General features: G+C 42.4%; 53 protein-coding genes and 1 pseudogene (1 of these 54 only partly in view). 28 read left to right on the top strand and 26 right to left on the bottom strand.

The window, feature by feature from the left end; genetic code table 11:
* Together HWQ38_RS34590 and HWQ38_RS34595 are read right to left on the bottom strand one after the other, a co-directional pair.
* Window positions 1-1,035 carry the 5' portion of an ABC transporter ATP-binding protein gene (locus HWQ38_RS34590; protein ID WP_292803130.1) on the bottom strand. It extends 717 nt beyond the left edge of the window, so only the first 1,035 of its 1,752 coding nucleotides appear in the window; its start codon is at window positions 1,033-1,035; its stop codon lies beyond the left edge, outside the window.
* A gap of 294 nt (window positions 1,036-1,329) precedes the next feature.
* Entirely contained in the window at window positions 1,330-1,983 is a 654-nt protein-coding gene (locus HWQ38_RS34595) for a hypothetical protein (RefSeq protein ID WP_292803133.1), read from the bottom strand.
* A gap of 425 nt (window positions 1,984-2,408) precedes the next feature.
* Here HWQ38_RS34595 and galE point away from each other — a divergent pair, with 425 nt between their 5' ends.
* Window positions 2,409-3,413, top strand: a complete 1,005-nt coding sequence (gene galE / locus HWQ38_RS34600; RefSeq protein ID WP_292803136.1) for a UDP-glucose 4-epimerase GalE — start codon at window positions 2,409-2,411, stop codon at window positions 3,411-3,413.
* A 328-nt stretch (window positions 3,414-3,741) separates the two neighbouring features.
* On the top strand, window positions 3,742-3,927 hold the full coding sequence (locus HWQ38_RS34605; RefSeq protein WP_292803140.1) for a hypothetical protein: 186 nt from the start codon (window positions 3,742-3,744) through the stop codon (window positions 3,925-3,927).
* Between the two features lie 285 nt (window positions 3,928-4,212).
* Here HWQ38_RS34605 and HWQ38_RS34610 read toward each other — a convergent pair whose 3' ends face one another.
* The gene (locus HWQ38_RS34610) at window positions 4,213-4,797 is read right to left on the bottom strand and encodes a hypothetical protein (protein WP_292803143.1); all 585 of its coding nucleotides are present in this window, start codon (window positions 4,795-4,797) and stop codon (window positions 4,213-4,215) included.
* 67 nt (window positions 4,798-4,864) lie between these two features.
* Complete coding sequence (locus HWQ38_RS34615) at window positions 4,865-6,112, bottom strand: sulfite exporter TauE/SafE family protein (RefSeq protein ID WP_292803145.1); 1,248 nt, start codon at window positions 6,110-6,112, stop codon at window positions 4,865-4,867.
* 263 nt (window positions 6,113-6,375) lie between these two features.
* Here HWQ38_RS34615 and HWQ38_RS34620 point away from each other — a divergent pair, with 263 nt between their 5' ends.
* Window positions 6,376-7,578 carry a TIR domain-containing protein gene (locus tag HWQ38_RS34620; protein WP_292803147.1) on the top strand — a complete coding sequence of 401 codons (1,203 nt, stop codon included), beginning with the start codon at window positions 6,376-6,378 and terminating at the stop codon, window positions 7,576-7,578.
* 62 nt (window positions 7,579-7,640) lie between these two features.
* On the opposite strand, the gene HWQ38_RS34625 is transcribed toward HWQ38_RS34620, so the two are convergent.
* Complete coding sequence (locus HWQ38_RS34625) at window positions 7,641-8,996, bottom strand: GAF domain-containing sensor histidine kinase (protein WP_292803149.1); 1,356 nt, start codon at window positions 8,994-8,996, stop codon at window positions 7,641-7,643.
* A gap of 284 nt (window positions 8,997-9,280) precedes the next feature.
* Here HWQ38_RS34625 and HWQ38_RS34630 point away from each other — a divergent pair, with 284 nt between their 5' ends.
* Window positions 9,281-9,598 (top strand): DUF3155 domain-containing protein, encoded by a 318-nt coding sequence (locus HWQ38_RS34630; protein WP_292803289.1) that lies wholly within the window; start codon window positions 9,281-9,283, stop codon window positions 9,596-9,598.
* A gap of 453 nt (window positions 9,599-10,051) precedes the next feature.
* Here HWQ38_RS34630 and HWQ38_RS34635 read toward each other — a convergent pair whose 3' ends face one another.
* From HWQ38_RS34635 to HWQ38_RS34645, 3 genes are all read right to left on the bottom strand, one after another.
* Entirely contained in the window at window positions 10,052-10,582 is a 531-nt protein-coding gene (locus HWQ38_RS34635) for a cofactor assembly of complex C subunit B (RefSeq protein WP_292803151.1), read from the bottom strand.
* Between the two features lie 102 nt (window positions 10,583-10,684).
* On the bottom strand, window positions 10,685-10,909 hold the full coding sequence (locus HWQ38_RS34640) for a hypothetical protein (RefSeq protein ID WP_292803154.1): 225 nt from the start codon (window positions 10,907-10,909) through the stop codon (window positions 10,685-10,687).
* 113 nt (window positions 10,910-11,022) lie between these two features.
* On the bottom strand, window positions 11,023-11,367 hold the full coding sequence (locus HWQ38_RS34645) for a PadR family transcriptional regulator (protein WP_292803157.1): 345 nt from the start codon (window positions 11,365-11,367) through the stop codon (window positions 11,023-11,025).
* Between the two features lie 938 nt (window positions 11,368-12,305).
* Between HWQ38_RS34645 and HWQ38_RS34650 the strand changes: the two genes are divergently transcribed.
* Window positions 12,306-12,884 carry a DUF3611 family protein gene (locus HWQ38_RS34650; protein WP_292803160.1) on the top strand — a complete coding sequence of 193 codons (579 nt, stop codon included), beginning with the start codon at window positions 12,306-12,308 and terminating at the stop codon, window positions 12,882-12,884.
* Window positions 12,885-13,001: 117 nt separating this feature from the next.
* Here HWQ38_RS34650 and HWQ38_RS34655 read toward each other — a convergent pair whose 3' ends face one another.
* Window positions 13,002-13,172, bottom strand: coding sequence for a hypothetical protein (locus tag HWQ38_RS34655; RefSeq protein WP_292803163.1), 171 nt, complete (start codon window positions 13,170-13,172; stop codon window positions 13,002-13,004).
* Window positions 13,173-13,498: 326 nt separating this feature from the next.
* Here HWQ38_RS34655 and serS point away from each other — a divergent pair, with 326 nt between their 5' ends.
* From serS to rpsN, 5 genes are all read left to right on the top strand, one after another.
* Entirely contained in the window at window positions 13,499-14,779 is a 1,281-nt protein-coding gene (serS, locus tag HWQ38_RS34660) for a serine--tRNA ligase (RefSeq protein WP_292803167.1), read from the top strand.
* 142 nt (window positions 14,780-14,921) lie between these two features.
* Window positions 14,922-15,044 (top strand): hypothetical protein, encoded by a 123-nt coding sequence (locus HWQ38_RS34665; RefSeq protein WP_292803170.1) that lies wholly within the window; start codon window positions 14,922-14,924, stop codon window positions 15,042-15,044.
* Between the two features lie 20 nt (window positions 15,045-15,064).
* Entirely contained in the window at window positions 15,065-16,165 is a 1,101-nt protein-coding gene (gene rseP, locus HWQ38_RS34670) for an RIP metalloprotease RseP (RefSeq protein ID WP_292803172.1), read from the top strand.
* A gap of 46 nt (window positions 16,166-16,211) precedes the next feature.
* Entirely contained in the window at window positions 16,212-16,883 is a 672-nt protein-coding gene (nth, locus tag HWQ38_RS34675) for an endonuclease III (RefSeq protein ID WP_292803174.1), read from the top strand.
* A 76-nt stretch (window positions 16,884-16,959) separates the two neighbouring features.
* On the top strand, window positions 16,960-17,262 hold the full coding sequence (rpsN, locus tag HWQ38_RS34680; RefSeq protein ID WP_292803176.1) for a 30S ribosomal protein S14: 303 nt from the start codon (window positions 16,960-16,962) through the stop codon (window positions 17,260-17,262).
* Between the two features lie 76 nt (window positions 17,263-17,338).
* On the opposite strand, the gene HWQ38_RS34685 is transcribed toward rpsN, so the two are convergent.
* A complete protein-coding gene (locus HWQ38_RS34685) occupies window positions 17,339-17,668 on the bottom strand; it encodes a hypothetical protein (RefSeq protein WP_292803178.1) in 330 nt (109 codons plus the stop codon).
* A gap of 103 nt (window positions 17,669-17,771) precedes the next feature.
* On the opposite strand from HWQ38_RS34685, the gene aat reads away from it, so the two are divergent.
* Window positions 17,772-18,347 (top strand): leucyl/phenylalanyl-tRNA--protein transferase, encoded by a 576-nt coding sequence (gene aat / locus HWQ38_RS34690; RefSeq protein WP_292803181.1) that lies wholly within the window; start codon window positions 17,772-17,774, stop codon window positions 18,345-18,347.
* 238 nt (window positions 18,348-18,585) lie between these two features.
* Here aat and HWQ38_RS34695 read toward each other — a convergent pair whose 3' ends face one another.
* The 3 genes from HWQ38_RS34695 to HWQ38_RS34705 form a co-directional block, all read right to left on the bottom strand.
* Window positions 18,586-18,720 (bottom strand): hypothetical protein, encoded by a 135-nt coding sequence (locus HWQ38_RS34695; protein ID WP_292803184.1) that lies wholly within the window; start codon window positions 18,718-18,720, stop codon window positions 18,586-18,588.
* Between the two features lie 74 nt (window positions 18,721-18,794).
* Entirely contained in the window at window positions 18,795-19,025 is a 231-nt protein-coding gene (locus HWQ38_RS34700) for a type II toxin-antitoxin system MqsA family antitoxin (protein WP_292803187.1), read from the bottom strand.
* A 17-nt stretch (window positions 19,026-19,042) separates the two neighbouring features.
* Window positions 19,043-19,237: a DUF4258 domain-containing protein gene (locus HWQ38_RS34705; RefSeq protein WP_366933378.1), complete on the bottom strand. Its 195-nt coding sequence runs from the start codon at window positions 19,235-19,237 to the stop codon at window positions 19,043-19,045.
* A 107-nt stretch (window positions 19,238-19,344) separates the two neighbouring features.
* Here HWQ38_RS34705 and HWQ38_RS34710 point away from each other — a divergent pair, with 107 nt between their 5' ends.
* Entirely contained in the window at window positions 19,345-19,569 is a 225-nt protein-coding gene (locus tag HWQ38_RS34710; RefSeq protein WP_292803193.1) for a hypothetical protein, read from the top strand.
* 93 nt (window positions 19,570-19,662) lie between these two features.
* Here the strand turns inward: HWQ38_RS34710 and HWQ38_RS34715 are convergent, their stop codons facing one another.
* From HWQ38_RS34715 to HWQ38_RS34730, 4 genes are all read right to left on the bottom strand, one after another.
* Complete coding sequence (locus tag HWQ38_RS34715) at window positions 19,663-19,800, bottom strand: hypothetical protein (RefSeq protein WP_292803196.1); 138 nt, start codon at window positions 19,798-19,800, stop codon at window positions 19,663-19,665.
* A 13-nt stretch (window positions 19,801-19,813) separates the two neighbouring features.
* Complete coding sequence (locus HWQ38_RS34720) at window positions 19,814-20,260, bottom strand: DUF29 domain-containing protein (RefSeq protein ID WP_292803199.1); 447 nt, start codon at window positions 20,258-20,260, stop codon at window positions 19,814-19,816.
* A gap of 57 nt (window positions 20,261-20,317) precedes the next feature.
* Window positions 20,318-22,948 (bottom strand): bifunctional aconitate hydratase 2/2-methylisocitrate dehydratase, encoded by a 2,631-nt coding sequence (acnB, locus tag HWQ38_RS34725; RefSeq protein WP_292803292.1) that lies wholly within the window; start codon window positions 22,946-22,948, stop codon window positions 20,318-20,320.
* Between the two features lie 349 nt (window positions 22,949-23,297).
* Window positions 23,298-24,188, bottom strand: a complete 891-nt coding sequence (locus HWQ38_RS34730; RefSeq protein WP_292803202.1) for a DUF4351 domain-containing protein — start codon at window positions 24,186-24,188, stop codon at window positions 23,298-23,300.
* A gap of 616 nt (window positions 24,189-24,804) precedes the next feature.
* On the opposite strand from HWQ38_RS34730, the gene HWQ38_RS34735 reads away from it, so the two are divergent.
* From HWQ38_RS34735 to HWQ38_RS34760, 6 genes are all read left to right on the top strand, one after another.
* Window positions 24,805-24,984 carry a hypothetical protein gene (locus tag HWQ38_RS34735; RefSeq protein ID WP_292803205.1) on the top strand — a complete coding sequence of 60 codons (180 nt, stop codon included), beginning with the start codon at window positions 24,805-24,807 and terminating at the stop codon, window positions 24,982-24,984.
* A 459-nt stretch (window positions 24,985-25,443) separates the two neighbouring features.
* Window positions 25,444-25,761, top strand: a complete 318-nt coding sequence (locus tag HWQ38_RS34740) for a 2Fe-2S iron-sulfur cluster-binding protein (RefSeq protein ID WP_292803208.1) — start codon at window positions 25,444-25,446, stop codon at window positions 25,759-25,761.
* 252 nt (window positions 25,762-26,013) lie between these two features.
* Window positions 26,014-26,193: a hypothetical protein gene (locus tag HWQ38_RS34745; RefSeq protein WP_292803211.1), complete on the top strand. Its 180-nt coding sequence runs from the start codon at window positions 26,014-26,016 to the stop codon at window positions 26,191-26,193.
* Between the two features lie 184 nt (window positions 26,194-26,377).
* On the top strand, window positions 26,378-27,982 hold the full coding sequence (locus HWQ38_RS34750) for a hypothetical protein (RefSeq protein ID WP_292803214.1): 1,605 nt from the start codon (window positions 26,378-26,380) through the stop codon (window positions 27,980-27,982).
* Window positions 27,983-28,055: 73 nt separating this feature from the next.
* Complete coding sequence (locus HWQ38_RS34755) at window positions 28,056-29,138, top strand: DUF3326 domain-containing protein (protein WP_292803217.1); 1,083 nt, start codon at window positions 28,056-28,058, stop codon at window positions 29,136-29,138.
* 312 nt (window positions 29,139-29,450) lie between these two features.
* A complete protein-coding gene (locus HWQ38_RS34760; RefSeq protein WP_292803220.1) occupies window positions 29,451-30,047 on the top strand; it encodes a CPBP family intramembrane glutamic endopeptidase in 597 nt (198 codons plus the stop codon).
* A 321-nt stretch (window positions 30,048-30,368) separates the two neighbouring features.
* On the opposite strand, the gene HWQ38_RS34765 is transcribed toward HWQ38_RS34760, so the two are convergent.
* Together HWQ38_RS34765 and purN are read right to left on the bottom strand one after the other, a co-directional pair.
* Window positions 30,369-30,755: a hypothetical protein gene (locus HWQ38_RS34765; protein ID WP_292803223.1), complete on the bottom strand. Its 387-nt coding sequence runs from the start codon at window positions 30,753-30,755 to the stop codon at window positions 30,369-30,371.
* A gap of 436 nt (window positions 30,756-31,191) precedes the next feature.
* Window positions 31,192-31,836 carry a phosphoribosylglycinamide formyltransferase gene (gene purN, locus HWQ38_RS34770; RefSeq protein ID WP_292803225.1) on the bottom strand — a complete coding sequence of 215 codons (645 nt, stop codon included), beginning with the start codon at window positions 31,834-31,836 and terminating at the stop codon, window positions 31,192-31,194.
* 620 nt (window positions 31,837-32,456) lie between these two features.
* Between purN and HWQ38_RS34775 the strand changes: the two are divergent.
* The 3 genes and pseudogenes from HWQ38_RS34775 to HWQ38_RS34785 form a co-directional block, all read left to right on the top strand.
* Window positions 32,457-33,281, top strand: a pseudogene (locus tag HWQ38_RS34775) (formylglycine-generating enzyme family protein); the annotation flags it as partial.
* Window positions 33,282-33,406: 125 nt separating this feature from the next.
* Window positions 33,407-33,643, top strand: a complete 237-nt coding sequence (locus HWQ38_RS34780; protein ID WP_366933376.1) for a hypothetical protein — start codon at window positions 33,407-33,409, stop codon at window positions 33,641-33,643.
* 4 nt (window positions 33,644-33,647) lie between these two features.
* Complete coding sequence (locus tag HWQ38_RS34785) at window positions 33,648-34,133, top strand: DUF3368 domain-containing protein (protein ID WP_292803227.1); 486 nt, start codon at window positions 33,648-33,650, stop codon at window positions 34,131-34,133.
* 87 nt (window positions 34,134-34,220) lie between these two features.
* On the opposite strand, the gene HWQ38_RS34790 is transcribed toward HWQ38_RS34785, so the two are convergent.
* Together HWQ38_RS34790 and HWQ38_RS34795 are read right to left on the bottom strand one after the other, a co-directional pair.
* Window positions 34,221-34,496 (bottom strand): BrnA antitoxin family protein, encoded by a 276-nt coding sequence (locus HWQ38_RS34790; protein ID WP_292803229.1) that lies wholly within the window; start codon window positions 34,494-34,496, stop codon window positions 34,221-34,223.
* Complete coding sequence (locus HWQ38_RS34795) at window positions 34,459-34,773, bottom strand: BrnT family toxin (protein WP_292803231.1); 315 nt, start codon at window positions 34,771-34,773, stop codon at window positions 34,459-34,461. Before HWQ38_RS34795 ends, HWQ38_RS34790 begins: the two co-directional genes overlap by 38 nt.
* 97 nt (window positions 34,774-34,870) lie before the next feature.
* On the opposite strand from HWQ38_RS34795, the gene HWQ38_RS34800 reads away from it, so the two are divergent.
* From HWQ38_RS34800 to HWQ38_RS34810, 3 genes are all read left to right on the top strand, one after another.
* A complete protein-coding gene (locus HWQ38_RS34800; protein ID WP_292803234.1) occupies window positions 34,871-35,095 on the top strand; it encodes a CopG family transcriptional regulator in 225 nt (74 codons plus the stop codon).
* Window positions 35,082-35,420 (top strand): type II toxin-antitoxin system PemK/MazF family toxin, encoded by a 339-nt coding sequence (locus tag HWQ38_RS34805; RefSeq protein WP_292803237.1) that lies wholly within the window; start codon window positions 35,082-35,084, stop codon window positions 35,418-35,420. The genes HWQ38_RS34800 and HWQ38_RS34805 overlap by 14 nt, the downstream gene beginning before the upstream one ends.
* A gap of 159 nt (window positions 35,421-35,579) precedes the next feature.
* Complete coding sequence (locus tag HWQ38_RS34810) at window positions 35,580-36,461, top strand: carbohydrate ABC transporter permease (protein WP_292803239.1); 882 nt, start codon at window positions 35,580-35,582, stop codon at window positions 36,459-36,461.
* 14 nt (window positions 36,462-36,475) lie between these two features.
* On the opposite strand, the gene HWQ38_RS34815 is transcribed toward HWQ38_RS34810, so the two are convergent.
* Window positions 36,476-37,042 carry a thermonuclease family protein gene (locus HWQ38_RS34815; RefSeq protein WP_292803242.1) on the bottom strand — a complete coding sequence of 189 codons (567 nt, stop codon included), beginning with the start codon at window positions 37,040-37,042 and terminating at the stop codon, window positions 36,476-36,478.
* A gap of 186 nt (window positions 37,043-37,228) precedes the next feature.
* Between HWQ38_RS34815 and HWQ38_RS34820 the strand changes: the two genes are divergently transcribed.
* Window positions 37,229-37,972 (top strand): ferritin-like domain-containing protein, encoded by a 744-nt coding sequence (locus HWQ38_RS34820; RefSeq protein ID WP_292803245.1) that lies wholly within the window; start codon window positions 37,229-37,231, stop codon window positions 37,970-37,972.
* 287 nt (window positions 37,973-38,259) lie between these two features.
* On the opposite strand, the gene HWQ38_RS34825 is transcribed toward HWQ38_RS34820, so the two are convergent.
* Entirely contained in the window at window positions 38,260-39,396 is a 1,137-nt protein-coding gene (locus HWQ38_RS34825) for a GNAT family N-acetyltransferase (RefSeq protein ID WP_292803249.1), read from the bottom strand.
* Window positions 39,397-39,678: 282 nt separating this feature from the next.
* On the opposite strand from HWQ38_RS34825, the gene HWQ38_RS34830 reads away from it, so the two are divergent.
* Window positions 39,679-41,772: a TonB-dependent receptor gene (locus HWQ38_RS34830; RefSeq protein ID WP_292803254.1), complete on the top strand. Its 2,094-nt coding sequence runs from the start codon at window positions 39,679-39,681 to the stop codon at window positions 41,770-41,772.
* A gap of 184 nt (window positions 41,773-41,956) precedes the next feature.
* Window positions 41,957-42,253 (top strand): hypothetical protein, encoded by a 297-nt coding sequence (locus tag HWQ38_RS34835; protein ID WP_292803257.1) that lies wholly within the window; start codon window positions 41,957-41,959, stop codon window positions 42,251-42,253.
* Between the two features lie 144 nt (window positions 42,254-42,397).
* On the opposite strand, the gene HWQ38_RS34840 is transcribed toward HWQ38_RS34835, so the two are convergent.
* From HWQ38_RS34840 to HWQ38_RS34850, 3 genes are all read right to left on the bottom strand, one after another.
* The gene (locus HWQ38_RS34840) at window positions 42,398-42,946 is read right to left on the bottom strand and encodes a GIY-YIG nuclease family protein (protein ID WP_292803260.1); all 549 of its coding nucleotides are present in this window, start codon (window positions 42,944-42,946) and stop codon (window positions 42,398-42,400) included.
* Window positions 42,947-43,018: 72 nt separating this feature from the next.
* Window positions 43,019-43,348 carry a hypothetical protein gene (locus tag HWQ38_RS34845; protein WP_292803262.1) on the bottom strand — a complete coding sequence of 110 codons (330 nt, stop codon included), beginning with the start codon at window positions 43,346-43,348 and terminating at the stop codon, window positions 43,019-43,021.
* 602 nt (window positions 43,349-43,950) lie between these two features.
* Entirely contained in the window at window positions 43,951-44,151 is a 201-nt protein-coding gene (locus HWQ38_RS34850; protein ID WP_292803265.1) for a hypothetical protein, read from the bottom strand.
* A gap of 311 nt (window positions 44,152-44,462) precedes the next feature.
* Here HWQ38_RS34850 and HWQ38_RS34855 point away from each other — a divergent pair, with 311 nt between their 5' ends.
* Window positions 44,463-45,014: a GNAT family N-acetyltransferase gene (locus HWQ38_RS34855; protein ID WP_292803268.1), complete on the top strand. Its 552-nt coding sequence runs from the start codon at window positions 44,463-44,465 to the stop codon at window positions 45,012-45,014.
* The last annotated feature ends 197 nt before the right edge of the window (window positions 45,015-45,211 follow it).

The raw sequence follows: 45,211 nt of genomic DNA on the forward strand, positions 1-45,211 counted from the left end.
GAGATTTTTAGCTGTCAGTTCTCCTTTGAGTTCAGCCACTGGTAGATGTATAGCATCGGCTGTGTCTTGAATTTTCGGTGTGACAGAGAGAATAGATTCAAGCCGATCAATACTAACTTCACCCCGTTGGTAGGCTGTAATTGTGAATCCTAAAATGGCTGTGGGGAAAACTAGACGCTCTACATAAATTAACAATACTAAAAAGTCGGCAACCTTAAGAGTACCAGAAGATATCCGCGCCGTCCCTAACCAAATGATTATCAGTGAACTGATATTAGCTAGCCCAACAATTAGCGGAAACAGTGTATTTCGGCTTTTTGCCAATTCTAAGTTAGCCACTAATAGCTGCTGATTTTTCTTGGCAAAAGCTCGACGCTCGTTTGCTTCTTGGGCATAGATTTTAATCAAGGCAATGCCACTGATATCCTCTTGGATGAGTTCGCTGATGTCCGAGAGTTGCTCTTGGACTTTTACTTGTTGTTTGCGTAAGCGATCGCTAAATAAACTCACCAACAAGAGCATAAAAGGGTACACTGCTAGGGCGGCTAGTGTGAGATCCACGCTAATCGCCAGCATTACAGGCAGTGTCAGGGCGTAAGCAAACAGCGTATTTGCCAAACTTAAAACCGCAAAACCCAACAACCGCTTGATATTGTCCACATCGCTGGTAGCCCGACTAATCAAATCGCCAGCAGTATTACTGGCAAAATAAGCCGGTTCGAGTTGGAGTAAGTGTTCAAAAATCCGTTGTTTCAGGTCAAATTCTACCTGACGTCCCACCCCAAATAGCCAAATGCGGGATGCCATCCGCATTAGCCACATCGCGGAACTAAGCAAGACAATCCTGACTACGTAAGGTAGTATTTGGCTCCAGGTGAAGGTTGTCGAGAGTTTATCAACACCATCACGAATTAACAAAGGGATATAAACACCCAGTGCATTGACAGACAACAAAGCGAGAATCCCTAAGGAAGCCTCCCGCCAATGGGGTTGTAGGTAAGCAATGAGTTTAGCGATTCGTCGAGATTTTGCCATTAAAGCAATTTTGCAACTTTATCATCCTAGATTAACTGGTAGTCCTAGAAGGGAGCTATGTAGAGGGAATATCGAAAGATGGGGAATGGGGAATGGGGAATGGTAAAAACCGTACTTCGCCCCGCTACGCTAACGCCCTCTAATGGGCAAAATAATCCTTATATTGAAAAGGTGTTCCTGGGGAAACCCCCATGACCAGACTTTTCGCTGTGTTATGGGGAAAGTAAAAAGCTATAAAGGTGTGGTGGGTGCTTAATTCAACCCTTTACCCTTTACGCTTCTTGTTTGTTTTTATTACCGTTGAACACGCAAGAACCTGTAAATTTCCAAGAGATAAGTTTCCCAAGTTCTTGTTGTGAATTGCAACGTTTCCGCATTCGGTACAAAGTCTTCAAGTCGTAAACCGCGTGTGCGAATATCTTGAAGATTTCCTTGTAATAGGTAGGGAGGCACTCTCAAATTATAAGAAAGAATGCGATCGCCCGTCACATCGGAGATGTTCGCTGTGGTGCTTGGTTGCCCTAATGCCACCAGTGTCCCCGATGTTGGTGCAGCAGTTGCGACATAAGTTTCACCTGTCATTGCTAGAGGTGCCCGATAAAGGAAATAGGCGACTGCTGGTGTACTTGCCAACAGCAAAATCGTCAGTGCCCAACCGATTAAGTATCCTCCTGGTTTCTCTATCCCACCTCCTTTGATTCTCTGAGCTGCAAAAATCATCATTAAAATAGAGGCTCCCAGAGGCTTCAGGGGAAAAGACAGCATCCTCGACAACGACGCCACAGCCGGTTCATTGGGGTTAACAAATGATAGGGCGATGATCACCAGGATAACGACTAAGATTAATCGTCCGACAAAAGTTCCAGAGGGATAAAATCGCTGGAACAGAGAATATACGATAGTGCCAATCAGCAGCCACAGCAGTACCCGGCTTAACAATAGAAACATAGATTAACTCTCAAATTTTCTGGTGCAGTGAGCCAGTGTGGTGGTGAGGCAGTCCACCTGATATAAGGGTTTCCACGCCACCTGCTTCAACCTTGGGAACCCTCGCAAGGCAGTGGCTCCCCAGGAAAAACAGCCGTACATGGTTTCCCTGCATAAAACAACTAGCGACTTCTTAGCGTTAGCGACGCTAGGAGCGTCACCCGTAAGGGTCAACCTAGAGGTTTCGGAAAATGGATTTATTTTATTGTCAAATTGTAATCGTACTGTTTGACTTAAAATACTTCAAACCTCACACCCAAAGACTACCGTCGTAGTGATTCTAGTGCAATTTTTTGACACTGCGTCTATTATTTATAATTTTCCACAAGAGTAACGTGGCACCGGTAAACTAAATTAATTGAGTAATCCACTCAAAAGGAAAAACTATGTCGCCTGGAAAACCTACCATTTTGGTAACGGGAGGAGCTGGATATATTGGTTCTCATACGGTGCTTGCTTTGAAGCAGGCGGGTTATAACGTTGTCATCCTTGATAATCTAGTTTATGGGCATCGTGACCTAGTAGAAAAGGTTTTACAGGTAGAACTGATAGTAGGGGATACAGGCGATCGCGCCTTGCTCGATCACGTCTTTAAAACGCACGATATTGCAGCTGTGATGCACTTTTCTGCCTATGCCTACGTGGGAGAATCGGTGACTGACCCTGCCAAATATTACCGCAATAACGTCGTTGGCACTTTGACGCTGTTAGAAGCAATGCTGACGGCATCTGTGAAGAAATTTGTCTTTTCTTCCACCTGTGCCACCTACGGTATACCAGAATTTGTACCCATTCCAGAAACTCATCCCCAAAATCCGATTAATCCCTATGGCGCTACAAAGCTGATGGTAGAGCAGATTCTCGCTGATTTTGATGTTGCTTACGGTTTGCAATCAGTGCGTTTCCGTTATTTTAATGCTGCTGGTGCTAATCCCAGTGGCTTACTGGGCGAAGATCACAACCCAGAAACCCATTTGATTCCCTTAGTGCTGATGACAGCTTTAGGCAAACGAGAATCTATCTCAATTTTCGGCACAGATTACCCTACACCCGATGGTACTTGTGTTCGTGATTATATTCATGTTAACGACTTAGCAGATGCCCATATTTTGGGATTGGAATATTTATTAAAAGGTGGGGATAGCGAAGTTTTTAATTTAGGTAATGGCAGTGGCTTTTCTGTCAGAGAAGTAATTGCAGCCGCCGAACAGGTAACAGGAGTTTCGATACCAGTAGAAGAACGCGATCGCCGTCCTGGCGATCCTCCAATTCTCATTGGCACCAGTGAGCAAGCCAGAACAATCTTAGGCTGGCAACCTCAGTACCCATCTATCAAAGATATTGTTGCTCATGCGTGGCAGTGGCATCAAAAGCGACATAATTTGACTTGATGACATTGGCTGCATATTCGGAAATTAAAGCTCTTAACAATTAGTCTGCTTAGGTTTGGTAATTTGCTACTTCTTTGTACTTAACATCGGAATAAGCAACGAAAAATCAAGCCTTTTCAGCCTTAACTGATAGGTTTATTGAGAGTGGGGTCTAGATCGAACCAACAACAGAGCAATTGAAAGCGTTCTACAGTAGATGTGTGAGAGCAAGTAATATGTTTCAGCCTATCAACGTGGTGCGACTGGACGAAAGAACGAAGCGTATATATGTTTTGATTGGGGACACAATACAAATAGAGATATATCCAAATGGTGAGCTTGGATTTCCATGACTAAACTTGATTATCAAGCCATGTCAGATGATGAATTAAGAGATTGGGTCAGATATCATCCACAGGACAGCAAGGCATTTCATATTTTAATGGACAGGTTAGACCAGCGACCAAAAGTCATCACTCGGACTAATGAGGAATTTGAAACCGAGTTACAACGGCGTATTAACCAAGCTAGTTGAGAGTGAATTGAAATTAGCGAAAACCACCAGTGTAAAAGCTGATGGTTTAGTCATGAGTAAAACCCGTAATCAGATTAAACACTCAAGGATTGCGATAATTTCCGGAGCTTTTTTGTAGTGGTGGTCATGGTAGATAGAGTTTAACCTGATTCCTAAATTATTAATTCTAGCTTCAGCCAAGCGATCGCCTTGGCATTTTAGAGCCAGAGAACTTCGGGGAGACAAGGGAGAAAAATTGCTCCATTATCTCCCCCCTACTCCCATTCGACTACGCTCACGGCAAGCCTACTCCCCACTCCTCCTCATACTTTGCAGTACGACAACTAAGATGCCGATAAATCCGAGGATTGGCAGGGCGATCGCCCAAAGTGGTAATTTTTGAGATTCACCCTCTCCTAAATCACCATTGACATCTTGCCGATTTCGTGAATTATCTGTAGAGCCACCTGCCACAGTCACTTCAAATTTCAACTTAAAGGGTTTGAATCTTGCCCCAGAAACTGGTTTACCATTGAGTTGCAACTCATAAATCCCTGGCTTGGGAAAGACAATTTCTGCACCTGGGACGCCTTTATAGCGTTCAGCTGCCACAGGTTCTAATGCTGGTTCTAGGAGTGGTGGCTCTCCGGCTCCATAGGGTTTGGCATAAACAGCCAACCGACAATTACACTGTGACAGAGGAATCACCTTTCCACCTCTGCGGGTAAGTGCAAACCAGGCTTGGCTCGGTTCTCCAGCACTAGGATTATCATTTGGTTCAACGTGGAGGGTGGCACCGACATCTGCGGCTACCTCCACCTGATGAGCAGCAACAGGGTAAAGATTAGTTATTGATATAACTAAGGAACTCAGGAATAATAAATACTTCATTCTTCCTTTGTTTAGGTAATATCTCTGTTCTTGACTTGTTGAGATGGAGTCAAAAAACAAAGATGATTTACCGCGATTTGGTTGGGGGAACATAAAACTTTTCTACGGCTAACTTTGACCAAAAAAAGCGCGATCGCACTAGCAAGACACAGAGGGTAACAATTACCATTAGTACTGCCGCTAATTTATTTCCCCAAGTTGATTGCAAGGAACCCAGGTAATGGGAACCAATCAACACAGTATGAATGGCACTCAAGAGCAAAGCTGGCACACCCAATAGATGAATCTGTCGCCAACGCTTGCCCAAAGATTTCTGCAATGATTCCCAACTCGTAAAAGCGGCGGGGGACATTAATAACAATGCTACAGCACCCGCAGCCATACCCCACTGAAATTCTGGCGGCATAAAATCAAAGGCGGCAAAATTCCATTGCAATGAGTGTTCAATCATATGGGCGGTGTGAACTACAGAAAGCACAAAAGCTCCCACTCCCAAGCCTCGGCGGTAACGCAGTGGTGAAGCCCACAAGCCACTAATCGGACGCGCAATTAACGCCAAGATTAAGCAGATTAAGGCGGCGTGTCCGGTGTAATCTACCATTGTGTCACCAGTCCGCAACAAGGTGATCATGCCAATAATCAGTGTCACCCAACCGCCTAATCGAAATAACTGACTGCGCCTGTCTTTACTTACCAATGATGTGGAAACGCCTACACCTAACATCGTGGGCAGGGTTCCCAAGCCAAAAGCCAGCATAGTTGCCCCACCCATCCATAAATTGCCAGTTTGAGCGGCTTTAATTTGGGCAGCATACAGGAAACCACAGGGCATTAAACCCCAAGTCATCCCCAAAAGCATTGGTGTCCACCATTTGGCTTTTAAGGAAAGCTTAATCATTCCGGTGCTGAGGCGATCGTGTAAACTACCTTGCAATAGGGGATGCAAAACGGGAATGCGCGGCAGCAAATCGGGTTTTACTTGTCCTAAGCCAAACCAAATCAGCATTACACCAGTCAGAATTGCCATCCAACGCCGGAAGTCGCTGCCAACACCCGCTAGCTGTCCACCTTGCAGCAATACCGAACCTAGCGCCCCAATGCCGGCACCGACTAGAGCATAGCTCAACATCCGCCCCAGATTTAGCAGGATATGAAATTTTAATTGCTGTTGCCAAGTGTCGGACTTTTCTGAGGGTGATGTCTGTTTTGGCTGATGAGACAGAGAAAACGCCACGGTTAGGGGGCCACACATCCCAAAGCAATGTCCAAAACTCCCCAGAAAACCCAGGATTGCGATCAGCAACAAATCTACCATAAAAAAAGTCCTGAATTCTGAGTCATGAGTCCTGAGTGTCAGAATAAAGATTTTGAAGAATTAAGAAGAAATTCTTTTCTCTTCTTCTTTGCTCAGTACTCAGCACTCCTCTAGTGTGGGAGTGTAAGTTAAATTGCGATCGCTGTCAAAAGACGAACTGTCAAACTTGATGTTTACTCTAGGGAATTAGTTCTTTTGTACTTGTATAAGATATAAAGGTATTAATCATAAGCAAATACCTGCCTTTAATTAATAATCGTGGAATGGCTACAGTTTTTTTCTCTTATTCACATCGGGATGAAACCCTGCGCGATGAGCTGGAAGTTCATCTTACTATGCTAAAAAGGCAAGGTTTCATTGAGACATGGCATGATCGGCGAATAACTGCTGGTGAAGAATTCGATAAGTCAATAAGCAAAAACTTGGAAGAAGCAGACATCATCCTTTTATTAGTCAGTTCAGATTTTCTAGCTTCCAATTATTGTTATGGCATTGAGATGCAACGTGCGATGGAAAAGCATGAGCAAAGAGAATCCCACATTATACCAGTCATCCTGCGTTCATGCGATTGGCGCAGTGCGCCATTTGGCAAGCTCTTGGTCACGCCAACTGATGGCAAGCCTATCACAAAATTCCCCAATCAAGACGATGCTTTTCTTGAAGTAGTCAACGCTCCTAGCGGTAACACCGAAAGCACTCTCCAATATTTCAACGATGCCTCTAATATCGCTAGCTATGCCCGTAGCCCGATCGCCGCAGCAACCCAAAAGCAGATTGTGGTCAACTATCCGAATGTGAAGTTCCTAAATCCAACCGCAACTGCTAGACGGGCGCAGGTAGCAGCTTTTATCTATCAAGCGTTGGTTAGTTCTAACCAAGTCTCAGCAATTAACTCGCCCTATGTCGTGGCGGCTGTCGGGTCTACTACCCCAACAGATGGATCAGTCACAATTCCCCAAGGGACTGCTATTGCTGTGAAGTATGACAAAGCAGAAAAAATTCTGGTTACAAAGGATGAAACAGCGCCTTTGACATTGACAGTATCCCAAAACGTGGTTACGCAAGACGGAACTATAGTGATTCCTGCTGGTAGTCAGATTATTGGTCAACTCAAACCTGCGACAGGCGGTTCTCAATTCGCTGCCCAGAAACTAGTTTTGGCCAGTGGTCAAGAGTATCAGCTCAACGCTACTTCAGAAGTGATTACCAAAACTGAAACCGTCAAGAAAGGTATTAGTACTAGTGCAATTATCAAGGATACTGTATTGGGTGCAGGTGCAGCGACTGCGATATCTGCTGTCACTGGCGATCGCGCCATTGCCACAGAAGAAATCTTGGGTGGCGCTGGTATTGGTGCGTTGGTTGGTCTGCTTTTAGGTAAGAATAGTGTTGACTTAATCGCCATTGACCCAAATACCGATTTACAAATGACAATCAATCAGAATTTGTTGGTTTCACTTAGATAGTTATTGGGCATTGGGCATTGGGCATTGGGCATTGGGAATTAGTATTTACAAATGACAAATGACTAATTTTGAACTTCCGGCAACCAAATAATAAACGTAGTCCCTGGCGCATCGGGTGAAGTTAGCTGAGAGTTGATTGCAGGGCTGAAAACCTCGATTTCACCCTGCATTTGCTCTATTAATTGTTTAGCGATCGCTAACCCCAAACCTGTACCAGGGATTTCTGTTTGCGCTTGTACCCCCCGATAATGCCGTTCTCCAAGATGCTCTAAATCTTGAGGTGGAATGCCTGGCCCGTTGTCACTGATGACAATTCCCTGAAAATTCGCTTTTTCTTGCCCCGCCTGAATCAAAATTTTGCCCCCAGTGGGAGTGTATTTCAAAGCATTATCGATGATGTTAGTTAATACCTCTCGTAATGCTTTGATATTGGCACGTACTAGAGGTGAATTATGTTGAATTTCAGTTATTAGTTTTAGCTTTCGCTCTTGGGCGATCGCTTTGGCTGATATTAATAATGGTTCTAATATATCTGCTAGTGAGCAGTCAACTGCTTTATCTCCTGTTCCCGGCAATAATAACAGTGGTTTAGCGGATTTTTGAATAGTTGCTTCTACAAAAACTTCATCTTCCGCTAGATGTAGTGGTGCTAAATCTGCCTCTGTCAAGTCGATTACTTGATCAAATTGTTGCAGCAGTTCTTGGAGGCGATCGCTTTCCCGCACAATACTATTTGCCACATTCCGGTTGGCGTCTGCTGGTTGCAGTCGTTTCAATAGCAGTTTGCCAAAAGTCCGCAATGCCGTTAATGGGTTGCGAAACTGATGCAACAAGTTATCCAGCAAATCGCGCTGTTTTTCTTGGAGAATTTGTTGCTCACGCAATTGCTGCTCAAACCATGCCCGTCGCTGATCTAAAATACAAGCGATCGCTAACGTTTGGGCTATCTGTTGAATCTGACTTTCCTCGTGTTCATTCCATACGCGGTCTTCCCTACCTGTCACCAGTAACCCCATCATCACACCCTCATACACCAGAGGTAAAACAATTTGGTTGCCACTAAATAAGTATTCCTCTTTTAGATGGGGCCCAGACGCATCTGGTATCTCCGACTCCCGTGACGAAGTTTGAGATTCTGACCCTGGTGTTAATAACCTTCTCTGACGATAGGGTAATACAAACACATTTCCAACTTGAAGTTGCTTGTGTACCGTCGCTTCCGCAGTCTCCTCCCCTGGCGGTAATAATGCTGTTTCCGGGTAAATCACCACAGGAATCAGTTTGGCCTCACCTGAAGGAGTCTCTACCAATTCTTGTGTTAGGTACACAATACTTAAAGTTGCTCCCAGCCCTTGGGTTAGTAGCGCTATTTGCTCTCGACACAGAGCAAGAAAATCGGAACTGGCAGACATTAACATTTTTTAGCTCTTGCTCAAGATTACAGATTTTGAGGCATGATTAAGAGAGGATACTTAGTTTTTACCTCACTCATTTCATAAAGCTTAACTAAAATCTTCTTCGTGATGGTTTCTACCAGGGGATTATATCCTTAGGTGATTTTATTTTCTCTATCTTCAAAGATATTAATTTTCTTATATTAAAAGGTTAAAAACTATTGATATTTTGAACTAGAACCTATATAATGACGACAAATTTTGTAGCTATTACTACAATCTCTAGCTTGAAAGAGGAGGACAAGATATTGGCAAGGAGACGCAAAAGGAAAAGTCGTCGTCGTCAGGAAGGACGGCGGATTCTGGAACATGTGCCTCAATATAGCATCGAAAGTGGCGAAGAAAAACCTGTGACAGCAGCGAGAAGATTCATTCAAGCTGAAGGTATCTTGCCACCTGCGTTGCTACTGGTAAAACGAAATGAACACACCACAGATCGTTATTTCTGGGCAGAAAAGGGACTGTTTGGTGCTCAATACGTAGAGGAAAACCATTTCTTGTTTCCTAGTTTGAGGGTGTTAGAACCTTCACCAGGTCAAGAACCTCTTACTTTAGCTACTCGGTGAACCAGAGATAGTCATCTTTGGCATTGAATGTGGCTTCTGACTATCATTAACTGGCAAAATTGCTAAGTTTATGCAAAATTTAATTTTTTTTTAGTTTCTAGCTGATTTGCCAGTCAAGCTAGTCCAGGTAGTTAGAAAGTAAACTTGTCTCAAACCACGCTAAATAGCATGGGTTGATGCTATTTTGATGATGCAAAAAGGAGTGAGTATAGAGCCAAGCGTGTTTAAAAGCGCTAGTGAAGTAGCGCTCTTATGCCGTGGATTGTTAAGCAAGCTCTGTCAACAAATTTAAGTTAATGAATTTAAATTTTTCCCCACAACTTATGTCGTGGGGAAAATTGACAAAGCAGCAGCGTTGATTTCTTCCTTCCTACTAACTTTGCATTGCCTAAAGAGTAGGTCAGGTCAGAAGTCTGCATATCATAGTCAAGAGATGGTTACAAAAATTAACAATTATTCACCAGCCTTTAGCTCTAGAGTCCTCTGTAACTCACTGAGTTCATCTCGATGGCCAACTACAGTGATCTTACTTGAGGAGGTTTGGTTGCTCTGAGTTGTTTCTACTTTCAGCGACACCTTCTCAAGTCTTCCAGATTTTTGCCAATAAAATAGACCGCTTAAAGGCGACAGCAATACCATAGCCAGAACAAGGGTACTAAGGCTAGGAAAAAGCAAGGACACGACTAATGATAAACAAACAATACCAGTAGCTGCTAGTAGAGTTAGAAATATAGCTAAGAACCAGCTGGGGCGAACATTACCTTCAAAAGTCACTTGGTTTTGTTCTCGGTCTACCTCTGCCACTCGGTAAGACCGCGATCGAAAATACTCTTTTAATTGAGACATTAAAGCAGCTTCGTCTCGCTCAGATAGCAGTTGTGCTGTTTCTGTGCGGTCTTTAGTCGAGGCACGAATAAAGAAAAACAGTCCAACCGATAACAACAAGGTTAGCAGGAACGTAGATGGCACAATAGCAGTATCCATAACTAATTGTTAGTGTTTGATTGGAGGAGACTTATTCATTATCAATTATTCGTTGTACCAATTTGAACAATGATTGTGACAAATGCAGTACCAGTGCGATGATCAGGGACTCTTGCACAATCCAAAATCCTTCGACTGACTTGTACTGACTTTGCCTGCCCTGAGCTTGCCGTTCGCGTAGCGTCTCCAAGAGTTGGGTACTGAGCGACGCGTTGCCCTGAGCTTTGCCGTACCACTTCGTGGAAGCAAGCTACGCGTAGCGTCTCCAAGAGTTGGATCGAAGTAGCGTTGTCGTTGGCGCAGCCTAAGAAGAGAAGTAGCGCTCACGCCGTACTCCTTCTCTAGGAGACCCTTCGGCAAGCTCAGGGCATCGCGCTCCGCGAACAAAGAAGCAAGCTACGCGTAGCGTTCCGTAGGAAAGTCTAAAATCTAAAATGGTATTACTTTCTCCCATTAATGTAGTTTTGCCAAAGAAAAGCTAAATCCTGCGCTTGAACTTGCCATTCGGGAGAAACTTGGTACATTCGCCTGGGGCGTCCCCGTCCTTCGAGTTTCTTCCAATATCCACTGATTGCCCTTTCGTCTTCCAGAAATTTGATTGCACTATAAAGTACGGTATCTGAAAGTCTATAGGTAGGATATTCAGTTTCTAATTGCTCAATCAACTCGGTTCCGTAGGATTCATTTTGTAACAAAACAGACAATATGTAACAAACTGCAACTTCCTGACAAAGGTAAGTTGGCGGAGGATTCTCAAAGAATTGATATATATCCTCAAGTTTCATGGTTAGTGAATGGCTAAAAAAATGCCTTAGGGTAAGCTATACAATCTTTGTAGTCAGTATACAGTGCTACTGCTAAGTCAGTAATATAGATAAAGCTACTTAGACTAAATTTCCCAAGTGTAAACACCAAATAATTACCCACGCCTGTGAAGTTGTGGGACGAGTTTGCAAGTTGTAGGGGCACAAAATAGTCTACCTCTACTCAAGCTCGATACGGTGTGGTGAGAAGCGAACAGACAGTGGCGAAGTCACTACCTTGGTGTTAAGTGATGTCGTTCTGGTTAGAACTGCTTAAGCAATAAAATGCCATCGAAGAAATTTTACAGGTAAAATCGAATTTTGTCTGTAAAACTTAATAAACACTTTGTTTTACAGTAATTTTCCGAATGCAGATTCTAAAAGTTTAAGCTAAGGGATATGTCTGGGTTAAAGCTGCTACGCCTGTGGACACACCTAATACCATTTCACACAAACCCTGATACATATAGATTTCTCGTAGGGGCACAGCAATGCTCATACGTGTCAACTTAAGCTAGAAATCGCTTGTTGACTTCCACGCCCGCCCAGAAATAAATTTCTTTGGCTTTTAGCCCAAGTCTATTGAAGTAGACTAAAGACTTTTCGGATTATTTAGTCATCTAAAGATTGACTTGAGCTAAAAGCCAAGGAACTGAAGTTCCTTGCGGGACATAGCTTTTACGTTAAGTTGACACGTATGAGCTTTTTCTGTGCCCCTAGCAACGTATTTGTATCATTATTAAAGTGAAACGGTATAAGCAGTAATCATTTCTGATTTCCTCGACTTGAGAATCTCTTGTCCGATTTGGCAAGTGTGATAGTAAATTTATCAAAGAAGACGCTGGGACGAGGGGAAACAACTCTCCGTGTCTCCGTGTCCTCGCGTCCTTAATCAAGCGCCCAGCACATTGGTTCACAGTATGTCAAAAACTCCCGATGCCCCATCATCTTCCTCAACTCTTAGGGCGATCGCCCTAACTTTTCGCCTTACAGGTTGGATTAGCTTCTGGATTCAGCTAGTACTAGGCGTTGTTTCTAGCATAATTGTGCTGCTGTTCGCCGTCTTTAATCAAAGAACTGGCAGTCCTAGTAATAATCCTGGGACTGGTTTTGGCGTATTTTTAGCAATTTGTGGACTGGTTATTTTGGGTGGGGGGATTTATTTAGCTTACCGTTACACTAGAATTGGCAAGCAACTGGAATCCTCGAATCCCAGCAACCGCCCTCGGAAAAGCGAGAGTGTGCAAGTATTACGCTTAGGGCTGTGGGTGAATTTAGGAGGAACGCTGGTGACTCTTTTGGGGGCGCAAGCGATCGTTGGGACACTGGTAGCAAGATCTATATCTCCCCAAGCTATAACTACCCAATTGTTTGACCCAACCCGGATTATTAGCGGTCTAGATATGCTTGTGGTACAAGCAAACACCAACACTGTTTCAGCCCACTTTGCCGGGCTTGTGGCGTCACTTTGGCTACTCAATCGCATTAACCGAGCTTAGTATAAGCGTAGAGTCGGAGAGAGTAAATAATTAAATTTATATTGCGTAAGGGACTGACAAATAAAAAAATACTCACAGGACTTACTGTGGGGTGGGCATCTTGCCATTGGTGTCAAGTTAAAGCTTCAGCCCAGATGTCAAGGGATCTTGAGGCGTTGCGTCGATGCCGTTGACCAATGGCTTTGACCAAGCCCATAGAACGCTGATGCTCAACCAACCAAGGAATGAGTTGTAGTTGTGGGGTTTGCAAAAATCTGGATTTCCTTGTTTTTTGCGTGGCTGACTCATGGCTATTCTCAACACCCTTGTGTTGAGTTTAATCATTAAGTTTGACCCACTTGACAAGTTTCTATTTTTCTTAACTTGACACCAATGGCATCTTGCCCGCCTTTGTCTATGGGCGGGCAAGATGCCCACCCCACAAGTAGTAGTAATTTATTTGTTGGAAATCCCTAACGTAGTTTGATTTATTCTTGCCCACTTACTTACCAGTTCATGATTGGTTAAAACTGATTTTTGCTAATAAACTTTGCTTTTCCAGTCATGGCAAGCCAAAATCAGTATATGCTGATGTGTTGGCAGGTAGATAATAGGCTAAAAACTGAGAAAAATCTGTGCTGGATATCAAGCAAATACGGGAAAATCCGCAATTAGTTCAACAACGCTTGGACAGTCGTAGTGGTAAATATGACATCGAACCGATATTACAGTTAGATCGGCAACAACGAGAACTTGAGGGGAGGCGTAGTCAACTCCAAGCTCGTAGCAACGAAATCGGTAAAATTGTTGGGCAAAAGATTAAATCTGGGATAAATCCTCAAGACTCGGAAATTCAAGCTTTGCGGGATGAAGGTAATTCTGTCAAAGCGACGTTGAGCCAACTGGAACCCCAGGAAAAAGACCTGAAAGCTGAAATTGCCCAACTTGTGTTGGCACTTCCCAATTTACCAAGCGACTCTACACCCCTTGGTAAGAATGAGGAAGATAATGTAGAAGTGCGGCGTTGGGGTGATGAGTATATTCCCCAAAATCAGAATATTCTCCCTCACTGGGAAATTGGCGAAAAGTTAGGTATTTTGAATGTTGAGCGAGCTGTAAAAGTTGCCCAAAGTCGCTTTGTGACATTGATAGGTGCTGGTGCAGCACTGGAGAGGGCATTAATTCAATTTATGCTGGCTCTCCATACTCAAGCTGGGTATGTGGAAGTTAGTCCGCCGTTGTTAGTTAATACTGAGTCTTTGACGGCGACCGGTCAGTTACCCAAGTTTGCTGAAGAAAGCTTTAAATGCGCTGATGATGACTTGTGGCTGATTCCTACGGCGGAAGTCCCAGTTACAAATCTCTACCGAGGTGAAATTCTCGCTGCTGAAGATTTGCCTATCTATCACTGTGCTTTTACTCCCTGTTTTCGCCGCGAAGCTGGTAGTTATGGGCGCGATATGCGGGGATTAATTCGCCTGCATCAGTTTAACAAGGTGGAAATGGTGAAGTTTGTCGAACCCAGTACGTCTTTTGATGAACTGGAAAAATTGGTGGGGAATGCAGAGGCAATTTTACAGGCGTTGCAGTTGCCTTACCGAGTCGTAAATTTAAGTACTGGAGATTTGGGATTTGCTTCTAGTAAAACTTATGATTTAGAGGTTTGGTTGCCCTCTTCTGGCAAATACCGCGAAATTTCTAGCTGTTCCAATACTATAGATTTCCAGGCGCGACGGGCTGATATTCGCTTCAAAGAGGCGGGAAAGAAAGGTACCCAGTTTGTGCATACTCTGAATGGTTCGGGTTTGGCGGTGGGGCGGACGATGGCAGCAATTTTGGAGAATTATCAACAACCTGATGGGACGGTGAGGATACCAGAAGCGCTCCAACCTTATTTGGGACGTGAAGTTTTGTAATTTGTCATTAGGGATTTCCAAGAAAACGAACCACAGAGGCGCAGAGGGCTTAATAATAGTGCATTAGATGTAGGTTGGGTTGCGCTCCGCTCCACCCAACCTACAATTTTTTTGCTTCGGCTTCGCTCAGTACAAGTGCCCAATGACCAATACTTCTCTACGAGAGGCTGCGCCAACGGCTTCTCTACCAGACGCTGTTCGCGTTCGCTCAGTACAAGTGCCCAATGCCCAATGCCCAATTAGAATGGAGATAACTATAGCTTAATATCTTCACTAATTTACTCTATGTCAGTTTTAGCAGCGATCGCAGTCTTGGCTGTTTTGATTTTGGTACACGAGTTGGGACATTTTGTTGCAGCCCGTTCTCAAGGCATTCTAGTTAACCGTTTTTCTTTGGGTTTTGGCCCAGTTCTTTTTAAGTACCAAGGTTCACAAACCGAATATGCTGTCCGCGCTTTTCCCTTGGGCGGCTTCGTGGGCTTTCCCGATGATGACCCCGATAGCGATATTCCACCCAATGACCCAAATCTGCTGCGTAACCGTCCAATTTTAGACCGGGCGATCGTCATTAGTGCCGGAGTGATCGCAAATTTAATATTTGCTTACTTGGTGTTGGCTCTGCAATTGGGTATTGTCGGCATTCCCAAGGAATTAAACTATCAAGCTGGTGTCGTTGTACAGCCTGTTAATCAAGAATCTGTCGCCTACCAAGCCGGAATTCGGGAAGGAGATATTATTCTGGCTGTGAACGGTCAGGAACTCCCGGCTTCTGATAAGTCAACTCCTTTGCTGACAAAAGAGATTCAAACTCATCCTAATCAGCAAATTGAAGTGAAAATTCAGCGTGAAAACCAACAAAAAACCCTGAAATTAACACCAAAGCTGGGAGCCGATGGTAAAGGTGTAGTTGGTGTGGCACTCAGTCCAAATGCGACAGCAGTTTATCGCCGTCCTAATAGTCCTTTTGAAATTTTCGGCATTGCTGCTAATAGGTTTCAACAATTATTTGTTGGGACACTCGCTGGTTTTGGGCAGTTGATTACTAACTTTCAACAAACTGCTGGACAAGTTTCTGGGCCAGTTAATATTGTCAAAATCGGGGCAAAATTAGCTGCTGATAATATCGTAAACCTGTTGTCTTTTGCCGCAATTATCAGCATTAACTTGGCTATTATCAACATTTTGCCTTTACCAGCTTTGGATGGCGGACAACTCGCTTTTCTGCTGATTGAAGGTTTGCGCGGTAAGCCTGTGCCTGCCCGTATTCAAGAAGGTGTAATGCAAACCGGTTTGGTGTTACTCTTAGGGTTAGGAATTTTTCTGATCGTTAAAGAAACCACCCAATTAACTAGCCAATTGGAATGGGTGCAAAGATTGTTCCAGTGAAAATAGGGAGTGGGAGAGACGCGATTAATCGCGTCTGTACTAAGAAATGGGGAGTCGGGAAAAGAAACTTTTACCTTTAAGGAAGCGATCGCTAGAAATTTTAGCTCGTCTGAAGCGTCTTTATCCAGATGCTACTTGCTCTTTGAATTACTCAACACCAGTACAATTGTTGGTGGCAACTATTCTGTCTGCTCAGTGTACTGATGAGCGGGTGAATAAGGTGACACCAGAATTGTTTGGTAGGTTTCCTGATGCTGCGAGTTTAGCGATCGCTGACTTGGTAGAATTAGAAAACTTGGTGCGTTCAACTGGCTTTTATCGCAATAAAGCCAAGAACATTCAAGCCGCCTGTCGGATGATTGTCACTGAGTTTAACTCTGTTGTCCCCAACGAAATGGAACAGTTGTTAAAACTTCCAGGTGTGGCGCGGAAAACAGCAAATGTAGTCCTGGCTCATGCTTATGGCATTCATGTGGGAGTGACGGTAGATACTCACGTCAAGCGCCTGTGCCAACGTTTGGGTTTAACTAAAGCAAAAGACCCCGTTCGGATTGAGCAAGATTTAATGGGTTTATTGCCGCAACCTGATTGGGAAAATTGGTCAATCCGGCTGATTTATCATGGTCGTGCTATTTGTAAAGCACGCTCTCCCGTCTGTATCGCTTGTGAGCTTGCTGATTTATGTCCGGCGGCGAATCAGCCAATGGTTGTAGGGTAAGCGACAGGAGTAACCCTAGAATTGATGGGGAGGCTGTAGAATAGAGAATGCTGTCTTTAAATAAGTTAAAAAATGTATGGCAAAAAAGGGCTTGATTGAGCGCGAGAAAAAGCGCACTAGGTTGATAGAAAAGTATGCTGACAAGCGGGAAGCTCTTCTCGAAGAGTTTAGAAGTGCAGCATCTCCTCTGGATAAGCTGGAAATCCACCGGAAGATTCAACAGCTACCCCGGAATAGTGCGCCCACCCGCCACCGCAACCGTTGCTGGTTGACTGGTCGTTCTAGAGGTGTTTACCGCGATTTTGGACTGTCTCGGAACGTGCTGCGAGAATGGGCGCATGAAGGTCTTTTGCCTGGAGTTGTTAAGTCTAGTTGGTAAATAAGAGTCATTAGTCATTAGTCATTAGTCATTGGTAAAGAACAAATGACAAAGGACAAATGACAAATGACAAAAATTATTGACCACAACACTTATCAATTCCCAGACTTTCTAAGAGTAGATCGCTGACGGCGTTGGCGATCGCAAACTCTCCATAGAAGCTATTGGAAAAATCATACGACTGCATCTCTGTGACAATCGCAATTACCAGACAACCAAGGTCGTTTTCTCCTTCCATCCGTTGACGCACAAAAATCTGTGCGGCTCGTTGGGCAATATTTTGGTTGACTGCTTCGGGGATAAATTCGGTATCTAGCCAATGTTGTAAGCGCTCTCGTAACCATTCTCCTTCGAGTTGCGGATTTTCAGGGGGTGGTAGGGTGATGGGTGGAATTGGTTGAGTCATTTTTTTTAAACGCAGAGGGACACGGAGGGAAGCGTAGAGGAATGCAGAGAATGATTGATAGCATCAAATTGCATTTCTCTAGTTAGTTTTTTTATATTTATTTATGCAATATGATATCGCCGCTATTGTTGAGGGCTATGCACAAGGCTATTTTCTCATGGCTGATGAGCGCGATCGCCTGAGTTGGTACGGAAGTCGCGATCGGACTTTTATTCCTTTGGATGAACGGTTTCACTACCCCAGGTCTTTGCAGCGTGTTATCAATCAAGAACGGTTTACTGTGGCGATTAATCGGGACTTTCAAGCTGTGGTGGCTGGGTGTGCTGACAGAGAGACAACCTGGATTTCACCGGAATTACGAGAGATTTATTCGCTACTTTATCAGAAGGGTTATGCTTATAGTTTTGAAACTTGGCAGGGTGACGAATTAGCTGGGGGAATTTTAGGGATTGTCATTGGTGGCGCTTTTATTGGCGAGTCAATGTTTTACCGCATCCCTGAAGGCTCGAAGGTGGCGATGGTAAAGTTGGTGGAAAGATTGCGCCAGAGGGAATTTGTATTTTTTGATGGCCAAATGATGAATCCCCATTTGGAAAGATTTGGTGCTTATCGGGTTGGGGACAAAGAATATCAAGTTTTACTCAAGCAAGCGTTGCAATGTCGCTGTAAATTAGTATGAAGGGTGCTATTCTTTAGCTATAATTTCGTTAAATTCAGGACTTACGCAACTAGCACAGGGCGATCGCACTCATTGTCGTACAGATGTATTGTTTCCCAGAAGATATCTTTCATTAGCTCCTACTCTATTATTAACAATAAGAAATTGTGTAAATTCCAGACATTAATTTTATGATACAATAACTCATGTGTGCGTGAAAAAATCAGTTAGCAATGAGATTTACTAAACTTAATTATTGTCATATTTTATAGACTTCCAAAAAAGATGCGATCGCTTCATTCAGTTGCTTGATTGCTGCTTCTTGATTTAACCCTTGTCTTACCAGTCCATTTTCTAAGCATAAAGCAACCCAATAACCTGCACTCTTTCGCAAAACTATTGTGTAGAAGTCCAGAAATGTTTTTTAGTAAGAGAATAGCTGAAGCAACAGTTAATTTTGGCAATTATTCATGATCCAAAACTAGCCACTTCTACAGGACGTTCCACAGCTAATTTTTTCCGGTTAGTTTTGATTTGTTCAATTTTGTGAAGAGTTTCAGCAGTTAAATAACTTTCGCCGCAATGAGTACAGGTTATCACTGGAATATTTTCTATTACTAGCAGGTCTTTACCCTTACCGTAAGTTCTAGTAATTCGGCGGACTTTTACACCTTCGCTTCCACAAATATCACACAGCATTTGCCGCTTTCCTGGTATTAGGGTATGTATACAGTAATGATAACAAGTTTTCCAGTTGGACTTAGCTTGGCAATTATTTTGACTTCCCCTGCATCAAGAGTTAAACCTCTGATGCGATATTTAGATTCTGCTGTCACTTTATCTTTTTGACATTCCAGTATTTCGCCTGTGAGCACACCTTCTTCAATGTCATAGGTATAATATACGATAATAACTAATTTTTTGTATTATCAAAGACTTCAGTGTGAGGAATTTACATCAAAAAGCCCACTAATGAGGGCTTTTTGATGTAGCTACAGATTAAAACATGGGGCATTTCATGTTAATTATTACCTACCTCGCAGCAGTCGGCATACCCAAAATATCTTCAATCTCGGCATCTCTTCCGACAGAATCACGCGTCCTTCATCCTCAAAACCGAGGATTTGATCAAAGTTTAAATACCCATACAAATCATCCGCAAAAGGATGAATTATACTCGCCACAATATCCAAATATTCCTCCACTGTGGGAAGCCGCTCTAGCAACGCACAAACTGCTCTAAATCTTGTTCTTTTTCTTCAACAGATAAAAATTCATATAATTCATCTATTGAAACGGTAGATTTATAAATATTACTTTCAGACTCATAAACCACTTAAAAAGATTCAATTGCTTCTTTCAGTTTATTAATTGCATCTTCTTGAATATTTCCCTGCCCGACAATGCCGTTTTCTAAACATAAAGCAACCCAATAGCCAGAATTTTTTCTGAGTACGACGGTATAAAAATTCATTCCTTCCTCCAACTTAATAACTATTTTTTAAAGTTTCTTCTAATGTAAAAGGAGATTCTTTAGGAAAAAAATTTAAATTAATCCCTGTTTCATCAGATGCTTTGAGACGAGCTTTTTGATAACAATCTTCAAATACTTCTGCAAGTAGAGGTTGCAAACTCGGACTATCTTCTAATAATGTTTCAATACAGATACCTTGTTCAGAAATACTGCTGCGCCAACTTTCACTACGTTTTTCTGGTTGATATTGCCATTTCAGCAAGTGCATTAATAGCACAATTAATCTATTTTTTAACTCGCGTTTTTCACTTCTCCCCATGCTTTCAATTTCTTCAATTAGATTAGGTATATCTATTTGATTAAAATTATTTTCTTTTAACTGCTGGGCAATGGTTTGCGTCCACAAGTAAAAGTCTTGTTCATAGAGATTTTGTTCATTTATAAAAGATGGACTGGTCATTAATATTCCTCTTGGAAACGCTAAATATTAGGTGGGCATAACACCCACCTAATTAAACTATACCAACAAAGCCTGCTCCTCCTTAGAAATCACGCGCCCTTCATCCTCAAAACCGAGGATTTGATCAAAGTTCAAATACTGATACAAATCTTCTGCAAAAGGATGAATTCTACTCGCCACAATATCCAAATATTCCTGCACTGTGGGAAGCCGTCCCAGCAGCGCACAAACTGCGGCTAATTCTGCTGAACCAAGATACACTCGCGCATCTTTACCCATGCGATTATTGAAGTTACGGGTAGAGGTAGAAAACACTGTTGTCCCATCAGCAACTCGCGCCTGATTTCCCATGCACAAGCTGCATCCTGGTATTTCTGTTCTAGCACCCGCAGCCCCAAAAATGCTGTATACACCTTCTTCTTTAAGTTGGTGTTCATCCATGCGGGTTGGTGGTGAAATCCACAGGCGAGTTTTCACTTCACCGGCACCTTCCAAAACTTTCGCTGTTGCCCGATAATGACCGATATTCGTCATACATGAACCGACGAATACTTCTTGCACTGGATCATTAGCAACTTCCGATAATAATTTAACATTATCGGGGTCATTGGGAGCAGCAACAATTGGTTCTTTGATTTCGTTCAAATCGATTTCAATTATTTCGGCATACTCCGCATCGGCATCACCTTCTAATAACACGGTATTTGCTAACCATTCTTCCATCTTGGCCACACGGCGCAACATGGTACGCGGATCATGATAGCCTCGTGCTATCATGTTTTTCAGCAGTGCGACATTAGAACGCAGATATTCAGAAATTGTTTCTACACTCAGCTTAATTGTGCATCCAGCACAAGAACGTTCGGCGCTAGCATCAGTGAGTTCAAAGGCTTGTTCCACTTTTAAATCTGGTAAACCTTCTATTTCCAGAATTCGCCCGGAGAAGACATTTTTCTTGTTCTGCTTCTCTGCTGTCAGCAAACCTTTTTGAATTGCCACGTAGGGAATGGCATTCACGACATCCCGCAGGGTGATACCTGGTTGCAATTCACCTTTAAATCTTACTAATACTGACTCTGGCATATCTAAAGGCATGACACCCAAAGCTGCTGCAAACGCCACTAATCCCGAACCGGCGGGGAAGGAAATACCTAAGGGGAAGCGGGTGTGAGAGTCGCCGCCAGTTCCTACGGTGTCGGGTAGCAGCATCCGGTTTAACCAAGAGTGGATGATACCATCACCGGGGCGGAGGGCGACACCGCCACGAGAAGCAAAGAAATCGGGGAGTTCGTGATGGGTTTGGATGTCAACTGGTTTGGGATAAGCTGCTGTGTGGCAGAAACTTTGTATCACTAAGTCTGCACTGAAACCAAGACAGGCGAGTTCTTTCAATTCGTCGCGGGTCATGGGGCCTGTGGTATCCTGGGAACCAACGGTTGTAATGATGGGTTCGCAGGATGTGTTGGGACGCACACCAGGTAATCCGCAAGCTTTACCTACCATTTTCTGCGCCAGGGTGTAGCCTTTGCCTGTATCAAAGGCTTGCTGGGGACGGGTAAAAACTGTGCTGGGTTCTAAACCAAGTGCAAGACGAGTTTTGTCGGTGAGGGTACGTCCGATAAGTAAGGGGATACGTCCACCGGCGCGAACTTCATCGAAGATGGTATCAGGTTTGAGGGCAAAGGTGGAAATGACTTCGCCTGCTTCGTTTGTGATTTCGCCTTTGTAGGGATGGATGGTAATTACCATGCCGGTTTCGAGTTTGCTGACATCGCACTGGATAGGCAAAGCACCGGCATCTTCTGCTGTATTAAAGAAGATAGGCGCGATCGCACCACCTAAAACATAACCCCCAGCGCGTTTGTTTGGCACAAAAGGGATATTATTTCCTGTATGCCACAATACGGAGTTGATGGCAGATTTACGCGAGGAACCTGTACCAACTACATCCCCCACGTAAGCTACAGGATGCCCTTTTTCCTTCAGTTCGGCAATAGTTGCCAAGCTTCCCGGTTGCCGTGACTCTAACATCACTAAGGCGTGTAAGGGAATATCTGGGCGAGTTGTGGCGCTTTGGGCGGGGGATAAATCGTCGGTATTGGTTTCGCCAGGAACTTTAAAAACGGTGACAGTAATCGCTTCTCTTACTGTGGGACGAAGGGTAAACCATTCAGCTTCCGCCCAAGAGTCAATCACCCGCTTGGCGAAAGGATTGGTTTTAGACAACTCCAAAACATCGTGGAAGGCATCGTACACCAAGAGGATTTTGCTTAAGGCGTTAGCGGCGTAGGCGGCGATGGGTTCTTTTCCTTGTCCGCCCATTACTAAAGGTGTTTCAGATGAGTCTGAGAGGGATACGGTAGGCCATTGCAGCAAATCGATTAAAGATTGCACGTTGTAACCGCCTATCATCGTCCCTAACAATTGCACCGCTTCTATGCGCGAAACCAACGGACTGGTGATTTCCTTTTTGGCAATGGCGGTGAGAAATCCAGCTTTGACATAAGCTGCTGGATCAACACCAGGAGAAACGCGATCGCTCAATAGATGTAATAATATCTCCTCTTGACCCTTTGGCGGATTTTTCAGTAATTCACATAATTCTGAGGTTTGCTTTGCATCCAATGGTAAGGGGGGAATTCCCAGTGCTGCTCTTTCAGCAAGGTGTTTACGATATTGTTCCAGCATTCTTATGTTCTCCATTGGGATTTTCTCCCTTTAATTATGAAATATTTTTAGGCAATACTTGGCTATAAAAGTTTAGCTTACTTTTATTACTGGAAGCCTTACTGGTAATCGGTTATTAGCAAGGTTTTTTTTATACTGAAGGTATAGTTTTCGTGAAGCGAATATATTTACAATTTGATAGAATACGAGCAGCACTAAACTGGGTTGCTGTAGAATCCGAGTTGGTTATAAATTATTTAATCTGCTATGGCGGTTATTAGTTGAGTAGGTACAGAACCCCACCCCCCGCTCTTCGAGAGGGGGCTATGATGTAACTTATTTAATTAGCAAAAGCTAGAATGATTTATCCTTATTGTTGGTTTAACCAAGTTTCTAAATCAGCGACGCTAGAAAAGTCTAGTAGTGCCTCTCCTAAATTTTCTAATTGTTCAATCGATAAACCTTGAACTCGCAGGGTTAATGATGCATCAATATTACCAATACGGCGATTGAGTAGACGCACTATTAAGTCTTGTTCTCCCTTTTGCCTTCCCTCTTCTTTGGCTTGTTCTCTGTCTCTTTGATAAAGTGGTTCTAATCGCATAATTAACTCCCGATCATCTGCTTCTAATTCTTGATTTACTCTCAAATTTTCGCGCAAGTTGTAAACTAATTCAAGAGTTGCTTTCTGGTATGGATGATCTAATGGTAACGCTTGCAACTCGATAATTGCTTGTGACTGCACATTTCCCCTTCCTAAAAGCCTTAACCATAATGTTTCTGGTGTTTGCGGTAGTTGGTGTATCGCCACAATTGCTGTTCGCAAAGCATCTGGCAGAAAATGGACTCCCGATAACCAACCTGCTTTTTGCATAGTTCCAAAGTTAGACAATCTAGCTTCAGATATGGTTGGAGTCAGAATCCACAATTTGGGAATTTCTGAATCCTGAAGTTTGGTTTTATTTGCCTTTGCTTCTCGTCGCAAGAGAGCCTTTATTTCTAATAATTTGAGAATACAGTCGCAGATTTCATCGGTAGAAGCTGGATTGCGGAAGGGTTCTATAATCGCAGGATGTTCAGCAAATCTTCCTAACAAACCCAGTATTTGTAAATTAGAGCTTTGCTGTTTAGCAGGAGTGAATAAAACATCTATTTCTTTAATCTCTCCTGAGACTTTTTCTGATGCTTTGACTTCACCGTAATCTTTTAGTAGTTCTTCTAGATAGTCTTTGGCAAATTTATCATGTATAAAACGGGTCATTCAATTTTAAAATTGCGGAAGTTCTGGGTTAATGCAAAGTCTTATTATATAGCACGCTTAATGTTGTAATTTTAAGCCTTAAGGTTCTAGCTTTAAGGGTTAATGTTATGACCTTAAGGCTTAATGGTGTAACCTTAAGAGTCAACATTGTAACATTGATGACCAAAGTCTGTTGGTGAAGGCAATCATCGCTACATAGTGTATATTGTTGATTTACAGCGATCGCAGGGTTTGAAAAGATTGCAATATGGAAGTTTCACCAAAGGAGATCAGAAGTTATTTAAGCTCATAGTTAAAGTCCGTTAAAACTGATATCTTGCATCAGTTCCAACAACCGCCTCAGAATTCATTCTGAGGCTAATAGCTAAAGTCTTCTAAAGAAGACTGAGCAAAAGTTTGAGTCCACTAAGCGTGGAGTTGAGCTATCAGCCCAGAACTTGAGTTCTGGGCGGGCGATGGTGCTAATTGAGAATGGTGCAAGATGTCAGTTAAAACGGACTATAACCTTTTCTTAGTCGTCTTTAGACGAATGAGTGCTATTAGACTGGTGAATTCATTCTGAGGCGGACTAGATGACAATTATTGTATATTTAGTGCAATAATGCTATAGCTTTTCATGGCTCGCCCAAAACGTAATTTACAATCAGGTTTCTGCGATCACATCACGACTCGCTGCAATAACTGCGAATTTCGTCTAACGCGTTTAGAATGCCGTGAAGTTAAGGCAGACTTACAGATACAGTCTCTAAGGAAACGCGATGCCTACGGCGGGCTACGCCTACGCGCATATTTATAGTAAGCAAATTTAACTAATTTATTTGTGTATTGTATAGTAAATAATGTTACTAATCTATAACTTGTTCAGAATTAGTTGCTATAGTTACCGCTCTTTAACCTAAATTTTTATATAGGAATCATATTTGATTTCTGAAAAAATCTCGGTAGTCTTGTAGTGGACTGTCTAGTCCAAAATGTTGCAAAAAAATTGTAGGTTGGGGAGCCACTGCGTTGCGCGGGTTTCCCGCGTTGTAGCAAGTGGCGTTGGAGGCTTTGCGTAACCCAACATCCTGATAATCAGTTGGGTTGCGCTTTGCTCCACCCAACCTACGTCTACGTCTAATGCACTATTTTAGCTTAGAGGGTTCACTACGTGTATTTCAAAAATCAAATACTAGTCCTATAGTAACATCTAGATATTTTTCACTAATTCAGATAAACTAATAAGTTTGTCCGTTGCATCACGCTTGTTTTGTATATGCCCAAAATTTACACCGTAGAAATTGATCACCAAGGCAAAACTCATACCTTGCAAGTTTCTGAAAATGAAACGATCTTATCAGTTGCCGATGCTGCTGGTTTGGAACTGCCGAGTTCTTGTAATGCAGGTGTTTGCACAACTTGCGCCGGTCAAATAAGCGAGGGAACTGTGGATCAAACTGATGGTATGGGCGTTAGTCCTGATTTGCAAAAGCAAGGTTACGTATTACTTTGTATTGCTAAACCCCTTTCTGATTTGAAAATTCAGACAGAAAAGGAAGACATAGTTTATCAGCTACAATTTGGTAAAGACTAATAATCAGCGAACAGTTATAGCGGTTATCGGTTGAGTGAGCTACAAGAACCCCACCCCCAACCCCCTCCCCGCAAGCGAGGAGGGGACTATGATGTAAATATGATTAGGAAACGCTATATCAGTATATCGGATGATTATTCATAACTGAATAACTGTTCGGTGAAAAGTTCTAAACCTGATAAATAATATTAGTCTTTCCTAGCAACTGATATCAGTTATTCTAGAAACTACAAGTCAACAGGATTTACCGAGATGACGACTCATTTTATTACCGCAGAAATTGATTTACAAGAAACTCCCGCAGAATTACTAAAAGCAATTGAAACAGAGTTGAACAAAGAGGGGGAACCCCTTCGTTGGGCAATTACTTCTGTGGACGTTGACCAACAAAAAGCTACAGTTGAAGCTGTGGTAACTACAGTTAAGAATTAGGAGTTGGGAGTTGGGAGTTGATGGCTTCTGATTTAGATAACGGCTAGTACAGCACGGCGGAAATAAGCAGACCATTAAAAGCTAGGAAAATTTGATTGATTGCAAGGGTTAAAAGTGGTATATGTATTTACGCCGCACGGTACTAGTTAGTTACTAACATGAGTTGCTTTATAACTGATTTAGCATGAAATACGAGTTTTTGTGGCGTTTTTTCCTCGGTAGTGTGCTGGTATTAGGCATATTTTTCCGTTTTACTCACCTTGAGGATAAAGTGTACTGGTATGATGAAGCCATAACATCTCTGCGAGTTTCTGGTTATACCGAAGAAGAAGTTGCTCAACACTTTTCTGAAAAGTCAGTAGTTAGTGTAACGGAACTCCAGCGATATCAGCACCCTGATGGAACAAGAACCGTTATTGATGTAGCCGCAAGCCTCGCAAAGGAAGATCCGCAGCATCCGCCGCTATACTACGGTTTGCTACATTTTTGGTTCCATAGTATTGGTAGTTCAGTAGCATTAGCTAGGTTGTTACCTGCGCTCCTTAGCCTGATAGCATTCCCATGCACTTATTGGCTGTGTCAAGAGCTATTTGTTGAAACAGGGATTTTCGCTGACAAGTTGCCTATATGGTTAACGATAGGACTAATTGCTGTCTCGCCATTTCATGTGCTTTACTCTCAGGAGTCGAGAGAATACAGCCTATGGACTGGAACTACTTTACTTTCAACCGCAGCTTTACTGTGGGCAATACGACTAAAAACTAGAACTAGCTGGGGTATTTATACACTTACCCTGGTAATAAACCTTTATACGTTTCTTCTGGCTGGACTGGTGGCGAGCGCTCATGGTCTTTATGTCATGCTTATCTATGGGTTTCGCCAGCGAAAGATTCTTAAAGCTTACGTTGTAGCATCTCTACTAGGTTTTATGATTTTTCTTCCTTGGGCTTTGATTCTGATCATTAATCAATCTCAAGCAAAGAAAGACCTCGATTGGACATTCATATACCATCTGAAAAACTCAGAACTAATGGATATCTGGATTCAGCACCTTGGTCGGATCTTTTTTGATCTTAATCAAGAACCCTGGGATTTTTATGTGCATCAAGTGTTGTTAGTCTTGGTTGTATATGCTTTTTATTGCCTCTGTCGTCAAACACCCATATCAGTTTGGTTATTGATTATCCTTCTGACTGGCGTTAGCACACTGCCTTTAATGGTGCCAGATTTGATTTTCGGAGGAATGCGTTCCACAATCGCACGATACATGATTCCTAGTTTATTAGGAGTGGAATTAGCTATTGCTTACTTGCTAGGAAGAAATTTAGCTAATCCTTCGTTAAAATCTTGGCATCAAAAATTTTGGCAATTACTCTTAGTTATCTTAGTTTCGGGAAGTATCTTGTCCTGTGCTGTCAGCAATCAAGCAACAATTTGGTATAACAAAGGCCATAATGGCGAAAATATAGCTGTTGGAAAAATTGTTAATCAGACAACTCATCCTCTTTTAATTAGCGATGCAGAAGTAGGTCATATTTTATCTTTAAGCCATTCACTTAACCCCAATGTACAAATTCTCCTTCAACCTTCCAACACATTTAAAGTTTATCTGCCAACAGCAAAAGAATTAGAGCGCTTTAGCGATGTTTTTCTATACCGCTATCGTCCTCATAAGGACTGGCTTAAGGAATTAGCAAAACAGCAAAATTATAAATTTGAACCTCTTGTATTTGGATTTGCTAAATTCTCAAAAGACCAACCTGTGCTTTGGAGAGTTATTCCTATTTAAAAAAAACTAGAGCGGCAAAGCTAGCTAAAGGATGGATCTCAGGTAAGCTATCAAGCACAGGAAATAACTTAAGATGAATCGTCCATACACCGCTATTTTAATTGTACCAACTGGCGTTGGGGCTGCCATTGGGGGTTATGCAGGTGATGCTTTACCTGTTGCCAAAGTTATAGCACAGGTTTGCGATCGCCTAATTACTCACCCCAATGTCCTTAATGGCGCTTCTTTATACTGGAATCTCCCAAACGCTTTCTATGTTGAAGGTTACGGGCTTGACAAATTCGCCTCTGGATGCTGGGGTTTACGTCCAGTTCGCACGAATAAAGTAGGTTTGCTTTTAGACCAAGCGATTGAGCCAGAGTTGCGACTACGACAGATACAAGCCGCAGATGCAGTCAGAGCAACGCTGGGATTGACTCTAACAGATTATATAATTACAGATGCACCATTAAATGTAGAATTGCGGACTACAGCATCGGGAGCTAGTTGGGGAACAATTGGCAACCCGGATAGCTTGTTAAGGGCAGCTAAGATATTAATTAAAAAAGCGGGGGCTGAAGCGATCGCAGTTGTTGCCCGTTTCCCAGATGATATAGACTCAGAAGCAGTACAAAAATACCGCCACGGTGAAGGCGTTGATCCTTTAGCGGGTGCAGAAGCTGTAATTAGTCATTTGCTAGTGCGAAACTTTCAAATTCCTTGCGCCCATTCTCCTGCCCTTTTGAGCGAACCTCCACAACCTAATTTATCTCCGCGTTCCGCCGCCGAAGAATTGGGCTATACCTTTTTGCCGTGCGTCCTTGTCGGATTAAGTCATGCTCCACAATTTATAGTAGAGAAAAGACTGATTGCATCAGAGCAACAAGATATTTGGGCAGATCAAGTGGATGCTGCGATCGCACCTGCAACTGCTTGTGGTAGCAGCGCCTTACTAAGTTTAAGCCAAAGACGATGCCAAATAATTACAGTAGAAGAAAATAAAACTCTGATAAAAGTTCCTTCCCAACCGTTAGGGATGAAAGCTATACAAGTAAACTCATATTTAGAAGCAGTGGGTGTATTAGTAGCACACAAGGCAGGCATTAATCCCGCAGCTCTGGGTCCCAAATTATTACCTTTGCAGTCAGTAGTTAGAAGTTTGGAGAGAGGCGATTAATCGCGTCTGTACAGGAGTTTGGAGAGAGGCGATTAATCGCGTCTGTACAGAAGTTTGGAGAGACGCGATTAATCGCGTCTGTACAGGAGTTTGGAGGCAGGAGTTAAAAGTTAGAATTCATATTATAGTGCTTTTGGGTTGAGTCCAATACAGACCTAACAAGAACAGCCCCTTCCCTACTAGCGTTGGGGAGTAGAGTAAGATTCAAAGCCTCAGAGTGTATTGCATACAAACTAGAACCGCTATAATTTCCTGAATTACAGCTAAACATCATTCTCCCTACTCCCCACTCCTCACTCCCGTTAAAAACCCGTGGTTGAACAACACAAGCAAGAGCCAGAAATTCCATCAATGACGCGCATCCAAGTACTTGGGGCGATGGGAGTAACTGCAATCATTTTGTTGATAGTCGCTAAAGTGTCATTGCACTTTGGCAACTTTTCCCTATTTTCTTGGAACTTGAACCAAAGAGAGTTCCTGTTGGGTGTAGGGTTGGGATTTGTCATCACCGCGTTAAGTGGCTTAACTTATCGCCTTTGGACTGGCTATCGAAAAAGTGCAGATTATTACCTACAAGTGGTACTGAAACCTTTAGCTTTACCAGATTTAATTTGGCTAGGGTTGCTACCGGGGTTGAGTGAAGAATTATTATTTAGAGGTGTGATGCTGCCAGCTTTAGGCTCTGATTATACAGCTGTAATTGTATCCAGTCTTTGCTTTGGCATCTTGCATTTTAGCGGTTCCCAACAATGGCCTTATGTGATTTGGGCAACAATTGTCGGGATGATATTCGCATCTAGTGCCCTGGTGACGGGCAACTTATTAGTGCCGATTGTCGCTCACATTATTACCAATTGGATTTCTAGCTATTTCTGGAAAATGTCCCAATTGGCGGCAATTAAAAAATAAATTGTCTCCTTAAGAGTCTCTGACTGTTAATGCCTATAGGAGGCTGCCGCCTCCCTGACTCGCGGCAGAGCCACAATGAGGTGCAACGAGGTTTTCAAAGGGTTTTGGCTTACAGCAGTTTTTATGTATTTGAACCACATCTGTCGTAGGGGCACAGCATGCTGTGCCCCTACCGCGTGGTCTATTTACCTGAAAATAGTTGTAAGTTGACACCTATGAGCTTTTTCTGTATCCCTACCATCTGTTGCATCCATAGACGCGTTGCGGCTTAAGGTAGGGTATGAGAACTGCTATATCAAACCATAGATGAAATTACCTGCTTTAAGCACTCTGAATAGACTCTTGCTGTGCAAGATTTTTTAAGCGGGTTAACCTGCTTTTGCGAATACGTTCACTTTTGCGAACACCACCTGCCATTTCATATTCGTAGCTGTCTTTGCCGTATCTAAAGCCAACTCCCATGAGCATCTTCTCAGAGAAATTGCCTAAGCTTTGTTCTAATTCTTCAATCTCTGTTTTGGAAGAGTCAATAACGCTTAAAGCAGTGTTATGAGCATCTATCTTGATGCGTAACTGATCAATTAATTGTATCATGTTTTTTAAGTTACAAGCATCCCCAAGATCCAGATTAAGATCAATTGCTCTAAGTCCAGAGGTTCTTAACTCAGCTTTTTCTAGAACGCGGGATGTACGTTTTTTCCGAGACATAAATTTACTTATTTGTGAAGTTTCTATAGCTACTATGCTCTACTGAAGCTAGATTTGGGTTCAGCATAATCCACAAATCATTCTACTTGTGATCAAATAATTCCTAGTAAATTCTCGCAATTTCCTTGATATAATAATGCAATTTGCTTGGGGAAAAATCTAAGTATATCTAGAGTGTGTTAACAAACTGTAATCCAACGCCAGTTCCTACAACTTCAGTTCTCTAGCTTCTGATCTAATCACAGATGAAACATTTATAACCACAGCTTAAGTAGTGGTAGCGACAAATGAAGGATTTATAACCACAGCTTAAGTTTTTCTTATAACAAATCAAGTTGTTGTAACCATAGCTAAATCATTCATAACTACAGCTAAAGCTGTGGTCACGACAGCTTTAGTTTTTCTTATAACAGGTTGCCTATTGATCACGACAGCTTCAAATTTTAAAACGACAAGCTGCTAGAGCGATCGCTAGTGGTAAAATTCGATGTTCCTGAATTTGAATCCGGGCGTGGAGTGTTTCTGCTGTATCATCCGGCAGTACTGGTACTGCGGCTTGGATCAATATTGGGCCACTGTCCATTTCTAAACAAGCGATATGGGCTGTACAACCAGTGATTTTTACCCCAGATGCCAAGGCTTGTTCTACAGCATGGATTCCTTTGAAACTAGGTAACAAACTCGGATGGATATTAATAATCGTCTCAGGAAAGGCATCAATTAAAACTGAAGTTACTAGTCGCATCCAGCCTGCCATAATCACCCAATCTACATCGTACTGCCGCAATGTCTGCACAATTTTCTCATCAAACTCTTCTCGGCTTTTATAGTTGCGGTGATTCAATAAAACAGACTTTACCCCCCTATTGGCTGCTTTGACGGCTGCTTTCGCCGAGGGGTTATTGTAAATTAAAACTTGAATTTGGGCATTTAGCTGTCCATCTTGGATAGCTTGGGCAACTACATCAAAATTGCTGCCATTCCCAGAAGCCATAATTCCCAGTTTTAAAGGGGCGACTTGTTGGCGATCGCTAATGCTGGGAGAAACCAAGCTAAGGGTAGAATCAGGGCAAAGAGTCATAACAGCTAAGAGGAAAAATTATCGATGGGAAAAATATCTAGTAAGTCGTGGTTGGATAATGATACAGTAGACCTCTTGCATAAATCAAAAATAAGAAAGAACCCCACCCCGCCAAAGCTACGCTTTGTCTCCCCTCCCCGCTTGCGGGGAGGGGTGTTAGGGACTTTTGCAAGAAGTCTAGTAGCTGCCTGGATTTTTATCACATAAATAGGTAATATTCTAAAATTTGAGCTGTACGACTAAAGCAGCAGGAGGCAGAGAAACAACGGCAGCAAGAGGAAGCAGAATATCGCCAAAAATTACAGCAGTATGAGCAGGAATTAATTAAAACAATTAAAGCAGGAAATTTCCTTGAGAGTGATGATGTTCGGCAGAGGTTAAGGCAATTTCAACGGACTCTAGGACTTAAACAAACGGACATTACTGCAATTGAAACTAGAGTTGTAGCAAGCCAAGAATTGATTAAATCTCCGATTCAGCAGCCAAGTTCTGCTCAACCCACTCAACCGGCTCAAGAGCGAATAACCCGACAAAAGTTTTTAAAGTGGGCTGGCTTGGGAGGTGTAGGTTTGGTGACAGCAGTAGTAGGTCGTGAAATGTTTAAGGGTCAATCACCAACACTTGATTCTTTTAAGTTTGAAACGGTAACGGTAGATAAAAAGGGACAGGTAATTAAACGAGATCCTAACAAGCAAGCTAAGTTCTTTAAGGAGGACTTAGGCAATGGCATAACCTTAGATATGGTTGAGATTCTTGGAGGCTCTTTTAATATGGGTTCGCCACCCAATGAAAATGGTCAAACCAAATATGAAGAACCACAGCACACTGTAAATATGCCTGCTTTTTTTATGGGCAAGTTTGAAGTGACTCAGGAACAGTACCAGCAAATAATGGGTAGCAATCCGTCCACCTTCAAGGGAGCAAAACGTCCTGTAGAGCAAGTGTCGTGGAATAATGCAGTAGACTTTTGCAACAAGCTGAGTCAAAAGACTGGGCGTAAATATCGCCTACCTAGTGAAGCAGAGTGGGAATATGCCTGTCGTGCAGGAACAACAACACCATTTCACTTCGGCGAGACGATTACGACTGAGTTAGCTAACTATGATGGGAATTACACCTACGCTTCTGCACCAAAAGGAAAATCTCGTCAAGAAACAACAGAAGTAGGAAGTTTTCCGCCCAACGCCTTTGGATTATACGATATGCACGGGAATGTCTGGGAGTGGTGTCAAGATACTTGGCATGACAGCTATAAAGGAGCGCCTAGTAATGGAAGTGCATGGATAGATAATAATCAATATCAAGTGCTGCGGGGCGGTTCCTGGGTCAACAATCCTAAGAACTGCCGTTCCGCGTCCCGCGACGTCGACGGTGGGGCGGGGCGCGACTTCCACGAGGGCGATGTTGGTTTTCGTGTTGTCTGCGCGGTTGGGAGGACTCTTTAGCCCTTTATACTTTAGCTCTCTTGCCCTCTGCCCTTCTTTCCTTTACCCTTTTTGAGTGTAGCGAAGCGGAACGATCTAATTTTTTTCAAAAATAGGACTTACAAAAACTCCAAATAGAGATAATTATGAACCAAGAGCTTACCCAAGCGATCGCCTCAGAAGTTCAACTATTCCACAGCATCGAACAGAAAGAAAATTTTCTCTTTTTACTTGGTGCTTTACTTGCTAAAGTAATCAGCCTTCAAAAAGCCGCAGAAGTTATGCAACTGGAGCCAGCAGAATTCCTCAAAATTCTAGACCTTATGGGAATTGAATTTTCTTACATTTCTGAAGAAGATGTTGCTTTGGAAAAAAGCTGGTAAATGAATGCAAATTGTTCTCAATTCATCACCACTGATTTTTCTTGCTAAACTAAGCTACCTAAATCAATTCATTGAATATCCTGATGATTTCTACATTCCTGAATCTGTTGCTGAGGAAATTAGCGCTAAGTCAGATTCAGCTAGCCAAACCATTAAAACGCTAATCAACACTGGTAAACTTCAAGTTCGCACATCCAGCCTTATAAGCCTCCTCAACAGCTTAAATCAACGATTGGGTAAAGGAGAATCCGAAGCGATCGCTTTAGGGATTGAGTTGAATGCAGATTATATTTTGTTAGATGACTCGACAGCTAGAAGAGAAGCTAAAAGACTTGGTTTGAGTATCAAAGGAACGTTAGCCGTTATCAAAAAGATAAACGAAGATGGTAAAATTAATATTGAGAGTCTGGATAGTCTTTACCAACAGATTATTGAAATTGAGTTTAGGGTTAAGCGATCTTTATTTGATCAAATCTTTTCTGAAGATTGAGTGTGACAACTAGCTCATCTATGAACCAAGAGCTTGCTCAAGCGAGCGCCTCAGAAGTTCAGCTATTCCACAGTATCGATTTACTGACTATCGATGAGCTTCCATATATGCTCGGAGTAAAGTATTGATTTGGGTTTGATAACCCCGTCCTTGCGACTTAAACCACTTTAATACATCGCTGTCAATGCGTAACGTCACCTGTGCTTTATTTTTTGCCGCAGGTAAACCCCGTTTAACTGTAGTCTTGGCAAACAGTTCTGGTGTAATTTCCGGGCAATCTGATAAATCAATGTCTTCATCGCTCATAGCATCAAGCCGTTGCCAATCAGTCTGAGAGTTGCTCGAAATAGATTCGTTGCTCATATTTGGTTGCCTTTCTTGCAGAAATAATGCGGGTTAAATCATCACGATCTGTATGGACAACAGCAACGACTCGCCCTTGCAACAAGCCAAACGTGACGAAACGCTGCTCTGTGTAGCTGTAGCGATCGTCTTCAACCGTCACCGTGTCTCCATCAAATACTGCTAAGATATCGATAAAATCGATTCCGTGCTTGCGAAGATTAGTAAGACGTTTTGCTTCATCCCATTCAAACTCCATCACCGAAACACAGCTACGTTTACCTGATTGTAACGACAAATTGTAGTTACAGCCATTTAGCCAAACGGATCTGCTGGGCTTTGAGATTAAGCTAGCATATTAGTACGAATTATTTTTACTACTAATTGGTAGGAAGATGAATGTAGAAAAACTCTCTATTTCCTTGCCACATTCCTTAGTGGAGTTTGTCGAAAATTACAAGCGGAATAAAGGATGTAAATCTTGTTCTCAAGTAATTGAAGAAGCATTAGAATTGCTGCGAAACCGAGAATTAGAGGCAGCTTACCGAGAAGCGTCTGCTGAAGTTGACAACGATTGGGATGTGACAGTGGCAGATGGTTTAACAGATGAAACGTGGTGATATTTATTACGCAAATCTTAGTCCGGTGATGGGTTCAGAAATGGGTAAACGTCGTCCAGTGTTAATTGTCAGTAATAATGTAAATAATAGTGCTGGTTCCACTGTGACAATTTTACCGCTTACTTCTAATGTGAGCCGTGTTTATCCCTTTGAAGTTTTGCTTAATCCAGAGGTTAGTGGTTTAACGAAGCCTTCTAAAGTACAGGCACAGCAAGTGCGAACAATTTCTAAGCAACGAATTACTGGTGAAGTATTAAATAGTTTAAATGAAGATATGATGGTACTAATTGATGGGGCATTGAAATTACATCTGGGATTGGTTTGAGTTTCACGAACCGGGAAAATATACACTTGATCAAGTATGTGCAAAACTTAGTTTAAGTAAAAACTCCAACTAGAGATAATTATGAACCAAGAGCTTACCCAAGCTAAGGGTAGAATCAGGGCAAAGAGTCATAACAGCTAAGAGGAAAAATTATAATAGATGCGAAAAATATATAGTAAGTCGTGGTTGGATAATGATACAGTAGCGGCCTGGATTTTTCTCGCACCAGCACTAATTTTGCTGGGCGTTTTTATCATTTGGCCGATCGCCTATTTGTTTTACCTCAGTTTCACTGCTGGTAGTTTCACATTAAAAGGTACTTATTGGATAGGCTTAAAAAACTATTGGCGCTTGCTACTCAACCCCGACTTCTGGCAAGTTCTGGGTAACACCTTTTATTTTACTGTTGCCACGATCATTCCCAGTTTAGTTATCTCTTTGGGATTGGCAGTGCTATTAAACCGCTCGATTCCCTTACGGGGAATCCTGCGAAGTGCCTATTTTCTGCCTTCAATTATCTCACTTGTGGCAGCCGGTTTGGGATTTCGCTGGCTGTTTCAAACATCAGGGCCAGTTAACGGACTTTTAGATTTTTTTGGCATTCCAAGCATATCCTGGCTAGGAGACACATTTTGGGCAATGCCAATACTTATTTTAATGAGTATTTGGAAACAATTAGGTTTCAATATGGTGGTTTTTTTAGCAGGGTTGCAAGCAATTCCTCCGAGTCGTTATGAAGCAGCCGATTTAGATGGAGCAAATGCTTGGCAACAATTTTGGTATATTACTCTGCCGGGATTGCGCCCGACTGTGATATTTGCAATCATCACTACCGCGATTTTTACATTACGGAGTTTTGAGCAAGTTTATGTGATGACGGGTGGTGGACCATTGAATTCGACTAACTTGCTAGTTTACTACATTTATCAAGAGGCTTTTGGTCAATTTGATTTTGGTTATGCAGCAGCAGCCGCAACGGTGTTACTAGCTGTGACGCTGGTATTAGTGTATTTGCAATTGCAAACTTGGGGAGAAGAGTAGGAGTTTTCAAGTTTCTACTTCTTATATAGGCTGCGATATTCCCAAGGATTCACAAATTTAGTATCACTCCAAACACCAAGCCGTTGTTGCTTCGCTTCAACTTCGGCTTGTTGAACTAAGTTTTTACTAGGACACTTGTTTAAATAAGGACGATAGACTTTTGCTAAACCTTCTTGCAACAATACCTGTTGGACAAAAGTGCCATTTTTTAAACGGACTTCGGCAATTTTGCGTCCATAGCGATCGCTATCAGTGATATTCAAAGTCACGCGATCGCCTCCTTGTTGCACTAGTTCTTGCACCCGTTCTCGTGCTTTTATACCCCAAGTAAATTGATTGCGATCGCTAGCGCTTTTACTCTGCTTTTCTTTCTTAGTGTGAGCTATTTCTGGCGCATCTATACAAGCAAAGCGCACACTAAAATTTTTGCCATCAGCATCTTTAACTACTAAAGTATCGCCATCACTCACTCGCTCAACCGCGTCTCCAGAAGTAGCGACAAAGCGCTCACAGCCGATCAACCCCAAAATTATGATAGTTGCACAAAGCCAAAATCGCACTGGTTTAGTTAATTTCTCCATCCAAACTTACCTGCATTACCTCTGTGGGATGATACTAGCAAAATGCCAAGATGTTTTTGTTAACCCTTTACATACTGCCACAGGCAATTCCAAATTCCAAATAGTAAGACCCTCTGGTAGCAACCGAAGATAAAAAGCAGATTAGTATAAGAATTGTAACCTTCTAATTGTCGGCGGGAATTTCTGATGAACTTCTTGACTCACGTTCTGCATCTAGCTGGTTCTGGTGTCTTTGCCTATTACTCTGCTGCTCAAATTCGTGATTCTAAAACCCGCCCTAACATCCTTGCGGGGTTTCAGTTGGCTGAATCTGGCTCTGTGCCATTTTTATCTGCACTTGGCGATCGCGCAGCCGCCGAAGGTGACACATGGCTAGCTGAAAAACTAGCAAAACATGCATCAGATGAAACTAGGCATGGTCAAATTTTTGCCCACGCCTTACAAAAGGTGAATAAACAAGTTATAGATTTCAAGCGTCAACCCCAAACTACATCCACAAACAAAGCACAACAGCGTAGTCCCTTTTTTGCAGCGTTCTTTGAGGGCTACACTCAAGAACAGCTTAAACCTGCTGTGATTGATTGGGATGTGTTTATGGCTAGCACATACATTCTGGAGTTAGATGCTAGCAAAGACTTTGCGCGAATGGCGAAAGTATTACCCGATCACGATCCAACCGCTCGTAACTTGAAGTTAGGAATGCTTTGTATTGCCGAAGATGAAACTGGACATGCTGCTTATCTCTACGAAGCAATGATGCGACGGATGTCTGCAAATAAAGTGCAAACACTCGTAGATATGTGGCGAACTCGCAAGGTGAACGCTTTGTTGGCAATGATTGGCGGTATCCTCCAGCGAAATGGTGAAACGCGATCGCTAGTCCAGGATAGTGCGCCGTCGGAAACCGGTTCTGAGTTGATCGCTACGTAATTATAGATATCTTGAGTATCTAATGATCAACTACCCCTGGCTAACGAAAGTTTCAGCCAGGGGGAAACCCCCAGGGACTGCCTCACCGCAACGCACTGGCTTCTCTGCGTCCTCTGTGGTAGCCTGCGGCAAGCCGCTTCTCTACGAGACGCTCCGCGAATGCGTCTACGATTTTCCGTTGCTTGTGCGTAAGTCAGGGTAATTACAGCTATTTTCAGGTAAATAGACCACGCGGTAGGTGTATTGCATACAGAGGAAAACTCCTAACTCCCCACTCCCCACTCCCCTTAAAAGAAATCAGCCATCCAAGGAGAGCTACCTGCAAAGATTTGCGTAGCTCCTAAAATAGCTGTTTCTGTACCATTCAGTTTTCCCACTTGTTGCAAATGGTAGGGGGTAAACAAACTTGTATACAATGGTGCCAATTCCCGGATATCTAGCTGCAACTCACCCTTTCCGCCTTTTGTGACTTTACCGCGTCCATTGGCGACAGAAAGAATAAATTTACCATTATTTCCAGTTAGCAAATTATCTTGAATTTCTAAGTGCAGTTCAGCTTGGATTCCCGGTGGATAACCCCGCGCCTCTAGCGCCTTGACTACATCTATTACCCGCAGCAGCCAACGACTCTCACGCCATATCTTGGCAGTTTGCTCTGGTAGTAGCAATGTCAGGGAATCAATCGCTGAACTATTCCATCTTACTTGGTGAATTTGAAAGCGATGATTTGCTAGAAAAGACCAGAAGGTTTGTGCAGCAGCAAGTGTGCGGAGTACCCAATCTTTTACCCAGAGGATTTCACCATCCTCTGTTCGCTCTTGAGTAAAGATGATGTAGCCTTGAGGTTGATCTTTAGTACCAATAAAATAGGCATAGACTATTTCCTTCTCATCTGGTTGGATTAAGCGCTCCCAGATTGCTGGATGTCGGTCTAAATATCCAGGCGTTTGTCTCGCCTGCTGCTGATATAGTTGATGAAAGACTTGATGATTAATCGGAACTACCGGTTCTAGAGGTAGAGGTTGCTCCCGCACTTGGATATTCCTGGTAGCAACTTCCCAAATACACCAGCTACCTCCCTGTTCGTACTCAAGTTTTCGGTACAGGCTTTGAACGGCTGGATAAAGAGCGGAAATTGCTACGCCCCTAGCATAAAGTTCTTTGAGGGTGTGCTGCATGAGAGCGATCGCAGCTCCCGAACCACGATATTCTGGAGCAATACCTACTACGGCAATTCCTGTCATTGGTACACGCACACCACCCCACCACTGACCCATATCCAAAGTTGCCAATCCCCCAGCTACTTGCTGCAATTTATGGATTATGCGGAAATTTTCTACGCCAATCAGATTGATGTAAGCTTCCTCGCCACCAAGTCCGCTGATAAAACATTGCTCAAGGATATATCTTAATTGTTTTCTCACAACTAACCTGGCTTCAACTAAAGTTTGTCCATGATGGCTAATTGTGACGGATTAAACCTGATTTGAGTGCCCGATGAGTGCAAGCATTATTTTGCTAATGTAATATTAATTACAGCAGTTTTCATGTATTTGAACCACATCTGTCGTAGGTTTAACCCATAGTGAATTGACCAACAGTCTCATCTGAACTGGAGAAATATGACAGCGTGTCTTTTGACATGATTTTACTATTAGAGCAACAATCTTACGTAGTGACTATTTTTACTGGCTGTGAAAGAGAACGTGAAAAAGAATTTTTTGTTACTAAAAGTTGCTTTACCGAGTTTATTGATATCGTTTCCTAGCTTTGCTGCTGAGAGTGAAATTAAGCAGATAAATACTGATAAATCAACCAAAGTCATTTCAGCTATTCCGAGTTTGAGTGAAATCGAGCTACCCACCACTAATGCCGAATTATTAACTCAACAATTGACACCGAGTCAAATTAATCCAAAGAATCAGCCAGAAACAGAGCAAACTCCGAGCGATGAGCCAGACATTTCCATAGAAGCGATCGGAGAACCAGACAACCTACCTCAATCTACTCCAACTTACGTAATTGATCAAGAAGAAATTCAAAAGCAGGGCGCTACAAGTTTAGCCGATATTTTGAAAAGAATGCCTGGTTTTGCGATCAATGATGTAGGTCATGGTGCAGATACTCACACAGGTACATACTATCGGGGAGCCTCAATCAATCAATCTGTATTTTTGATTAATGGCAGACCAATTAACAATAATGTCAACACTTATCATGGTGGAACTGACTTAAATAGTATCCCCGTAGAGGCTATTGAACGAGTGGAATTATATAGTGGCACAGCCTCCGCATTGTATGGTTCATCAGCCTTTGGGGGAGTTGTGAATATCATCACCAAAGAAGGTTATGGCAAACCTAAATTGAGCGCTAGTGCAGAATTTGGCTCATTGAGTTTAAATAATCAACAGGTGAGCTATGGTGGTTCATCTGATAATGTCAAGTATAACTTCAGCTTTGAGAGATTGTTTACAGATAACCGTTACCGCGTCCCCGTAGGTGCCGCAAATCGTGATAATCAGGGGTTTTTATCAAATGCAGACACAGCTACAAGTACCTACTTTGGTAGCATTGGAGTAGATTTAGATAAAAAAAATTCTTTGAATTTAGATGTTACTAAACTCAGTAGTCGTCGCGGCTTAATTTATTTTGGGTTCCCTCTCCAAAGAGATAGATTAGATCACGATGGTTTAAACGTTGGCTTATCTTGGAAAACTCGGCTAGGTAATGGGGAAAGCTCTAATCTGACAACCTCAATTGGTTATAACCAAGATTATTTCAGCACCTATGGTCCTACAGGAGCATTTTACCGTACAGGAGCTTTAGATACACAACAACTTACAGCCAGGGTAGAGCATGAGTGGAAAGTTACTTCTAATAATAAATTGCGTTGGGGATTAGATTTGAAAAACACCGACTTAACCGGTGATGTTTTGAGTACAAATCCTACTAGTATTGCCAAAAACGGAACTGAAGATAGGAGTTTGTTCAATACAGCTTTATTTGCTGTGAATACTTGGAATATTGGCGAGAATTTTCTGATAGATTTAGGGCTAAGGCAAACCTTTGATAGCCAGTTTGGAAATTATCTTAACCCTAGTGTTGGGTTACGTTATGCCGTCACACCGATAGTAGCAGTGCGGGGAAGTTGGGCAGGGGGACAACGCAATCCTGGGTTAGATCAGTTGTATATTTATGATACAGTTCATGGTTGGGACCCTAATCCTGATTTAAGACCGGAAACTGGCTCTACTTGGAGCGCGGGGGTAGATGTCAATTTTTCGGAAAATCTGATTGGACAGTTTACTTACTTTGGTAGTAGTATAGGCGATCGCTTGGGAGTTATCGCCGGAAAATGGGCAAACATTGGGCTAGTAGATACCAATGGTTTAGAGGCAGCTTTGCAATTAAAAATTGCGGCTGGCTGGTCAACTTTCCTCAACTATACTTATACAGATTCCCAAATAAAAACAGGCTCAGAAAAAGGTTTACAGTTGGGTTTGATTCCCTATTCTGTACTTCAAACTGGTGTGGGTTATCAAAATACAGGTTGGCAAGCTAACTTATATGTTACTTATAATAGTGGCGCTCGTAGATCCATCTTTGCTAACCCTGGTGACAAGCCTACAGATTTTGCACCGTCTTTTGTGAATTTAGATTTAAGCGGTCGTATACCTCTAACTAGCAATTTAGGACTAACAGTTTATTTAGAAAATTTACTCGGTGAACAATATGAACGAGTTAATCGCATATATAGCCCTGGATTCACTTTTCGTCTGGGTTTAAGCGCCAATTTTTAGGTATTAAATGTAGAGATTTTGTGATTGCAAAGTCTCTATATTATTGGGATAAATAGTATTGTTTGAGATTCTGGAAACAGTTTTTTGGTAAAGACGACGCACCACCATACAAGATGGTGCGTTAAGCTTTAGCCGTAATCCGCCCTACTTAAGATTTACTTTTAATCTAAAATCCCAAATTGCTATGAGAGCCAAAATAGAAAATAAAATACTTTTTATCCACCACGAAGATTTGCCAGAGTTTAAGAAAGGTGGCTCTGTAGTGAGAAATTCATATTTCTGGGCGCTACGTTCAATTGCCGGTAAAGCTTCGCGTTATCGTGATTGGGAATACGAACCGGAGGTTTGGCTAGCACTTTCGAGAATGCTTTTGTCCTTTGCTGAATCTGGCTATTTGGGTTATAGAGAAACCTTGCTAGAGTTTCCCTTATCTCAAGGGGAAATTCCTAATTTGCTACGAGATGCCTCCACTTGGGAGTAGGGATGCATAGCTGTTGGGGTTAGGAAAACCCTTGATTTTGGATTAATCCACGGAGGTAAAGCAAGGCAATATGTTTGGTTAACGATAATAGTAAGTTGGGTTGAACGAAGTAAAACCCAACAAGAGTTTTTCCTATAACTACCTTCATTTCAAATCTAGTAAACCTTCTTCTTTCAATTTAGGATTGAAGCGAATTTGCATTTGCAAACCACGCACCTCTAGCAATTGGGTTGAAATTTCTGCTTCTACTCTCCGTGCCACATTTTTAATAATTTTTATCTGTGCTAATTCATCATTAGCTGGATTTTGATAATTTGCCTGTTCTTCAGGTGTCATTATCACTTTCACATCAATGGGATGAGTCCATTTTTCCTTATTATCTCCATTTCCCCAAGGCACACTGCCATTTTCCGCAATCCAAGCATTTTCAGTATTTTCTAAAATTGTGCGACTAGGACGTTCAATAGTTTGAACTTTCACCCAATAGCATTGCTGTGGCTGACGGACTAAATGCTGCTTCAGGCTGAGATAAACATCACGGGAGTATCCGACAAATTGAAGTATTTTTTCTTGGTCAAAGATAGCATATACCCCGATTTTACTCTGAAATTGTTCGGGTAATTGACCGCGATCGTCAATGTAAGGAATGTATTCTAGAGATGCCAAAGAAGAGAAATTCGTTTCAAGAGCCATACATCAAATATCAAACTTACTATTTACCTTCAGAATTGAGAATTGCTAATTAGAAAAAAATTATCTTCAAAATTATCCCCTACCAAATTTTTGGTAAATTGCACAAAGGCGACTGGGTTTAAAAATCTTAGCACTAAACATGAAATTTGGTGGGACGTTGATGATCGCATATTCATCAGATTCATGATATTTTTCAAATTCTGCTGGCATTCCTTTAGTGGTAGTTAAGCTGTAAGGAACTGGTTGGAAAAGTAATTCTGTAAATTTAATTTGCTCACACTGCAACTGTTGACAAATTTGGTTTAAGAAAGCAACGCTTGTCAATAAATCGAATAGAGTTTCTTGAGCTTGTGCTTCAAGAGTGAAACTGCTATCAAAGTTCTGGACGATTTTAAGGGGCATTTTCTGTATAGGTAGTTATTAAGGATTAAGTGATCAGAGAAAATAGATAACATATTGCACATGGTCATCAAAAACTGCTAGTCAACGAAGACTACCTTTTTATGCAGATGAGCTTTGGAAAAAATCACCACTTTCAGATCAGCAGACCTCTTGCAAAAGTCCCTAACACCCCACCCCCAGCCCCTAAGAGCAGGCTCTTAGGGGAGAATTTGACGTAAGTCAAAGGCGGGGTGGGGTTCTTTTTTTGATTTATGCAAGAAGTCTACCCTATTGGATTGTAGGACTTCTGTTAGCCACACGAGGAAGCTGTCATGATTAAGAATCGTGAAGTTTAGCAGATTTTCAGAGGTAGGCGATTTCTGCTTAACGCTATGCTGACAAACTCCAGATATAACGCCATCATCCGAAAGCGATGCCTACGGACAGATGTTGGCTAACGCACTTACCACACCAGCCCCCACCTCTCTAAAAATGATTTTCACACAACAAAAATGAGTGGATAATCGTGATCTCAACCACAACTCTCCACTCAAAGTTTACTAAATCCGGGTTATTAGAAAAAGCGTAATTAGATTATTGAAATTTGAGAAAATTCAAATCAATTAACGTGACTCAGTTCCCTGATTAGGGCTACCTGCTACAGGATCTTCGCCTGGTGCTTCTGGTGTAGCAGTGGTTTTAGCATTACTCTGTTCAGCATCACCAGTTTTGCGGATCTCTTCGTCGATGGGGGTTTGGTAGCCACCAGAAGCACTAGGCGTACTTTCTTGATTATTAGGTTTTTGTTTTTCTTGTTCAGCCATGATTACATCCCTAATCATTTATTCTTGGGATTATTTTAAGAAAATTTGGGGTTTGAGTGTATCTATCCAGAATCTAGTTATGGTTGATTCGCTCCTCTATCGGAAGTATTGTTTCTTACTACTCATGTATGCTGACAAAAATCCCTAAATATGGAATTTGTTAAGTTGAAAACGCTTGCTGTGGTTAAGGGAGAACTTGGAACGGGTTTGATGTCGAAGTTGCTTTATTGATAGTTGACAGGAAATGGCAAATGAGGTAAGTGAATAATATGGTGTGATGATTGTGAGATATAACTATCAAAGTATAATTCATGAACCAGAGCAATCTATCGTTACCATCTGGATGTGTCCTTCGCAAGGCAAGCTTGGCGGATCAGTGGTCGATTCGATTGCTGGTATTCTCAGCGAAACTCGACCCAACCCAATTAAACTGGCGGCAATTTTGGGTAATTGAATGCGATGCCCTTCTCTACGAGACGCTGCGCGAACGACAGGCTCAGGGTAAGACCTACGGCGGGCAAAGCCTACGCAATCTGGTAGCTTGTGGACAGCTACGCAATTTCTCAGGGGCACAAGAACTTGGTAGTTTGGTGGTTGCATCAGCTTGGAGAGGTCGCGGTTTGGCTACTTTGCTAACGCAGCATTTGATTAAGACAGCAACACAGCCACTTTATCTGGAATGTTTAGGTCAGCGACTGGCGCAGTTTTACAGTCGCTTTGGTTTTGTGCCAATATCTTTTGAAGACTTGCCACAATTTCCTCAGACAAGTGGCTTATCTACGCTCAAGGGAAAATTTAGATTCTCGCAATTGGCTAAAAGGCTGCTTAGAGTTCCTGTAGTGTTCATGGAATATCAAGGTTAGTTAGGTTTTTGTCTTAAGTTGTTTTAGAATGAACGCAATCAGCAATTGCTCCAGCGTACTCAGCCGTAGATGTCGCTGAAATAGCAAATGATGTCGCCGAAATAGCAAATGATGTCGCCGATGTTATGATATTGGTCAATTCCTTGATAACCACTATCATGTAGACCTTGTGTTTTGGGATGAAAATGAATCCCACT

It is taken from the genome of Nostoc sp. NMS7, from assembly GCF_017115085.1.
Lineage (GTDB): Bacteria > Cyanobacteriota > Cyanobacteriia > Cyanobacteriales > Nostocaceae > Nostoc.

What these genes read in the sequence shown, in the direction of transcription:
- HWQ38_RS34790 (WP_292803229.1), bottom strand. Translation starts at nt 34,496, where the DNA reads ATGAGCAACGAATCTATTTCGAGCAACTCTCAGACTGATTGGCAACGG.
- HWQ38_RS34615 (WP_292803145.1), bottom strand. Translation starts at nt 6,112, where the DNA reads ATGGTAGATTTGTTGCTGATCGCAATCCTGGGTTTTCTGGGGAGTTTT.
- rseP (WP_292803172.1), top strand. Translation starts at nt 15,065, where the DNA reads ATGTCAGTTTTAGCAGCGATCGCAGTCTTGGCTGTTTTGATTTTGGTA.
- HWQ38_RS34850 (WP_292803265.1), bottom strand. Translation starts at nt 44,151, where the DNA reads ATGGCTGAACAAGAAAAACAAAAACCTAATAATCAAGAAAGTACGCCT.
- HWQ38_RS34635 (WP_292803151.1), bottom strand. Translation starts at nt 10,582, where the DNA reads ATGGATACTGCTATTGTGCCATCTACGTTCCTGCTAACCTTGTTGTTA.
- HWQ38_RS34820 (WP_292803245.1), top strand. Translation starts at nt 37,229, where the DNA reads ATGAACTTCTTGACTCACGTTCTGCATCTAGCTGGTTCTGGTGTCTTT.
- nth (WP_292803174.1), top strand. Translation starts at nt 16,212, where the DNA reads ATGGGGAGTCGGGAAAAGAAACTTTTACCTTTAAGGAAGCGATCGCTA.
- HWQ38_RS34700 (WP_292803187.1), bottom strand. Translation starts at nt 19,025, where the DNA reads ATGCTGTGTGATATTTGTGGAAGCGAAGGTGTAAAAGTCCGCCGAATT.
- HWQ38_RS34755 (WP_292803217.1), top strand. Translation starts at nt 28,056, where the DNA reads ATGAATCGTCCATACACCGCTATTTTAATTGTACCAACTGGCGTTGGG.
- HWQ38_RS34620 (WP_292803147.1), top strand. Translation starts at nt 6,376, where the DNA reads ATGGCTACAGTTTTTTTCTCTTATTCACATCGGGATGAAACCCTGCGC.
- HWQ38_RS34765 (WP_292803223.1), bottom strand. Translation starts at nt 30,755, where the DNA reads ATGTCTCGGAAAAAACGTACATCCCGCGTTCTAGAAAAAGCTGAGTTA.
- HWQ38_RS34655 (WP_292803163.1), bottom strand. Translation starts at nt 13,172, where the DNA reads ATGAGTCAGCCACGCAAAAAACAAGGAAATCCAGATTTTTGCAAACCC.
- HWQ38_RS34750 (WP_292803214.1), top strand. Translation starts at nt 26,378, where the DNA reads ATGAAATACGAGTTTTTGTGGCGTTTTTTCCTCGGTAGTGTGCTGGTA.
- HWQ38_RS34855 (WP_292803268.1), top strand. Translation starts at nt 44,463, where the DNA reads ATGAACCAGAGCAATCTATCGTTACCATCTGGATGTGTCCTTCGCAAG.
- HWQ38_RS34645 (WP_292803157.1), bottom strand. Translation starts at nt 11,367, where the DNA reads ATGAAACTTGAGGATATATATCAATTCTTTGAGAATCCTCCGCCAACT.
- HWQ38_RS34785 (WP_292803227.1), top strand. Translation starts at nt 33,648, where the DNA reads ATGCAAATTGTTCTCAATTCATCACCACTGATTTTTCTTGCTAAACTA.
- HWQ38_RS34650 (WP_292803160.1), top strand. Translation starts at nt 12,306, where the DNA reads ATGTCAAAAACTCCCGATGCCCCATCATCTTCCTCAACTCTTAGGGCG.
- HWQ38_RS34835 (WP_292803257.1), top strand. Translation starts at nt 41,957, where the DNA reads ATGAGAGCCAAAATAGAAAATAAAATACTTTTTATCCACCACGAAGAT.
- HWQ38_RS34845 (WP_292803262.1), bottom strand. Translation starts at nt 43,348, where the DNA reads ATGCCCCTTAAAATCGTCCAGAACTTTGATAGCAGTTTCACTCTTGAA.
- HWQ38_RS34595 (WP_292803133.1), bottom strand. Translation starts at nt 1,983, where the DNA reads ATGTTTCTATTGTTAAGCCGGGTACTGCTGTGGCTGCTGATTGGCACT.
- HWQ38_RS34780 (WP_366933376.1), top strand. Translation starts at nt 33,407, where the DNA reads ATGAACCAAGAGCTTACCCAAGCGATCGCCTCAGAAGTTCAACTATTC.
- HWQ38_RS34685 (WP_292803178.1), bottom strand. Translation starts at nt 17,668, where the DNA reads ATGACTCAACCAATTCCACCCATCACCCTACCACCCCCTGAAAATCCG.
- HWQ38_RS34715 (WP_292803196.1), bottom strand. Translation starts at nt 19,800, where the DNA reads ATGAATTTTTATACCGTCGTACTCAGAAAAAATTCTGGCTATTGGGTT.
- HWQ38_RS34815 (WP_292803242.1), bottom strand. Translation starts at nt 37,042, where the DNA reads ATGGAGAAATTAACTAAACCAGTGCGATTTTGGCTTTGTGCAACTATC.
- HWQ38_RS34800 (WP_292803234.1), top strand. Translation starts at nt 34,871, where the DNA reads ATGAATGTAGAAAAACTCTCTATTTCCTTGCCACATTCCTTAGTGGAG.
- aat (WP_292803181.1), top strand. Translation starts at nt 17,772, where the DNA reads ATGCAATATGATATCGCCGCTATTGTTGAGGGCTATGCACAAGGCTAT.
- HWQ38_RS34730 (WP_292803202.1), bottom strand. Translation starts at nt 24,188, where the DNA reads ATGACCCGTTTTATACATGATAAATTTGCCAAAGACTATCTAGAAGAA.
- HWQ38_RS34605 (WP_292803140.1), top strand. Translation starts at nt 3,742, where the DNA reads ATGACTAAACTTGATTATCAAGCCATGTCAGATGATGAATTAAGAGAT.
- HWQ38_RS34735 (WP_292803205.1), top strand. Translation starts at nt 24,805, where the DNA reads ATGGCTCGCCCAAAACGTAATTTACAATCAGGTTTCTGCGATCACATC.
- HWQ38_RS34665 (WP_292803170.1), top strand. Translation starts at nt 14,922, where the DNA reads ATGACCAATACTTCTCTACGAGAGGCTGCGCCAACGGCTTCTCTACCA.
- HWQ38_RS34740 (WP_292803208.1), top strand. Translation starts at nt 25,444, where the DNA reads ATGCCCAAAATTTACACCGTAGAAATTGATCACCAAGGCAAAACTCAT.
- rpsN (WP_292803176.1), top strand. Translation starts at nt 16,960, where the DNA reads ATGGCAAAAAAGGGCTTGATTGAGCGCGAGAAAAAGCGCACTAGGTTG.
- HWQ38_RS34720 (WP_292803199.1), bottom strand. Translation starts at nt 20,260, where the DNA reads ATGACCAGTCCATCTTTTATAAATGAACAAAATCTCTATGAACAAGAC.
- HWQ38_RS34625 (WP_292803149.1), bottom strand. Translation starts at nt 8,996, where the DNA reads ATGTTAATGTCTGCCAGTTCCGATTTTCTTGCTCTGTGTCGAGAGCAA.
- galE (WP_292803136.1), top strand. Translation starts at nt 2,409, where the DNA reads ATGTCGCCTGGAAAACCTACCATTTTGGTAACGGGAGGAGCTGGATAT.
- HWQ38_RS34810 (WP_292803239.1), top strand. Translation starts at nt 35,580, where the DNA reads ATGCGAAAAATATATAGTAAGTCGTGGTTGGATAATGATACAGTAGCG.
- HWQ38_RS34610 (WP_292803143.1), bottom strand. Translation starts at nt 4,797, where the DNA reads ATGAAGTATTTATTATTCCTGAGTTCCTTAGTTATATCAATAACTAAT.
- HWQ38_RS34745 (WP_292803211.1), top strand. Translation starts at nt 26,014, where the DNA reads ATGACGACTCATTTTATTACCGCAGAAATTGATTTACAAGAAACTCCC.
- HWQ38_RS34840 (WP_292803260.1), bottom strand. Translation starts at nt 42,946, where the DNA reads ATGGCTCTTGAAACGAATTTCTCTTCTTTGGCATCTCTAGAATACATT.
- HWQ38_RS34805 (WP_292803237.1), top strand. Translation starts at nt 35,082, where the DNA reads ATGAAACGTGGTGATATTTATTACGCAAATCTTAGTCCGGTGATGGGT.
- acnB (WP_292803292.1), bottom strand. Translation starts at nt 22,948, where the DNA reads ATGCTGGAACAATATCGTAAACACCTTGCTGAAAGAGCAGCACTGGGA.
- HWQ38_RS34710 (WP_292803193.1), top strand. Translation starts at nt 19,345, where the DNA reads ATGTTAATTATTACCTACCTCGCAGCAGTCGGCATACCCAAAATATCT.
- purN (WP_292803225.1), bottom strand. Translation starts at nt 31,836, where the DNA reads ATGACTCTTTGCCCTGATTCTACCCTTAGCTTGGTTTCTCCCAGCATT.